At 72.1% G+C, this 55,570-nt stretch carries 59 protein-coding genes and 1 riboswitch (1 of these 60 cut by a window edge); of the genes, 18 read left to right on the top strand and 41 right to left on the bottom strand.

What is annotated here, in order from left to right; translation table 11 throughout:
* Positions 1-1,059, bottom strand: the 5' portion of a protein-coding gene (locus LK09_RS00290; protein WP_039394085.1) for a DUF222 domain-containing protein. 489 nt of this gene lie to the left of the window's left edge; only the first 1,059 of its 1,548 coding nucleotides appear in the window; it begins with the start codon at positions 1,057-1,059; its stop codon lies beyond the left edge, outside the window.
* Positions 1,060-1,393: 334 nt separating this feature from the next.
* On the opposite strand from LK09_RS00290, the gene LK09_RS00285 reads away from it, so the two are divergent.
* The gene (locus LK09_RS00285) at positions 1,394-1,741 is read left to right on the top strand and encodes a DUF488 domain-containing protein (protein ID WP_039394082.1); all 348 of its coding nucleotides are present in this window, start codon (positions 1,394-1,396) and stop codon (positions 1,739-1,741) included.
* On the top strand, positions 1,738-2,463 hold the full coding sequence (locus LK09_RS00280; protein WP_039394079.1) for an aminoglycoside 3'-phosphotransferase: 726 nt from the start codon (positions 1,738-1,740) through the stop codon (positions 2,461-2,463). Before LK09_RS00285 ends, LK09_RS00280 begins: the two co-directional genes overlap by 4 nt.
* Position 2,464: 1 nt before the next feature.
* On the opposite strand, the gene LK09_RS00275 is transcribed toward LK09_RS00280, so the two are convergent.
* From LK09_RS00275 to LK09_RS21685, 3 genes are all read right to left on the bottom strand, one after another.
* Complete coding sequence (locus tag LK09_RS00275) at positions 2,465-3,934, bottom strand: sugar porter family MFS transporter (protein WP_039394077.1); 1,470 nt, start codon at positions 3,932-3,934, stop codon at positions 2,465-2,467.
* 76 nt (positions 3,935-4,010) lie between these two features.
* Complete coding sequence (locus LK09_RS00270) at positions 4,011-4,286, bottom strand: metal-sensitive transcriptional regulator (RefSeq protein WP_039394075.1); 276 nt, start codon at positions 4,284-4,286, stop codon at positions 4,011-4,013.
* 2 nt (positions 4,287-4,288) lie between these two features.
* Entirely contained in the window at positions 4,289-4,459 is a 171-nt protein-coding gene (locus tag LK09_RS21685; protein WP_197060933.1) for a hypothetical protein, read from the bottom strand.
* 105 nt (positions 4,460-4,564) lie between these two features.
* Between LK09_RS21685 and LK09_RS00265 the strand changes: the two genes are divergently transcribed.
* Positions 4,565-6,223, top strand: a complete 1,659-nt coding sequence (locus LK09_RS00265; RefSeq protein ID WP_039394072.1) for an FAD-dependent oxidoreductase — start codon at positions 4,565-4,567, stop codon at positions 6,221-6,223.
* Between the two features lie 162 nt (positions 6,224-6,385).
* Here the strand turns inward: LK09_RS00265 and LK09_RS00260 are convergent, their stop codons facing one another.
* The 3 genes from LK09_RS00260 to LK09_RS00250 form a co-directional block, all read right to left on the bottom strand.
* A complete protein-coding gene (locus LK09_RS00260; protein WP_039394069.1) occupies positions 6,386-7,177 on the bottom strand; it encodes an energy-coupling factor transporter transmembrane component T family protein in 792 nt (263 codons plus the stop codon).
* Positions 7,174-8,628: an ABC transporter ATP-binding protein gene (locus LK09_RS00255; protein WP_197060932.1), complete on the bottom strand. Its 1,455-nt coding sequence runs from the start codon at positions 8,626-8,628 to the stop codon at positions 7,174-7,176. The genes LK09_RS00260 and LK09_RS00255 overlap by 4 nt, the downstream gene beginning before the upstream one ends.
* Positions 8,629-8,632: 4 nt before the next feature.
* Positions 8,633-9,277, bottom strand: a complete 645-nt coding sequence (locus LK09_RS00250; protein WP_039394066.1) for an ECF transporter S component — start codon at positions 9,275-9,277, stop codon at positions 8,633-8,635.
* A riboswitch (TPP riboswitch) is annotated at positions 9,269-9,377 on the bottom strand. Its footprint overlaps the gene before it by 9 nt.
* Before the next feature lie 25 nt (positions 9,378-9,402).
* Here LK09_RS00250 and LK09_RS00245 point away from each other — a divergent pair.
* A complete protein-coding gene (locus LK09_RS00245; RefSeq protein ID WP_052226230.1) occupies positions 9,403-10,743 on the top strand; it encodes a D-alanyl-D-alanine carboxypeptidase family protein in 1,341 nt (446 codons plus the stop codon).
* A gap of 56 nt (positions 10,744-10,799) precedes the next feature.
* Here LK09_RS00245 and LK09_RS00240 read toward each other — a convergent pair whose 3' ends face one another.
* Entirely contained in the window at positions 10,800-11,744 is a 945-nt protein-coding gene (locus LK09_RS00240; RefSeq protein WP_039394063.1) for a DnaJ domain-containing protein, read from the bottom strand.
* Between the two features lie 3 nt (positions 11,745-11,747).
* Entirely contained in the window at positions 11,748-12,821 is a 1,074-nt protein-coding gene (locus tag LK09_RS00235) for an enoyl-CoA hydratase/isomerase family protein (RefSeq protein ID WP_231562910.1), read from the bottom strand.
* Positions 12,822-12,895: 74 nt separating this feature from the next.
* Here LK09_RS00235 and LK09_RS00230 point away from each other — a divergent pair, with 74 nt between their 5' ends.
* Both LK09_RS00230 and LK09_RS00225 read left to right on the top strand, forming a co-directional pair.
* Positions 12,896-13,837 carry an ABC transporter ATP-binding protein gene (locus LK09_RS00230; protein WP_039394058.1) on the top strand — a complete coding sequence of 314 codons (942 nt, stop codon included), beginning with the start codon at positions 12,896-12,898 and terminating at the stop codon, positions 13,835-13,837.
* Positions 13,834-14,652 carry an ABC transporter permease subunit gene (locus tag LK09_RS00225; RefSeq protein ID WP_039394055.1) on the top strand — a complete coding sequence of 273 codons (819 nt, stop codon included), beginning with the start codon at positions 13,834-13,836 and terminating at the stop codon, positions 14,650-14,652. Before LK09_RS00230 ends, LK09_RS00225 begins: the two co-directional genes overlap by 4 nt.
* An 18-nt stretch (positions 14,653-14,670) precedes the next feature.
* Here the strand turns inward: LK09_RS00225 and LK09_RS00220 are convergent, their stop codons facing one another.
* The 3 genes from LK09_RS00220 to LK09_RS00210 all read right to left on the bottom strand — a co-directional run bounded on the left by LK09_RS00220 (position 14,671) and on the right by LK09_RS00210 (position 16,887).
* Positions 14,671-15,036, bottom strand: coding sequence for a Coa1/Tim21 domain-containing protein (locus tag LK09_RS00220; RefSeq protein WP_039394052.1), 366 nt, complete (start codon positions 15,034-15,036; stop codon positions 14,671-14,673).
* A gap of 26 nt (positions 15,037-15,062) precedes the next feature.
* Entirely contained in the window at positions 15,063-16,247 is a 1,185-nt protein-coding gene (locus LK09_RS20415) for a hypothetical protein (protein ID WP_156138584.1), read from the bottom strand.
* A 292-nt stretch (positions 16,248-16,539) separates the two neighbouring features.
* A complete protein-coding gene (locus LK09_RS00210; protein ID WP_052226228.1) occupies positions 16,540-16,887 on the bottom strand; it encodes a hypothetical protein in 348 nt (115 codons plus the stop codon).
* Positions 16,888-16,985: 98 nt separating this feature from the next.
* On the opposite strand from LK09_RS00210, the gene cofG reads away from it, so the two are divergent.
* The 6 genes from cofG to zapE all read left to right on the top strand — a co-directional run bounded on the left by cofG (position 16,986) and on the right by zapE (position 24,186).
* The gene (gene cofG / locus LK09_RS00205; RefSeq protein WP_039394048.1) at positions 16,986-19,322 is read left to right on the top strand and encodes a 7,8-didemethyl-8-hydroxy-5-deazariboflavin synthase CofG; all 2,337 of its coding nucleotides are present in this window, start codon (positions 16,986-16,988) and stop codon (positions 19,320-19,322) included.
* Positions 19,319-20,824: a flavin-containing monooxygenase gene (locus LK09_RS00200; RefSeq protein ID WP_052226227.1), complete on the top strand. Its 1,506-nt coding sequence runs from the start codon at positions 19,319-19,321 to the stop codon at positions 20,822-20,824. The genes cofG and LK09_RS00200 overlap by 4 nt, the downstream gene beginning before the upstream one ends.
* On the top strand, positions 20,824-21,831 hold the full coding sequence (gene fgd, locus LK09_RS21680; RefSeq protein WP_039394045.1) for a glucose-6-phosphate dehydrogenase (coenzyme-F420): 1,008 nt from the start codon (positions 20,824-20,826) through the stop codon (positions 21,829-21,831). Before LK09_RS00200 ends, fgd begins: the two co-directional genes overlap by 1 nt.
* Complete coding sequence (cofC, locus tag LK09_RS21675; RefSeq protein ID WP_231562909.1) at positions 21,828-22,553, top strand: 2-phospho-L-lactate guanylyltransferase; 726 nt, start codon at positions 21,828-21,830, stop codon at positions 22,551-22,553. Before fgd ends, cofC begins: the two co-directional genes overlap by 4 nt.
* A 224-nt stretch (positions 22,554-22,777) precedes the next feature.
* Positions 22,778-23,260 carry a GNAT family N-acetyltransferase gene (locus LK09_RS00185; protein ID WP_039394041.1) on the top strand — a complete coding sequence of 161 codons (483 nt, stop codon included), beginning with the start codon at positions 22,778-22,780 and terminating at the stop codon, positions 23,258-23,260.
* A complete protein-coding gene (gene zapE, locus LK09_RS00180) occupies positions 23,257-24,186 on the top strand; it encodes a cell division protein ZapE (protein WP_052226226.1) in 930 nt (309 codons plus the stop codon). Before LK09_RS00185 ends, zapE begins: the two co-directional genes overlap by 4 nt.
* Before the next feature lie 45 nt (positions 24,187-24,231).
* Here zapE and LK09_RS00175 read toward each other — a convergent pair whose 3' ends face one another.
* The 16 genes from LK09_RS00175 to LK09_RS00100 form a co-directional block, all read right to left on the bottom strand.
* Complete coding sequence (locus tag LK09_RS00175; protein ID WP_039394039.1) at positions 24,232-24,627, bottom strand: TA system VapC family ribonuclease toxin; 396 nt, start codon at positions 24,625-24,627, stop codon at positions 24,232-24,234.
* Entirely contained in the window at positions 24,624-24,854 is a 231-nt protein-coding gene (locus LK09_RS00170; RefSeq protein WP_039394807.1) for a hypothetical protein, read from the bottom strand. The genes LK09_RS00175 and LK09_RS00170 overlap by 4 nt, the downstream gene beginning before the upstream one ends.
* A gap of 48 nt (positions 24,855-24,902) precedes the next feature.
* Complete coding sequence (locus LK09_RS00165; RefSeq protein ID WP_039394036.1) at positions 24,903-26,417, bottom strand: pyridoxal phosphate-dependent decarboxylase family protein; 1,515 nt, start codon at positions 26,415-26,417, stop codon at positions 24,903-24,905.
* The gene (locus LK09_RS00160; RefSeq protein ID WP_082007952.1) at positions 26,414-27,829 is read right to left on the bottom strand and encodes an MFS transporter; all 1,416 of its coding nucleotides are present in this window, start codon (positions 27,827-27,829) and stop codon (positions 26,414-26,416) included. Before LK09_RS00160 ends, LK09_RS00165 begins: the two co-directional genes overlap by 4 nt.
* 32 nt (positions 27,830-27,861) lie before the next feature.
* Entirely contained in the window at positions 27,862-28,824 is a 963-nt protein-coding gene (cofD, locus tag LK09_RS00155) for a 2-phospho-L-lactate transferase (RefSeq protein WP_039394034.1), read from the bottom strand.
* Positions 28,821-30,146, bottom strand: coding sequence for a glutamate-1-semialdehyde 2,1-aminomutase (hemL, locus tag LK09_RS00150; RefSeq protein ID WP_039394802.1), 1,326 nt, complete (start codon positions 30,144-30,146; stop codon positions 28,821-28,823). The genes cofD and hemL overlap by 4 nt, the downstream gene beginning before the upstream one ends.
* Before the next feature lie 103 nt (positions 30,147-30,249).
* Positions 30,250-31,233 (bottom strand): porphobilinogen synthase, encoded by a 984-nt coding sequence (gene hemB, locus LK09_RS00145; RefSeq protein WP_082007950.1) that lies wholly within the window; start codon positions 31,231-31,233, stop codon positions 30,250-30,252.
* On the bottom strand, positions 31,230-32,054 hold the full coding sequence (locus LK09_RS00140) for a uroporphyrinogen-III synthase (RefSeq protein WP_039394030.1): 825 nt from the start codon (positions 32,052-32,054) through the stop codon (positions 31,230-31,232). The genes hemB and LK09_RS00140 overlap by 4 nt, the downstream gene beginning before the upstream one ends.
* Positions 32,051-33,094 (bottom strand): hydroxymethylbilane synthase, encoded by a 1,044-nt coding sequence (gene hemC, locus LK09_RS00135; protein WP_039394027.1) that lies wholly within the window; start codon positions 33,092-33,094, stop codon positions 32,051-32,053. Before hemC ends, LK09_RS00140 begins: the two co-directional genes overlap by 4 nt.
* Complete coding sequence (gene hemQ, locus LK09_RS00130; protein WP_039394023.1) at positions 33,091-33,744, bottom strand: hydrogen peroxide-dependent heme synthase; 654 nt, start codon at positions 33,742-33,744, stop codon at positions 33,091-33,093. Before hemQ ends, hemC begins: the two co-directional genes overlap by 4 nt.
* Positions 33,745-33,778: 34 nt before the next feature.
* A complete protein-coding gene (locus LK09_RS00125) occupies positions 33,779-34,063 on the bottom strand; it encodes a hypothetical protein (RefSeq protein WP_039394020.1) in 285 nt (94 codons plus the stop codon).
* Positions 34,053-34,469 (bottom strand): phage holin family protein, encoded by a 417-nt coding sequence (locus LK09_RS00120; RefSeq protein WP_039394018.1) that lies wholly within the window; start codon positions 34,467-34,469, stop codon positions 34,053-34,055. The genes LK09_RS00125 and LK09_RS00120 overlap by 11 nt, the downstream gene beginning before the upstream one ends.
* A 1-nt stretch (position 34,470) precedes the next feature.
* Positions 34,471-34,848 (bottom strand): hypothetical protein, encoded by a 378-nt coding sequence (locus tag LK09_RS00115; RefSeq protein ID WP_039394014.1) that lies wholly within the window; start codon positions 34,846-34,848, stop codon positions 34,471-34,473.
* 58 nt (positions 34,849-34,906) lie between these two features.
* Positions 34,907-36,481, bottom strand: a complete 1,575-nt coding sequence (locus tag LK09_RS00110) for a protoporphyrinogen/coproporphyrinogen oxidase (RefSeq protein ID WP_039394011.1) — start codon at positions 36,479-36,481, stop codon at positions 34,907-34,909.
* Positions 36,481-37,521: a uroporphyrinogen decarboxylase gene (gene hemE / locus LK09_RS00105; protein WP_039394008.1), complete on the bottom strand. Its 1,041-nt coding sequence runs from the start codon at positions 37,519-37,521 to the stop codon at positions 36,481-36,483. Before hemE ends, LK09_RS00110 begins: the two co-directional genes overlap by 1 nt.
* A gap of 38 nt (positions 37,522-37,559) precedes the next feature.
* Positions 37,560-38,099: a YbaK/EbsC family protein gene (locus tag LK09_RS00100; protein ID WP_156138583.1), complete on the bottom strand. Its 540-nt coding sequence runs from the start codon at positions 38,097-38,099 to the stop codon at positions 37,560-37,562.
* A 253-nt stretch (positions 38,100-38,352) separates the two neighbouring features.
* Between LK09_RS00100 and LK09_RS00095 the strand changes: the two genes are divergently transcribed.
* From LK09_RS00095 to LK09_RS00085, 3 genes are read left to right on the top strand one after another with little or no spacing between them, the layout of a single operon-like run.
* Entirely contained in the window at positions 38,353-39,603 is a 1,251-nt protein-coding gene (locus tag LK09_RS00095; RefSeq protein ID WP_039394003.1) for a glutamyl-tRNA reductase, read from the top strand.
* A gap of 5 nt (positions 39,604-39,608) precedes the next feature.
* Entirely contained in the window at positions 39,609-40,019 is a 411-nt protein-coding gene (arr, locus tag LK09_RS00090; protein ID WP_039393999.1) for an NAD(+)--rifampin ADP-ribosyltransferase, read from the top strand.
* A 40-nt stretch (positions 40,020-40,059) separates the two neighbouring features.
* Complete coding sequence (locus LK09_RS00085; RefSeq protein ID WP_039393996.1) at positions 40,060-40,644, top strand: HhH-GPD-type base excision DNA repair protein; 585 nt, start codon at positions 40,060-40,062, stop codon at positions 40,642-40,644.
* Between the two features lie 7 nt (positions 40,645-40,651).
* Here the strand turns inward: LK09_RS00085 and LK09_RS21310 are convergent, their stop codons facing one another.
* Positions 40,652-41,209: a hypothetical protein gene (locus LK09_RS21310; RefSeq protein ID WP_156138582.1), complete on the bottom strand. Its 558-nt coding sequence runs from the start codon at positions 41,207-41,209 to the stop codon at positions 40,652-40,654.
* Positions 41,210-41,315: 106 nt separating this feature from the next.
* On the opposite strand from LK09_RS21310, the gene LK09_RS00075 reads away from it, so the two are divergent.
* The gene (locus LK09_RS00075; protein ID WP_039393993.1) at positions 41,316-41,840 is read left to right on the top strand and encodes a YbhB/YbcL family Raf kinase inhibitor-like protein; all 525 of its coding nucleotides are present in this window, start codon (positions 41,316-41,318) and stop codon (positions 41,838-41,840) included.
* A 112-nt stretch (positions 41,841-41,952) separates the two neighbouring features.
* Here LK09_RS00075 and LK09_RS00070 read toward each other — a convergent pair whose 3' ends face one another.
* Positions 41,953-42,957, bottom strand: a complete 1,005-nt coding sequence (locus LK09_RS00070) for an Lrp/AsnC family transcriptional regulator (protein ID WP_039393991.1) — start codon at positions 42,955-42,957, stop codon at positions 41,953-41,955.
* A 117-nt stretch (positions 42,958-43,074) separates the two neighbouring features.
* Here LK09_RS00070 and LK09_RS00065 point away from each other — a divergent pair, with 117 nt between their 5' ends.
* On the top strand, positions 43,075-44,493 hold the full coding sequence (locus LK09_RS00065; protein WP_039393988.1) for an MFS transporter: 1,419 nt from the start codon (positions 43,075-43,077) through the stop codon (positions 44,491-44,493).
* A complete protein-coding gene (locus LK09_RS00060; protein ID WP_052226224.1) occupies positions 44,490-45,662 on the top strand; it encodes a M20 family metallopeptidase in 1,173 nt (390 codons plus the stop codon). The genes LK09_RS00065 and LK09_RS00060 overlap by 4 nt, the downstream gene beginning before the upstream one ends.
* A gap of 79 nt (positions 45,663-45,741) precedes the next feature.
* On the opposite strand, the gene LK09_RS00055 is transcribed toward LK09_RS00060, so the two are convergent.
* The 11 genes from LK09_RS00055 to LK09_RS00005 form a co-directional block, all read right to left on the bottom strand.
* Positions 45,742-47,130, bottom strand: a complete 1,389-nt coding sequence (locus LK09_RS00055; RefSeq protein ID WP_039393986.1) for a glycine--tRNA ligase — start codon at positions 47,128-47,130, stop codon at positions 45,742-45,744.
* 97 nt (positions 47,131-47,227) lie between these two features.
* Positions 47,228-47,638, bottom strand: a complete 411-nt coding sequence (locus LK09_RS00050; protein ID WP_197060931.1) for a type II toxin-antitoxin system VapC family toxin — start codon at positions 47,636-47,638, stop codon at positions 47,228-47,230.
* Entirely contained in the window at positions 47,635-47,892 is a 258-nt protein-coding gene (locus LK09_RS00045) for a ribbon-helix-helix protein, CopG family (protein WP_039393984.1), read from the bottom strand. Before LK09_RS00045 ends, LK09_RS00050 begins: the two co-directional genes overlap by 4 nt.
* Before the next feature lie 48 nt (positions 47,893-47,940).
* Positions 47,941-48,324 carry a DUF4870 domain-containing protein gene (locus LK09_RS00040; RefSeq protein WP_039393980.1) on the bottom strand — a complete coding sequence of 128 codons (384 nt, stop codon included), beginning with the start codon at positions 48,322-48,324 and terminating at the stop codon, positions 47,941-47,943.
* Between the two features lie 63 nt (positions 48,325-48,387).
* Entirely contained in the window at positions 48,388-49,713 is a 1,326-nt protein-coding gene (locus LK09_RS00035) for an alpha-hydroxy-acid oxidizing protein (RefSeq protein WP_082007948.1), read from the bottom strand.
* Entirely contained in the window at positions 49,710-50,840 is a 1,131-nt protein-coding gene (gene menC / locus LK09_RS00030) for an o-succinylbenzoate synthase (RefSeq protein ID WP_039393972.1), read from the bottom strand. The genes LK09_RS00035 and menC overlap by 4 nt, the downstream gene beginning before the upstream one ends.
* Before the next feature lie 35 nt (positions 50,841-50,875).
* Positions 50,876-51,790 (bottom strand): cyclase family protein, encoded by a 915-nt coding sequence (locus LK09_RS00025; RefSeq protein WP_039393968.1) that lies wholly within the window; start codon positions 51,788-51,790, stop codon positions 50,876-50,878.
* A gap of 61 nt (positions 51,791-51,851) precedes the next feature.
* Entirely contained in the window at positions 51,852-52,931 is a 1,080-nt protein-coding gene (locus tag LK09_RS00020) for a ScyD/ScyE family protein (protein WP_052226223.1), read from the bottom strand.
* Between the two features lie 174 nt (positions 52,932-53,105).
* Positions 53,106-53,816, bottom strand: coding sequence for a GNAT family N-acetyltransferase (locus LK09_RS00015; protein ID WP_039393963.1), 711 nt, complete (start codon positions 53,814-53,816; stop codon positions 53,106-53,108).
* A 4-nt stretch (positions 53,817-53,820) separates the two neighbouring features.
* Complete coding sequence (locus tag LK09_RS00010; protein ID WP_039393961.1) at positions 53,821-54,216, bottom strand: hypothetical protein; 396 nt, start codon at positions 54,214-54,216, stop codon at positions 53,821-53,823.
* 209 nt (positions 54,217-54,425) lie between these two features.
* The coding region (locus LK09_RS00005) for an HNH endonuclease (protein ID WP_039394784.1) at positions 54,426-55,570 on the bottom strand (1,145 nt) is incomplete at its 5' end.

Genomic DNA, 55,570 nt, shown 5'->3' with positions numbered 1-55,570 from the left:
GCCGGCGAGGTGTCGGGCGGTGTCGTCGTCGACGAGGCCTGCGCCGGGGATCTGCGCGCCGCCGGTGGTGGTGCCGGCCAGGGTGGATGCGGGGATGGTCAGGTGCACGGTGGCTTGGATCGCGCCGAGCGCGTCGCGGTGTTCCGGGGTGGTGCCGTGCCCGTCGGGGACGCTGGTGAGCAGCAGGTCCAGGGCGACATCGGCCATGATCTGCGCCCGGGTGCGCTCATCCGGAACAAACTCTGCTGCTTCGGCGTCGGTGTGGCCGGCGGGCGTGCCGGTGTTCGAGGCGGCACCGTGGGGCAGAGCTGTGTCGGCGTCCTCGCCGGGGCGCCCGCCCGCGTCCGCGGTTCCCTCGGCGGCTTCGGCTGCTGCCGCGTCGGCCTGGTTGGCGGTGTGGAGTTCGGTGGCGATGTCGGTGAGCCGGTTGTAGGTGCCTTCGATCTGGGCGGTGGGACCGGTGATGATCAACTGCCCCACCCCCGGCTCCACGCTGCGTTTGCGTACCGAGCGGCGGGCCACCGCGTCACGGACGCGTTGTTGGGTGCCGTCCGGGTCGAGCCGGTCCACCAACACCACCAGGGCGTCCTTCAACTGGGCGGGAGTCAACTCTGCGGCCAGATCGATCGCGTACCGCTCATACTCGGCCCGGATGTCGGGGTCGTCGATGACGCCGCCGACATCCGCGATCGTGGTCGCGTGCTGCGGCGACACGTTGCCATCGCCGACCTCGTACATGGTCTCCGTGAACCGGGTCATCAGCACGTGTGCCTGGTTCACCCGGGACGCCACCTGGTACTCGGACAGGCGCAGCGCTGCGGCGATCTCGGCGTAGATTTCCCGCATCGCCAACTGCGAGGCGGACACCACCGCGCCGGTGTCGGCCTGCTGGGCGCGCTCGTGTTCCCGCCGTCGTACCAGGGCGGCGACCCCGGCGAAGAAATGCATCTCGACCGCGAACGCGGACGCGGCCCGGGCCCGCGCCGCCCCCAGATCGTCGACGAGCATGTCCAGGTCAGACAGCACCGGGGAGAGCCCGCCGTGTGACGTGTCGGCCATGGTGCCCCCTCCGATCCGTTGGAATGTTCGAACTGATACCTCCACACTATCGAACACGCATCCAGAATGCAAGCGGGTTGCAGGACATCTTGATACCGAAACCCGGGGCGAGCGTTTCGTCTCGCTTCGCTCGCTCAACGACCGGGGGACGCGGGGGGTTTCGTCTCGCTGCGCGGTTCCTGAGCGCGGGTGTACAGGTCTGGGGGACGGATGGCGGCAATCTGAACGCCGGGCGGCATCCCGGCGGCGTGTCGTGCCGCCATCCGGGCACATCGCCGCCATCCGGGCCAGGCCCAACCCGGCGTCCCGACCAGACGAGGGGCACACTGGGAGCATGTCCATCCGCCTCGCCCGCATCTACGACGCCCCCGGTTCGGACGACGGGTACCGCGTACTCGTGGACCGGCTCTGGCCGCGAGGCGTGTCGAAGGAGCGCGCCGAGCTCGACGAGTGGGCGAAGGATGCCGCCCCCTCGACCGAGCTGCGCCGGGCGTTCCACGCCGGCGAACTCGTCGGCGACGCTTTCGACGCCGCGTACCGCACTGAACTCGCCGACAACCCGGCCGTCCCCGCGCTGCGGGAACGCCTGGCGGAGCATCCCACCACGACCCTGCTGACCGCGACGCACGACGAGCAGCACAGCTACCTGGCCGTGCTCCGCGACGTGCTGGAGGGGCGATGACGATCCCCGCCCCCGGCATCCGGGTGCCCGCCCGCGTGCGCGAACTCGCCGGAGACGCGCGCCTCACTCCGGTCTGGGCGAACGAGGCGGGCGGCCTCACGTTCCGCACCGACGACGGCCGCTATGTGAAGCACGGTCCACGCAGCCCCGAGACCTCGATCGCCGACGAGGTGGCCCGGCTCGCCTGGGCCGGACGGTTCACCCCGGTGCCGCGGGTCATCGACTCCGGGCGGGATGCCACGGACGAATGGCTGGTCACGGCCGCCATCGAGGGCGAGTCCGCGGTCGCCCCGCGCTGGATCGCCGACGCCGCGACCGCCGTGCGGGCCGTCGGCGAGGGCCTGCGCGCCCTGCACGAGGCGCTGCCGGTCGACGACTGCCCGTTCGACTGGTCCGTACCGACCCGGATCGCGAACGCGGCGACCCGCGGCATCCGCGTCCCGGCATCCCTGCAGGACGCCCCGCCGGTCGACGTGGCGGTCGTCTGCCACGGGGACGCCTGCTGCCCGAACACCCTGCTGGATGCCGCGGGCGCCTGGACCGCGCACGTCGACCTCGGCGCGCTCGGCGTCGCCGACCGCTGGGCGGACATCGCCGTGGCGTCGATGAGCACCGAGTGGAACTACGGCCCCGGCTGGGAGGACGCGCTCATCGCCGCCTACGGCGTGGATCCCGACCGGGAGCGCATCGCCTACTACCGCGCCCTGTGGAACGCGACCTGAGTCACCGGCTCATGGACGACTGAGCCGGGCGGGACGGCTGCGACGGATCCTTGCGGTTGACCGGACCGTCGAACAGCCGCACGATCTCCTCGACCGAGTGGCCCTTCGTCTCGGGCAGGAAGAAGTAGACGAACAGGATGCCGACCACGCACAGCACGGCGAACACGATCATCGTCCAGCCCAGCCCGAATCCGGCCTGCATCAGGGGGAAGGCGAGCACCAGCCCGTAGTTGGCGAGCCAGTCCACCGCCGCGCCGATGCCGGACGCGCGGCCGCGCACGGAGGTGGGGAACACCTCGCCCTGCAGCAGCCAGCCGGTGCCGCCGATGCCGATCGCGAAGCAGGAGATGAACAGTGCGAATCCGACCATGACGACGATCAGCTGCGGCACGCCGTGCAGGAACGACGCGCCGTAGGCGCCCACGACCAGGAACACCGCCATGCCGGTGTAGGCGCCGATCGCGAGCTTGCGACGGCCCAGGGTGTCGATGAAGCGGAACGCGAAGTAGGTGGCGATGACGTTGATGACCGCGAGGATGCCGGCGGCGATGACCCCGGAGATCTCCGACTGGATGGCCGAGCTGCCCCCGTGCGCGAAGTACGGGGTCAGCAGATGCGGGCCGTAGTAGAAGGCGACGTTGATGCCGGTGATCTGCTGCAGGACGAAGAACACGCTCACGACGATGAGGGCGCGCTTGACCGGACGCGTCCAGCGCGTCTTGCCCTGCAGGCGCAGCGTCTCGGTGCGCACCTCGTTCATCTCGGCGTGCACCTGCTCCGGCGTCGCCTCGATGCCGAGGGTCTGGAACGCCTGGATCGCCTTCTCCTCCTTGCCGCGTTCGAGCAGCCAGCGCGGAGACTCCGGCATCCTCGCCCGCATCAGCAGCGAGATGATCGCGGGGATGAAGCCGATGCCGAGGAGGATGCGCCAGTCGACGGACTTCGCGGCGCCCGGCGCGATCCACAGCACGATGACCGCGATCACGTACGCCGCCAGGATGCCGATCGTGATCATCCACTGCTGGATGATGGCGAGCGATCCGCGTCGGCGCTTGGGGGCGAACTCGGAGATGTACGCCGTGGCGATCGCGGAGTCGGCGCCGATCGCGATGCCGATGATGAGGCGCCCGATCGTCAGCGTGACGGGCTCGAAAGCGAACGCCGAGATGAGCGAGCCGACGGCGAACAGGCCGGAGTCGACCAGCAGCAGGGACTTGCGGCCGAACTTGTCGGTGAGAGGGCCTGCCGCGAGCGCGCCGACGAACGAGCCCAGCGATGCTCCGGCGACGATGATGCCGATCGCCAGCGGGGTGAGCTTGAACGGCAGGAAGACCAGCGCCGAGCCGATGTTCGCGGAATCGAATCCGAACAGGAACCCGCCGATGGTGGCAAGAATGGCCAGATAGATGTAGAAACGGCCGATATCGCGTGTGTCGAGCGTCTCGAGGAGCCCGGCTTTGGTGTTCTCCATACGGCGGAGCTAAATGCGGCGCCCGCGCGCACCCAAGGCCCTTGCGCAACGGGCCGCACAGGAGTACAGCCTGCGCTCAGGTGAGGGTGAGGAACAGCTTCTCGAGCTCCTGCACGGTCATCGGGTCGGACTGATCGTCGGGGTCGGTCACGCACTTCTGCATGGCCGTGGCGATGATCTGGAATCCGGCCTTGTCGAGGGCGCTCGACACAGCGGCGAGCTGGATGACGACCTCGCGGCATCCGGCTCCGCTCTCGATCGCGCCGATCACGGCGTTCAGCTGCCCCTGCGCGCGGCGCAGCCGGTTGAGCACCTGCTTCTGGGTCTGCGGGTTCTCGGTCGAGACGGCCATGGTCAGCTCCGTGCGAACAGGCGCGAGAAGAAGCCGCCGGTGGGTGCCGGTGCGTCGTCGTGTCCGCCGCACCACCGCGCGGCCGGGACGCCGCGTCGCACGGACTCGACGTGCTGGCCGCAGCCGGCCCAGGTGGTCTTGCCGCAGGTCTGGCAGGTTGCTTCGCGACACATGGGACAGTACCTCTCGATTGGGAGTTCGGGTACCCCCTAGGGTATAACAGAATACGGGAGGGGGTATACAGGGCTCCCGCGTTGCACGAGCAAAGGGAGTTCGGTGTGAAGACGGTGATCGTCGGCGGAGTCGCCGGAGGGATGTCGGCCGCGACGCGCCTGCGCCGGCTGGACGAGGACGCGCAGATCGTCGTGTTCGAGCGCGGCGCCTACGTCTCGTACGCCAACTGCGGGCTGCCGTACTACGTCGGCGGCGTCATCCGCGACCGCGACGCCCTGCTGCTGCAGACGCCGGAGTCGCTCGCGGCGCGCTTCCGGCTCGACGTGCGCGTCGAGCACGAGGTCACCGGGATCGACGCCGACGGCCGCACCGTCACCGTGCTCGACCGGACCACAGGGGCGACGTCGACCGAAACCTACGACGAGCTGATCCTCGCGGTCGGCGCCTCCGCGCGCACCGGCGGCGGCGGCATCCCGAGCCGAACGCTGCGCACCGTCGACGATGTCGATGCGATCGACGCCCTCATCGCGGGCGCCGGCGAGGCTCCGCACGCGCTCGTGGTCGGCGGCGGGTTCATCGGGCTCGAGGCCGTCGAGAACCTCGTGCGCCGAGGCGTGCGCACCACCCTCGTGCAGCGCGGAGCCCACATCCTCAGCCCGCTCGACTCCGAGATGGCGAGCCCCGTGGATGCCGAGCTGCGCCGACACGGCGTCGACGTGCGCACCTCCACGACGATCGCGCGGATCGACGACGGCGTGGTGCGCCTCGACGACGGCACCCGGTTGCAGCCCGACTTCCTCGTGGATGCCGCCGGCGTCGTGCCGAACGTCGACCTGGCCCTCCTCGCCGGCGTCCCCCTCGGGCCCACCGGGGGCATCGCGGTCGACGCACAGGGCCGCACCGGCATCCCGCACATCTCGGCGGTGGGCGACGGCGTCGAGAAGATCGACGCGCTGTCCGGCGCGGAGTCGCTCGTCACGATGGCGGGGCTCGCCAACCGGCACGGGCGATCGGTCGCCGACGTCCTGGCCGGCCGCCACGAGTCCCACACCCCGGCCCTCGGCACCTCGATCGTGAAGGTGTTCGACGTGGTCGCGGCCAAGACCGGGTGGAGCGAGCGGGAGCTCGTCGCCGCGGGGCGCGCACACCGGGTCATCCACACGCATCCGGCATCCCACGCGACCTATTACCCGGGCGCGCAGACGATGTCGATGAAGCTGCTCGTCGACCCGGCGACCGACGCGATCCTCGGCGCTCAGGTGGTCGGCGGCGAGGGCGTCGACAAGCGCATCGACGTCATCGCGGTGGCGATGGCGGGCGGCATCAGCGCGTCCGGGCTGTCGCGGCTGGAACTCGCCTACGCTCCCCAGTTCGGATCCGCGAAGGACCCGGTCAACCAGCTCGGCTACGTCGCCGACAACCTGCGCACCGGCACGACGCGCGCCATCCAGTGGCACGAACTGGACGCCGCGCAGGATGCCGGGGCGACCGTCCTCGACGTGCGCAGCCCGGCCGAGCACGCGGCGGGCGGCATCCCGGGCGCCGTGAACATCCCGGTCGACGAGCTGCGCGACCGGCTCACCGAGATCCCGGACGGGCCCGTCGTCGTGCACTGCGCCGTCGGCCAGCGCGGGCACACCGCCGCGCGCATCCTGTCGCAGCGCGGATTCGACGTCGTGAACCTCGACGGCGGCTACCGCACGTGGGTCGCGGGCGCGGCCGCCGCGGGCCGCGCGCCGCAGGCATCCCGCGCCGCCGCCTGACCCGCCCGTCGCTCTCGTCCGCCCGGCTCGATCCGTCACGAACGCACCCCTCAGGGCGCCGTTCGTGACGGATCCTCCGGAGAGGCCGGGCTCGATCTGTCGCGATTGCACCCCGCACGGGGCCGATCGTGACGGATCCGCGGCCGTGCCGAGCGGCCCGCGTCAGGCCGGGCCGAGGATGAAGTTCCACGTGCCGGCGGCCACGGCGGCGGCCACCGAGATCGCGGCGATCGCGGCGCCGAGACCGAGCATCGCCCACTCCCGTCCGCCGAAGCGCGACTCGCGGGCCCACGTGCGCTCCCCCGGCGCCCCGAAGCCGCGCGCCTCCATCGCCGTGGCCAGCTTGGAACCGCGACGCAGCGACAGCACCAGCAGCGCGAACGCCATCCCGAGGAACCGGCGCAGCCGGCCCCGGTCGGCGACCCCGCGCGCGCGACGCGCGAGCTCCAGCGCCCGCCAGTCGTCGAGGAACAGCCCGACCATGCGCAGCCCGGCCAGGCCCCCCATCACGAACCGCGCCGGCAGGTGGAGCACCTGGCCCAGCCCGTCGGCGAGGTCGGTCGGATCGACGGTCGCGAACAGCACCACCGACGGCAGCGCGACCGCGAGCACCCGGAACATCGTCGCGATCGCCAGCTGCAGCGACCCTGAGCTGATGTGCACGATCCAGCCGTCCACGTAGACGGTTCCGGACTGCTGCCCGTACAGCGCGATCGTCACGGCGGTCAGGGGCGCAGCCAGCCACACCGGCCACGTGCGCACCCAGAACTCCCGCCAGCCGAGCCCCGCGAACGGCAGCAGCAGCGCCTCGAGCACGAGCGCGGTCGCGGCCGACACGATGTCGATCGTGAACACGAGTGGCACGGCGACGAGGAACGCGGCCCCGAGCTTGGCGACCGGGTTGATCCGGGCGATCGTGCCGGTGCGGGCGTGGGTGTCCAGCAGCAGCGTCATGCCGGCACCCCCGCGAGGGCGATGCGGGATGCCCCGAGCGCGTCGATCAGGGCCTCGTCGTGCGTGATGGCGACGACGGCGGAGCCCGCGGCGGCGAGCCCGGCCAGCATCGTGGCCAGTTCCGCCCAGGTGCGGGCATCCTGGCCGAACGTCGGCTCGTCGAGGATCAGCACCCGCGGGCGCGTCGCGAGGGCCGCGGCGACCGTGAGCCGGCGCTTCTCACCCCCGGACAGCGTGTACGGGTTGGCCTTCTCGAGCCGGCGCAGCCGCAGGCGGTCGAGCAGGTCGTCGACCCGGTCGGCGATGTCGCCCGGCCCGAGCCCGAGCGCACGCGGCCCGATCTCGAGCTCCTCGCGCACCGTCTTGCCGAGCAGCTGGTGCTCCGGATCCTGGAACACCGTGCCGATGCGGGTCAGCAGCTGCTTCGAGGTCCACCGGATGGGCGCCGGACCGGCGCCACCGGCGAGGGAACCGGATGCCGCGACCTCGCCACGGATCGGGGGCAGGAGGCCCGCCAGGGTGAGTCCGAGCGTCGACTTGCCGACCCCGTTGGGGCCGGTCACCGCGGTGACGACACCGGCCGGGATGCCCAGGTCGATCCCGGTGCGCACCGCCGACCCGCGGACTCGTCCGACGGCCAGGTCGGTGGCGCGCAGCAGCGTCTCCCCCGGCACCGCGCCCCCGGGCTGCGGCACCCGCGGCGCGTGCCCCGGGATCCACACGCCCTCGCGCGCCAGGTCCGCGCCGGATGCCGCCAGGACGCGCTCGGGCGGTCCGTCGGCGACGACCCCGTCCCGTCCGAGCACGATGACCCGGTCCACGACGGGGAGCCAGACATCCACCCGGTGCTCGACCACGACCAGCGTCGCGCCGGTCCGGGCGACGACACGGTCGACGGCGTCGCGCACCTCGATCACGCCGGCGGGGTCGAGGTTCGCGGTGGGCTCATCCAGCAGCAGCAGCCCGGGGCGCATCGCCGTGACGCCGGCGAGCGCCAGGCGCTGCTTCTGCCCGCCCGACAGCCGCGCGGTGGGATGCTGCAGGTCGACGTCGAGCCCGGTGGCATCCAGCGCCTCCCGCACGCGCCGCCAGATCTCGTCGCGCGGGACGCCGAGGTTCTCGCATCCGAACGCGACGTCGTCGCCGACCCGGGCCAGGATCACCTGCGAGTCGGGGTCCTGCAGCACGAGGCCCGCGCGGCCGCGCACCGCGACGGGGTCTGCGCCGTCGATCAGCAGCGTCCCGTGCGACTCGCCCTCGTCGGCCCCGCCGAGCACGCCCGCGAGCCCGTGCAGCAGCGTCGACTTGCCGGCGCCGGATGCCCCGAGCAGCAGCACCCGCTCGCCGGGTTCGATGCGGAACGTGGCGCCCTGCACCGCCCACGCCAGGCGGGAGGCGTACCGCCAGCCCCAGTCGCGCGCGTCGACGGCGACGGGTCGTGCGTCGCCCACGGTCTCAGACGCGGCCGCGGGCCTCGCGCCCGGCGGCGAAGCGGTCCAGCGCGCCGGTGCGCGCCAGGCCCTTGGTGATCAGCCAGCCGACCAGACCCGCCAGCACCGCTCCCGAGATCGCACTCGTGACGAGGTACGTGACGGCGAAGCCCGGTGCGGAGCCGGGGTACCAGAGCACCAGGTCGTTGCAGGCGCCGAAGACACCGGCGGCGGCACCGGCCAGCAGAGCCACCGGCAGGTCGAACCGGCGGTAGAGGAACAGCGCCACGACGAGTTCGACACCGAGACCCTGCACGAGGCCGGCCTCGATGGTGAGCAGGCCGCCCCACTGGTTGCCGACGAGGGACTCGACGACCGCGGCGACGATCTCGGTGTACACGGCCGCGCCCGGCTTTCGCACGATCAGCGCGCCGAGCACACCCGCCAGCAGCCACGGTCCGTTGAGCAGGCCCTGAAGGCCCGGAAGCAGCGGCGTCAGCAGGGCGCTGGGGCCGACGTGCGCGAGGTCCCAGAGCAGGAACACCAGGCCCGTGGCGACGCCGAGCACGCTGGCGACGACGATGTCGACGACGCGCCACCGCAGACGGTGCGCGGACGACGGATTCGATTCGGCCTTCGCGGGCCGATCGGTGGTGGACGAACGCATCATCTCTCTCCTCCCTGCGCCGGCATGATCCGGATCAGGTTCGACGGTCGAAGCTGGGTTGCTTCCTCTCAGCCCGGCACACCGGACTCCCGTGGTTTGCGTTCAGCATACCGCGATAGGTTGGCCCGATGACCTCCGCCGACCCCGCGACCGTCGCCGGTCCGGATGCCGCGGAACACGGGCCCGCGGGCGACCGGCTGTTCGACGACCTCGGCGCCACGCCCGCGCCCGACGCCGTGCCGAGCCTGGTGCCGCGGCGCCGCCGGCGGCGCGCGGCGATCTGGGTGCCGATCGTCGTGGTGGTCGCCCTCCTGGCCGCCTACTGCGGCACCACGCTGTTCTGGCCGATCGACGCGATCGCGCCGAAGGTCGCCGCCGTCGCGGTGACCCCCGTCCCGTCCGACAAGGTCACGATGACGTGGCCGAAGCACGGTGCGGGAGCCGTCTCGGTGCCCTCGTTCACCGGCACGCCGGCATCCACCTCGGCGCAGCTGTCGATGGCGAGCATCACCAAGGTCGTCACCGTCCTCACCGTCCTCGAGCGCAAGCCGCTGGCGAGCGGGCAGGGCCCGCGGTACCGGTTCACCGCGAAAGACCGCGTGAGCTACCACCACTACCTCCAGCGCAACGAGTCGGCCCTCGACGTGCCGGTCGGCGGGTCGCTGACCCAGTACCAGATGCTGCAGGGCATCCTCATCGGGTCCGCGTCGAACTACGCCGACCGCATCAGCAAGGACACCTTCGGCAGCAACGCCGCGTTCGTCGCGGCGGCGACCGGGCTGCTGCACAAGAACGGCATCACCGGGATCACGATCGTCGATCCGACCGGGTTCGAGCGGGGCAACAAGGCCACGCCCGAAGCCCTGATGAAGCTGGCCGCGCTCGCCATGAAGGATTCCACGGTGGCGGGCATCGTCGGGATGCACGAGGTGCACCTGCCCGGAGCGGGGACGGTGCACAACACCAACGGCATCGTGACCGACGACGGCGTGGACGGCCTCAAGACGGGCACCCTGGTCGGCTACGACCTGCTCGCCGGCAAGACGATCCAGGTCAACGGCGTGAAAGTGCGACTGTTCGCGACCACGCTGTACCAGCCCAGCGAAGCCGCCCGCAACGCCGTGACCCGCGACCTGTTCGCCCAGCTCGAGAAGCAGCTGCGCGTGAAGCCGTCGGTGCCGCGCGGCACCACGGTCGGCGAGGTGCGGACGGTGTGGGGCGAGAAGGTACCGGTCGTGGCCCGCGACGATGCGGGCGTCGTGCTGTGGAACGGGGATGCCGCCGACGTGTCGACCTCGCTCACCCTGCACGACCAGCGCACCAAGGGCTCGGTCGTGGGATCGGTCCGGGCCACCGGCCCGCTCGATTCGGCGAAGGTCGACGCGGTGCTCGCCCGCGACGTCGACCCGCCGACCCCGTGGTGGCGCCTCACCCACCCCGCCCAGCTCTGGGGCATCACGAAGGACTGAGGCCCTGGGCTTCGACAGGCTCAGCCCGCCCGACCCGCGGGCACGACCCCCGGGTTCTAGGCGAAGCGGACGATCTGGTTGAGCCGGTCGCGGGTCGCGAACTGCTCGGTGCCGCCGATGGACCGCGCCCCGGTGACGCCGCGCCGCAGCACGGTCGACAGCGACGACCGCGCGACGACGGCCGTCGGCATCCCGTGCACCTTGCCGAGCTCGTCGATCGGCACGGGGACGTCTTCGTCGGGCAGCACCACGATCGCCCCGCCGAACTTCAGGCGCCCGGCGCGGCTGATCGCCTTCATCCCCTGCAGGAGGCCCGCGATCGGGGCACCCGGCACGGCGTCCCCGATGATCTCCCCGCGCCGCACCCGCACCGGGCCGCCGAAGTCCTCGGAGAGGATGCCGTACAGGCCGCTCGGCCCGAGCACGATGTGGTCGATCTTCGCGTCGGAGCTCGCGACGGCGACGTCGTGCCACACCGTGTAGCCCATGCCCAGGTCGGCGATGATCCGCGCCGTCGCCTCCTCGGCCAGGGCGTCGGCGAGCAGGCGCCTGATCTCATACGGTGCCGCGCGCACCAGGGCGGGGTCGTACGGGTCGGCGAGCTCGCGCCCCCGGCCCGACCACTCGCGGATGAGGTCGAGGTAGCGTTCCCGGCGCCAGCCGCCGGGTTGCCCGTACGATCGTGCCCGCTGCCGGGTTCCTGGCGCGGTCGTGCGCGGCGACGCGCCCCAGTGCATGGCGTCGGGGGCGGATGCCGCCGGCCCGGCACCCTCGGGTGCGGACGCCCCGCCGCGGCCGCGGTCGTAGGCGGCCCGGGCCTCGGGCGTGCCGATGAGCTCCCACGCCCGCTGCACCTGCACGAACTGGGCGGCATCCCCACCGGTGTCCGGATGCGTCTGCCGCAGTCGCAGCCGGTAGGCGCGGCGCAGGTCGTCTTCGGTGGCGGTCCGATCGACGCGCAGCACCTCATACGCAGAGGCGGAGAGCGGACTGTCGAACACGCGTCAGTCCTGCCAGAGCGGCCGCTCGGGAACGAAGGCGAACGCGTCGGCGATGGTCGCAGCCGGCACCTCGGCGGGGGTCGCCGGGTTCCAGCGGGGAGTGCGGTCCTTGTCGACGAGCTGCGCCCGGATGCCTTCGACGAGGTCGGGCTGCGTGGTCGCGAACCACATCACCAGCCCGTACTCCTGGACGAGCACCTCGCGCAGGCCGGATGCCGCCCGCGCACGGCGCACGGACTCCAGCGTGACCGCCATCCCGGTGGGCGCCAGGTCGGTCATCCGCTCGGCGGTCGCCGTCGCCTCCGGATCGCCCGCCGCGTGCAGCCGGTCGATGATCTCGGGAACGGTGTCGGCGGCGAAGCACTCGTCGATCCAGCCCCGCCACCTCTCCAGGTTCGAGGTCTCGGGGGTCTCGTCGAACAGCAGCACAAGCTCGCTCGGGCCGCCCGGGTCGGCGCGCGTCTGCAGCGCATCGCGCAGGTCGCCGAGGTGCGCGGACGGGACGAGATGGTCGGCGAACCCCGCGTACACGGCGTCGGCGGCATCCATCGTCGCGCACGTCGTCGCGAGGAACTCCCCCACCCGGCCCGGGGCACGCCCGAGCAGCCAGGTGCCGCCGACATCGGGCGTGAACCCGATGCGGGTCTCCGGCATCGCGAGCTTGGAGCGCTCGGTGACCACGCGCACGGCCGCGTGCCCGGCGAGGCCGATGCCTCCGCCCATCGTCACGCCGTCGGCGAGCGCCACGATCGGATGCCGGTACTCGGCGATCTGCGCGTTCATCGTGTACTCGTTCTGGAAGAACCCGGCGACGAGGTCGAGCTGCCCGGCCCGCACCTGGTCGTAGAGCGCGCGCACGTCGCCGCCGGCGCACAGCCCTCGCTCGCCGGCGCCGTCGAGCAGCACGGACTGCACGTCGGCGTCGTCGCGCCAGGCATCCAGCGCCGCCCGGATCTGCGTGATCATCTCGTCGTCGAGGGCGTTGATCGCCCGCGGACGATTGAGGGTCAGATGGCCGACACCGGCCGCGGATCGCGCGAGCACTGCCTGATTACCGAGAACAACGGGTTCCGTCACAGGATTCACGCTACCCGGCGCGCCCGTGCAGCGTCGGGAATCATCCACAGGCCCGATTCCGACATGATGGAGGCATGCCTTCAGGTCAACTGATCGAGTTCCACGGAGTCACGAAGCGGTTCGGCCGGGTGACCGCGGTCGACGGGTTCTCGGCCACGATCGAACCCGGCGTGGTGACCGGGTTCCTGGGGCCCAACGGGGCCGGCAAGACGACGACGATGCGGATGCTGCTGGGCCTCGTCCGGCCGACGGCCGGCCACTCCACCATCGGTGGGCAGCCGTACGCGGCGCTCGCGCAGCCGCTGCAGACGGTCGGCGCCGCCCTGGAGGCATCCTCGTTCCACCCCGGGCGCACCGCGCGCAACACGCTGACGATCTCCGCGCAGGCGTCCGGCATCCCGCGTCCACGCGTCGACGAGGTGCTGGCCCTGGTGGGGCTGCAGGATGCCGCGAACCGCAAGGTCGGCGGGTACTCGCTCGGCATGCGGCAACGGCTCGGGCTCGCACAGGCGCTGCTCGGCGACCCGGGCGTGCTCGTGCTCGACGAGCCGGCCAACGGGCTCGATCCGGAAGGGATCCGCTGGATGCGGTCGCTGCTGCGCACCCTCGCCGCCGAGGGCCGCACCGTGCTGGTGTCGTCGCACCTGCTGGCCGAGGTGCAGCAGACCGTGGACCGCCTGCTGATCCTCGCGCGCGGGCGACTCGTCTTCCAGGGCGGGATCGAAGACCTCGTCGACCCGGGCGAGCTGGCCACGGTCGTGGACTCCCCCGACCGTCCGGCGCTGTGCGCGGCGCTCGACGCCGCGGGCCTGCGCTACGAGAACCTGCGGCACGGGCTGGCGGTCGCGGATGCGGATGCCGTCGCCGTCGGCGCGGTCGCCGCCCGGGCCGGAGTCGCCCTGTCGCTGCTCCAGCGGCGGGGACCGTCGCTGGAAGAGGTGTTCCTCGACCTCGTGAGCGGGCAGCGCGTGCACGCCTCGGCCGCCGAGACCGCGACCGAAGGAGGTGCGCGATGAGCCTGGCCCGCGCCACCCGCGCCGAATACACCAAGCAGTTCACCACGTCGATGTGGTGGATCCTCGGGCTCGTGCTCGTCGTCTACCTGGGGATGACCGGCGCCGGCCTGGCGTTCTCGCTGGCGGCGACCTCCACCGGCGTCCTCCCCGCGAGCAACGGCCCGCGCGTTCCGTCCAAGGACCTCGCGGTCATCGTCTACAGCGTGGGCGCGTCGGTCGGCTACGTGTTCCCGCTGCTGTTCGGCACCCTGATGGTGACCGGCGAATACCGCCATCAGACCCTCACGCCGACGTTCCTGGCGACGCCCCGCCGCGGCACCGTGATGGCTGCGAAGGTGATCATCGGCCTCGTGATCGGCGCCGTGTACGGCATCCTCACCGTGCTCGTCTCGGTCGCACCCGCCGCGGGCATCCTCGCCGGCTACGACGTGAACACCCAGCTCGACGCGGGCGGCACCTGGGCGATGCTGGGACGCATCGTGCTCGCCTTCGCACTGTGGGCCCTGGTGGGCCTCGGCGTCGGTGCGCTCGTGCGCAACCAGGTCGCCGCGATCGTCATCGTGCTCGCGTTCACCCAGTTCATCGGCCCGATCGCGACGGTCGTCGGCACGTTCGTGAAGGGCATGGACGGCGTCACCCGGTACCTGCCCGGGGCGGCATCCGACTCGCTGGTCGGACACAGCATCTACGCGATCGCCGGCGGCGCCGCCTCGGCCGGGCTCGAGTGGTGGGCGGGCGGCCTCGTGCTCGCCGGCTACGCCGCGGTGCTCATCGTGCTCGGCTGGCTGATCGGCTGGCGCCGCGACATCGACTGACGAGCGGCGCAGCGCGGTTCAGATGTCGAGTGAGAGCGTGACCCGATCCGGCGCGTAGCGGATGTTCCAGTCCGTGCTGTCGAACGCCTCGAGCGTCACAATGGGCTCGTCCTCGAGGTCCCCGGTCGTGTCGCGGGAGTAGCCGGCGATGTCGCAGTCGATGACCTGATAGAGAAGTCGCGCCAGATTCCTCAGATCGTCCGCGGTCATGCGATAGCCCGGGGCGCCCGCCTCCGACACCCGACGCTCGAGGTCGAGAAGGTCGATGTCGGTTCCCGCTTCGGGCGTGGCGTCGAGGGAGCGAATCCGCCACTCTATCCTTTCCGACGTGCGTATCGAGGAAAGGACATCGTCGAGGCCGATGAGCCGGCCGTCGGCGAACATGGCCCGCGTCACGGTGACTGTGTTGTTCATTCGACCGCCTCCGCCTCTCCACGCCGTGGAGTGCCGCCTGTTGGATTGGGATGCCACCGGTGTTGGTGAGGATTCGCATGAGCGTCTGGCCGCCCATGGTCTGTGAAGTCCACGTCACGCACTGGCACGCCGTTTGCACCGAATTCCCGGGCTTGCGCATAGCTCCCGCGCCGACCGGATTTGAGCCCGACTTGCGTATGAGGATAGTCAGTCGTCGGGGCAAGACTTCCGTCCGAGTTGCGGGGCAGTGGCTGTTTCGGGAACCAAACCCCCTTCGGGTGCTCTGAGGCACCGGCCGGACCGGAATGCCCAGCCATGGCCGCCATCACGCTCGGGCTGACGATGTGCTGATGCGGAGCCGATCCAGCCATCACCTTCGTCAGAGCAGGAATCCTGACCGAGCCCCCGTCCCAGGCAACTCCCACCGGCATCGGTTCGGGCCCCGTCAACGCCCGTTCGAAGACACGGCCGGCGCGGGTGAGGAGTTCCCCGAGTTCGCCCAGCAGCCTGCCGAGCGATCGCAACGACCCCAGCAACGCGACCACCTTGGTCCCGACGGTCGTCGCGAGGGATGCCGCCCGGGTGGTGACCTGCTCGACGATCCACGGCGTCGCGATCCCCACGGTGAACACCGCCTCCGCCGTCCACGACAGGATCGACCCGACCAGTTGCGACAACACGTCCCGCACCAGGTCGTGCACGACCTGCACGGCCTGGGACGCCACCCGAAGCCCGGACGCCATCGCGCCCGCCCACGACCCCGCCGCAGCCAGGTGCGTGGTGGCATCCCGCTGGAAACGCCGGTACGCGTCGATCGCCTCGCCCGCCAGATCGTGCAGATCCCGCACCCGGTCGGACAGTTCCTGCGCAGACGCATCCAACCGCTTCTCGATGTTCGTCCAGGTGTGCGCGAACGCCTCCACCTGTCCCGGATCGCCGGTCAGATCGTCGAACCAGCCCCGCAGCGGCTGCACATGATCGACCAGCCAGCCCAGACCGGCGGCGATCAGCGACCCGATCGGATCCGACACGGCCGCCACCGTGTCCACGACACCACCGACCGACGCCAGACCCCCCTGCACCCAGTTGCCCGAACGGATCGCGTCCACCAGCTGCGCGCCGTCATCCAGCAAACCCGCGCCACTGAACACCGTGGCGGTCTCCACCGGACCGGACGTCAACGGACCACTCGACACAACACCGTCCTCCAACGGTCGCATCACGGGCCCACCCCCAACCTACCCGACCATCCCCGGTCCACGCTGCGGGCGCTCCGCCCTCCCTCTTCACCCGACAGGACTCGACCCAACGCGGCGCGAATCTTGTCGGGCGAGCACGAAGCCCGACCGCTCACCCGGGCGACATAGGGCAGGGCCGCGGCGCGCCCTTCGTCGGCGAGACAAGGTGTTCCCGCCGAAACAAGTGCACGGCGCACTTGTTTCGGCGGCGGGACCCTGTCTCGGCGCCCCGCCGCTACTCGGCGAGTTCGCGGACGAGGTCGAAGCCGTGGCGGGTGGTCACGATGACCCGCTGGAACTCCGGGTGGCCTTCGAGCTCGATGACGACGCTCGGCCGCCGGCGGCGGATGAGGGCGAAGTCCTTGCCGCCGACGAACTTCCACGTGCCGATGGCGAAGGCGGACGGGATGACGGTCGCCGGCTCGGGCACCCCGCGCAACCAGGTCCACGCGTCGTCGGTGAGCTGCACGCGCGTGATCTGCGACCGCGCGATCGAGATATTCCGTTTGCGGAATGAAAGCGCGTGCTCGGTCGCGTTCATGTGCACGTCGAGCTGCGTCGAGTCGAGCAGCAGAGACACCATGCGTCCCAGTCTGCCAGGCGACCCGGCACCGGAGCCGAGCGTTTGCCGACAAGGACGCCCGCGGAGCCGCACCCGCGGGCGAGTGGCAGACTGGGACGATGAGCGTCGACGAGATCGAGCGGATGCTGGCATCCACCGGGCCCGCCCTCGACGAACTGCTCGAACGCGCGGGCGCGATCCGGGATGAAGGGCTTGCCGCCGCGGGCCGGCCGGGCGTGATCACGTACTCCCGCAAGGTGTTCGTGCCGCTGACGACGCTGTGCCGCGATCGCTGCCACTACTGCGTGTTCGTCGACACCCCCAACCAGCTGCGCACGCTGCACAAACCCACCTACATGTCCGAGGAGCAGGTGCTGTCCGTGGCACGGCAGGGTCTGGCTCTCGGCTGCAAAGAGGTGCTCCTCACCCTCGGCGACCGCCCCGAGGACCGCTGGCCGGAGGCACGCGCCTGGCTCGACGAGCACGGCTTCGCGTCCACCCTCGACTACGTGGGCCACATCGCCCGGCTCGTCACCCGCGAGACGGGGATGCTCGCTCACCTGAACCCCGGCGTCATGTCGTACGACGAGCTCGACGCGCTCCGGCCGACGGCGCCGTCCATGGGGATGATGCTCGAGACCACGTCCCGCCGCCTCTACGAGGAGCGCGGGCAGGTGCACTTCGGCTCCCCCGACAAGGACCCGGCCGTGCGGCTGCAGGTGATCGAGGATGCCGGCCGGGCCTCCGTCCCGTTCACCACCGGCATCCTCGTCGGCATCGGCGAGACCCTGCGCGACCGGGCCGAGTCGCTGGTGGCGATCCGAGACCTCCACGCCCGGTACAGGCACGTGCAGGAGGTGATCGTGCAGAACTTCCGCGCGAAGCCGCGCACCGCCATGCAGGATGCCCCCGACGCCGATCTGCTCGAGTACGTCGCCGCTGTCGCGACCGCCCGCATCGTGATGGGTCCCGGCATGCGCATCCAGGTGCCGCCGAACCTGTCCGACCCCGCCGAGCTCGATCTGCTCGTGCGCGCCGGCGCCGACGACTGGGGCGGAGTGTCGCCGCTCACCGCCGACCACGTCAACCCGGAGCGTCCCTGGCCGCAGCTGGTCGACCTCGCCGCCCGCACGGGCGCCCTCGGCTACGAACTGCGCGAACGCCTCACCGCGCAGCCGCCGTACGTGCAGGATGCCGACCGCTGGCTCGACCCGGCCATGCATGGCCCGGTCGCGCGCCTCGCCGACCCCGCGACGGGTCTCGCCGCCGAGCAGGGGCTGCCGGTCGGTCGCCACCTTTCGTCTCGCGTCGCGGTCCCTGAGCGAGCGAAGCGAGACGAAGGGCGCTCAACGACCGAGGGGAACCTGACCGGGCTCATCGAACGCGCGGCCACCGACCCCGCCTCGCTCGACGACGCCGAATGGGTCGCCCTGCTCGGCGCCACCGGGCCCGAACTCGACCGGCTCGCCGCGGTCGCCGACGACGTGCGCCGTTACACCGTGGGCGAGGCCGTCAGCATCGTGGTCAACCGCAACCTGACCTCCACCGGCCTGCGCGCCGTCGCGACCGCCCCGGAGGAGTTCACCCTGGCCGACGCCGCCGCGATCGCGGAGGATGCCGTCGACCTCGGGGCGACGGAGCTCTGCGTGCAGGGGCGGCTGCCCGAGACCGAAGACCCGGCCGGCTACGCCGCGCTGGCCCGCGCGATCAAGGCCGCCGAGCCCGGCATCCACCTCCACGCCTATCGCCCGCAGGATGCGTGCGACCTCGCCGACCGGGCGGGCATCCCGCTCGAGCGCGCCCTGGAGCAGTTGCGGGATGCCGGTGTCGACACCATGCCGGGCACCGGTGTGAAGGTTCTCTCCGAGCGGGTGCGGCGCCTCGTCGCGCCGGGCGACCTGGAGATCGACCGGTGGACCGACACGATCGTCGCCGTGCACCGGGCCGGGTTCTCCACGACCAGCGTGCTGTTCTACGGGCACGTCGAGACGGCGGCGGAGCGCATCGCACACCTGCGGGAGCTGCGCCGGATCCAGGCGCTCACCGGCGGATTCCGCGAGTTCGTGCCGATCCCGCTGCCGGGGCCGGCGGGCGGCGTTCCCCTGGTCGCGGGCCGGGCGCCGCTCGACGAGCACCGCGCCATGGTCGCCGTCTCGCGCCTGCTGCTGTCGGGCTCGATCGGACACGTGCAGATCCCGTGGACGCGCGTCGGCCGCGACGCGTCGGCGGTGCTGCTGCAGTCCGGCGGCGACGACCTCGGCGGCACGCTGCTGGACGGCCGCGTGAAGCCCGCGGCCGGCATCGAGCACGGTCTCGAGCTTCCCGTGGCGGATGCCGAGCGGATCGCCGCGCACCTGCGCCGCCCGTTCCGCCGGCGCACCACCGACTACCTGAGTGCCGAAGCCGCCCCGCGCGTTCCGTCTCGCCTCGCGCGCTCAGCGACCGAGGGAACATGAACCGGTCGTTGAGCGAGGACGCGCGAAGCGCGCCCGAGACGGAACGCACCACCCGCGTCGAAGTGCTCGTCGTCGGCGCCGGATTCGCCGGAATCGGCGCCGCCATGGCGCTGCACCGCGGCGGCACGGACGACGTGCTGGTCATCGAGCGCGCGGCATCCATCGGGGGCACCTGGCGGGACAACACCTACCCCGGAGTGGCCTGCGACGTGCCCAGCCACCTGTACGGGTTCTCCGCGCATCCCAATCCCGACTGGACGCACGTCTACGCGCGCGGCAGCGAGATCCGCTCCTACCTCGAGCAGGTCGCGGCGCGCGAGGGCATCCGGCCCGAGTTCGACACCGCGCTGGTGGGCGCCCGCTGGGACGACGAGTCCGAGACGTGGCGGATCCGCACCGCCGGTCCGCGGCTCGACGAGATCGAAGCCGACGTGCTGGTGCTCGCCTGCGGGCGGCTGACCGAGCCGTCGATCCCCGACCTTCCGGGCCTGTCCTCATTCCCCGGCCCCATCTTCCACTCGTCGCGCTGGGACCACTCGGCCGACCTCTCTGGTCGCCGCGTCGCCGTCGTCGGCACCGGGGCATCCGCGGTCCAGCTGACCCCCGTGCTCGCCGAGTCGGCCGACGTCACCCTGTTCCAGCGCACTCCGGCCTGGATCGTCCCGCGGGGCGACCGCCCGTACAGCGCGACCGAGCAGACCGCGTTCGCGGGCGACCCGCTGCTGCTCGAAGAGCTGCGCGACGACCTGTATCTCGAAGGCGAGGCCCGGCACGCCTCCCGTTCGGGGGACGCGCAGGCGGCCGCGGAGGCCCGCGCGGTGGCGCTCGCCCACCTCGAGGCGCAGGTTCCGGATGCCGCCCTGCGCCGCGCACTCACCCCCGACTACGCGTTCGGCTGCAAGCGGGTGCTGCTCTCCGACGACTTCTACCCGGCCCTCGCGTCCGGACGCGTCCGGCTGGAGGCATCCGCCCTCGCCGGCGCGTCGGGCCGCACATTGGTGGCGGCCTCCGGCGCCCGCCACGAGGTCGACGCACTGGTGCTCGCCACCGGATTCGCCTCGACCCGCCAGCCGTACGCGTCGCTGGTCACCGGCGAGCGCGACACCCTGGCCGACCACTGGCACCGCGGGATGACGGCGTTCGCGTCGACGGTGGTGGCGGGGTTCCCGAACCTGTTCGTGCTCGACGGCCCGAACGCGGCGCTCGGTCACAATTCGTCGGTGCTGATGCTCGAGGAGCAGGCCGCGTACCTCGCCCGCACCGTCGCGGGTCGTGACGGCGTGCTGCGCGTCGACCCGGCGGCCGAGGCGGAGTGGACGGCCGAGATCGACCGGGCCGCGGCATCCACCCCGTGGATCACCGGCGGATGCCGCAACTGGTACGTCGATGACCGTTCCGGGCGTCTGACGCTGCTGTGGCCGGGCACGGTGGATGCTTTCCGTCAGCGGCTCCGCAACGCCGACGGCTCCGAATTCCTGCAAACCGTCAAGGAAGGCATGTGATGCTGCGACTGGGATACAAGGCGTCGAGCGAACAGTTCGGCCCGAACGAGCTGATCGATTTCGGAGTCCTGGCCGAGGGCCACGGGTTCGACTCGGTGTGGCTGTCGGACCACTTCCAGCCGTGGATGCACGACGGCGGGCACGCGCCCGCCGCGCTGCCCTGGCTCGGGGCGCTCGGGGCCCGCACGTCGCGGGTCATCATCGGCACCTCGGTGCTGACGCCGACGTTCCGCTACCACCCCGCGGTCATCGCCCAGGCGTTCGCGACCCTCGCGGTCATGTATCCCGACCGCGTCGTGCTCGGCGTCGGCACCGGCGAAGCGCTCAACGAGGTGACGCTCGGACTCGAGTGGCCCGAGCCGCCCGAGCGCTTCCAGCGCATGAAAGAGGCGATCACCCTCATGCGCGAGCTGTGGGCCGGCGAGCGCGTCACGTTCGACGGCACCTACTACTCGGTGAAGGACGCCACCGTCTACGATCGTCCGGCGAACGGGGTGCCGATCTACATCGGGGCCTCGGGTCCGGCGGCGACCCGCCTGGCCGGGCGCATCGCCGACGGCTACATCACCACCTCCGGCAAGGCCGCGTCGCTGTACGAGGAGACGCTGCTGCCGGCTCTGGCGGACGGCCTCGAGAAGGCGGGTCGGGATGCCGCCGACGTCGACACCCTCATGGAGGTCAAGGTCTCGTACCACCCCGACCGCGAGACCGCGCTCGAGAAGACCCGGTTCTGGGCGCCCCTGGCCCTCTCGCCCGAGGAGAAGCGCGACGTGCACGATCCGATCGAGATGCAGCGGCTCGCCGCCGAACTGCCGATCGAGCGCGTCGCGTCCCGGTTCATCGTGTCGACCGACCCGGACGAGCACGTCGAGCAGATCGGGCGGTACGTCGACATGGGGTTCCGGCACCTGGTGTTCCACGACCCGGGGTTCGACCAGCCGGAGTTCCTCGACCTGTACGCCCGCGACATCCTCCCCCGTCTCCGCGAGCGGTACGGGCACCTTTGAGCGCCGCCGCCGGCGCCGCCGGGTCCGGTCGCGTACCGAACGCAGGATCGACCCCGTCGCCACCGGGCGCCGACCGCGGGAACACGGGAGAAGCGGTCGAGACGAAAGCGATCGATCCTGCATCCGGTACGCGCTGGACGATCGTCATCCCGGTCAAGCCCGCGACGCACGGCAAGTCCCGGCTTCGCGTGCCGGGGGTCGGGCGTGAGCAGCTCGCCCGGGCGATCGCCCTGGACACGATCGCCGCGGCGGCAGCGGCCGCGCGCGTGATCGTGGTGACCGACGACGAGCAGACGGCACGCGAAGCGCGGGCCCTCGGGGCAGACGTGTGCCCCGACCCGGGCGCCGGGCTGGATGCCGCGGTCGCGGCGGGGGCATCCCTCGCCGGCTCCGACGCGTACCGGGCCGCGCTGCTCGGCGACCTGCCGGCACTGCGTCCCGATCAACTCGCCGCGGCACTGCGGGAGGCGGCATCCCTCCCCCGGGCGGTCGTCGCCGACGCGGACGGCACGGGCACGACGCTCGTCACGGCCGCCCCGGGGATGCCGTGGGCCTCGGCGTTCGGCGACGGGTCGTTCGCGCGGCACGTCGCCCTGGGCTGCGTCGCCCTGGGGGTGCCGGACACCTCCTCCCTGCGCCGTGACGTCGACACGGCCGCGCAGCTGGCGGCGGCCTCGGCCCTGGGCCTCGGCCCTCGCACCTCCGCCCTGCTCCCCGGCTGAGTCCCGCGCGGAGGCTTCGCGTCGCTCGTCACGAATCACCCCGCTGGCGGCAATTCGTGACGAGCGAGCATCATTGCGGCGAGTTCGCTCGTCACGATCCACAGCCCGGGCCACGGTTCGTGACGAGTGAAGAACCACATGCTCAGACCACCCGTTGGTCTCGGTCTGATCCCAGCTTGTGCAACCTCGACATCCAGCACTCTTTCAGGGAGTAGCGTCGAGGGATGCTGGTCCGCCCTGCTGATCCCGAAGACATCCCGGGCCTGGCCCATGTGCACGTGCAGGGGTGGCGCGAGACGTATCGGGGGCTCTTCCCCGATCAGCTGCTCGACGACCCCGAGTTCGAACCGCGCCGCCGCCGCTTCTGGACGGCCGTGCTCACTGATCCGCGGTACGCCGAGCATCGGGCCGCGGTCGCCGAGCACGACGGGCAGATCGTCGGGCTCGCCCTCGCCAACCCGGCGGGTGAAGAGCTCGGCATCCCGCAGCTGTACGCCCTGTACCTGCTCGCCGCGCACCAGGGCTCCGGCGCCGGGGCCCGGCTGCTCGACGCCGTCATCGACCCGGACGACGAGGCGGTGCTGTGGGTCGCCGACCCGAATCCGCGCGCCCAGGCCTTCTACCGCCGCAACCGGTTCGTCGCCGACGGCGCGGAGAAGGTCGAAGACGGCGTGCGCGAGATCCGGATGCACCGCCCCGCGGCATGACCACGATCACCCGCCGCGCGGATGCCCAAGGCCATCCGCTCACCGCCGCCGCCCGCGAGCCGTTCCTTGCCGCACTGGACCGCACCGGTGCGACCTTCGACGACGCCCAACTCGACGCGATCGACACGATGGCCCGTCCCACTCGCCACGGCCTCTACCTCTGGGGACCCGTGGGCCGGGGCAAGAGCCTCCTCGCCGAGGCGTACCTCGCGGCGGTGCCGACCACGCGCACGCGCCGCGTCCACTTCCACGAGTTCTTCCGCGACCTCCAGACGCAGATCGTGCGACGACGCGAACCCCTGGAACGCTCCATCCGGCATCTGCTCGGCGATGCCCGGGCGGTGCTGTTCGACGAGTTCCACGTGCACGACGTCGCGGACGGGGTCTACCTGACGGCCACGCTCTCCACGATCCTCGACAGCGGCATCCTGCTGGTGGCGACGTCGAACTACGCGCCGGAAGACCTGATGCCCGACCCGCTGTATCACGAGCGGTTCCTGCCGGCGATCGGCCTCATCCGCACGCGTCTCGAGACGGTCCACGTCGGCGACGGGCCGGACTATCGGACGATCGGACGCGACCGGCACCGCGGCTTCGCCGCCGGCACGTGGAACAGCGACACCGCGCCCGAGGCACCCGGGACGGTCTTCTCGTTCGACGACCTCTGCGTCCGCCCGCACAGCGTCGCGCAGTACCTGGCGCTGACCGCGGCCACGATGACCGTGCGCGGCGTCCCCGATCTCTCGACGGTCGATCGGGAGCCGCTGGCCCGGTTCGCCGCGCTCGTCGACGTGCTCTACGACCGAGACATCCCCCTGCACGTACACGCAGCCGGGGAGCCGGATCGGATCACCGCGGCCACCGCTCCGCCGCCCGACGTCGAGCGCGCGCTGAGCCGGCTGTCACTCCTCGCCCGCCGCGGCTGAGCACCCGGTCAGTTCTCCGGAGCCGTCCCGGCACCAGGCTACGTATCAGTCGGGGATCAGCAGCGTCGCGTGCGGGAGCGTCGCGTGCAATGCGTCGTCCATGGTCGCGAGCACGCTGTCATGTGCCACTGCGAGCGAGGCGAGGTAGGCATCGGTCACCTGCCGGTGCCCCACCACGTGACGGAGGTCGACCGCCTCGTAGCTCAGCTCGTCAGGCCAGAACTCGATTCGAGGATCGGCCCGCAACGCCGTGATGAGTCCTTTCACGATGGACGGGGACACGCCGATCCGCACCGCGTATCGCATCAACGCGCCCTCGGTGACCGGACAGACGGCGGCCGTCTCGATCCCTCCGAACCATCGGCTCGCGCGTCGGAAGTGGACGTGCTCGCGGATCGTCAACGCGATGAGCACGTTGGCGTCGAGCAGATAGGACGTCACTCGTCGTCCAGCGCGGTGGCGACATCTTCGGACGTGACCTGCTGACCGACGCCGATCGTCGGCAGGCCGGACACCGCGTCGCGCGAATACTCCACTGCCACGTCGAGCTGCGCGAGCCCGCGCATCGTCAGATCGACCACGACCGCAGACATCGACTGGTGACGAGAAGCCGCCAGTTCACGCACACGCTGGTGTGCGGCGGGTGGAAGGTCGATGGTGGTGCGCATGTGCATCACTCTAACATCACGTCGTGATGCACAGGTGATGCAGCGTCATCAGCGCTCCAGGCCGGCCGCCAGGAGCTCGATCAGCAGGCGCTCCACGAGCGGGGCGGGGAGCGCCTCGACCAGCGCCAGCACCGGCGCCAGCGGACCGAGGCCCGCCGCGGCATCCGTCGGCGCGCCGACCAGACCCGCCGCCTGCAGGATGGCGAACGCCGTGTCGGAATCGAGCGGCACGGCTCCGCCCGCGAGGGCTTCCGGCGGCACACCGAGCCCGCCGAGCAGCTGCGCCGCGATCGCCCCGCCGTCGAGGTGCGGCATCCCGCGCACGGCGTCCGCCGCCCGTCCGGATGCCGTCAGCAGCTCGTCGAGCACCCGCTCGGTGACCGGGGTCACGGTCAGGTGGGCGGTCGAGGGCAGCCGCGTCCCGTCGGGCTGCACCGAGGCCGGCTGCAACTGCACCGCGAAGCCGAAGCCACCCATCGCATCGGCCCACAGGTGCGGGTCGACGCGGCGCTCGGCCGGGGCATCCGCATCCTCCGCGACCGCCACCATCGGACCGGTCGGGGTTCCGACGACGCGCAGACCCTCGATCGCCGCGACTCCGGCGACGATCGCCGCCGTCGAGCGCGCCAGTGATGCCGTGAGCTCACGGAATCCGTCGACGCCGAGCGCCTGCGTGATCGCCCACGCCGCGGCGAGCGGCGCCGCCGACTTCGAGCCGAGCAGGGTCGGGTTGACCACCGGGTATCCGGGCCACGCGCTGGTCGCGAACCACTGGTGCCGCTGGCGATCGCGGCCGCGCTGCAGCAGCACCGAGACGCCCTTGGGGGCGTAGCCGTACTTGTGCAGGTCGGCCGACAGGCTCGTCACGCCGGGAACGGCGAAATCCCACTCGTGCGCGGGGGCGCCCGCGGCATCCTCCGGCCAGAAGGCCAGCGCGAACCCGCCGATGCAGGCGTCCACGTGCAGGTCGACGCCGGCGGCGAGCGCGGCGGCCGCGACCTCCGGGACCGGGTCGAGCGCCGCGAACGGGTAGCTCGGCGCGCTCACGACCACGAGGGCCACGTCGGAACCCAGCCGTGCGACGAGGTCGGATGCCGCCGGGCGGCCGGTCGACGGATCCACCGGCACGAGGTCGAGCTCGACATCGAACAGGGCGGCCGCCTTGCGGAAGGCGGCATGCACCGTCGTCGGGGCGACGAGCCGCGGCTGCGGGTCGCCCGGCGTCCAGCCGGTGCGGGCGCGCCAGGCCTCGCGCGCCGTCTTGACGGCGAGCAGGCAGCTCTCGGTGCCGCCGGAGGTCGCGGTGCCCGTGACATCCTCCCCGGCATGGAACACCTCGCGGGCGAAGTCGACGAGCTCACGCTCGATCACCGCGACCGACCGGAACGTCGTGGGGTCCAGGCCGTTCACCGGCTGCATCGCGCGCACGGCGGATGCCGCCAATTCGTCGAGGTCCGCACGCCCGGAGTCGTACACGTACGACAGCAGGCGGCCGCCGTGGGTGGGGGCGTCCTGCGCGCGCAGCGCGGTCAGGCGATCGAGGATGTCGGCGGGAGCGGTCATGATCGGGCCTCCGGGGCGGGGTCGTCGATGTCCTCGCGACGCAGGCGATAGCGCGCCAGGAACACGAGGCTGAGGAGGGTGAGGACAGCCGGAACGACGCCGAAGGCGGCGGCGATGCCGGTGACGGCGGCTCCGGGCTGCACCACGGTGTGGCCGGCCGTGGTCTGGAGGTAGCCGGTGACGGTGAGGATGAGGGCGAGGAGCCCGGCGCCGAGCGCCATGCCGGTGGTCTCCCCTGCCGTCCACATGCCGCCGAACACGCCGGCCTGACCGGGTCCGTGGGTGCGTGCGTCGTGCGAGATGACGTCGGGGAGCATCGCCATCGGCAGCGCCTGCATGCCCGCGTAGGCGGCACCGGCCACCGCGACCGACGCGTACATCCAGGCGCCCGGTACCCAGATCGCCGCGGTGAGGGAGGCCGCCGCCACGGCGAACAGGGTCGACGCGAGCCGGAACGAGCGCTCCTTGCCGAGGCGCCGCGACACGGCGTTCCAGACCGGCGAGAACACGATCGCCGGTGCGATGAGCGCGACGAAGAGGAAGGTGAGGGCGTCGTCGGAGTGCATCACCCACACCGCGACGTAGTTCGCCGCGGCCAGCATCAGCCCGGTCGCCAGCGCCTGCAGCAGGTAGGCGGAAAGCAGCACCCGGAACGGCTGGCTGCGGCGCAGCGCGGCGAATCCGGCCCGGTATCCGTGCGCGGGCGCGGCGTCGACGGCGGCCAGGTCCGGGGCGACGCCGCGGGGTGCCACGGTCGACGAGATCAGCATGCCCGCGCCGATCACGACGCCGGCCACGAGCCCCATCACGAGATAGCCGGTGTACGGGTTGCCGATCTTGCGCAGCAGCGGTCCGCCGGCGCCGAACAGCAGGATCGCGAGGGCGAGCACCGCGACCCGCGCCGTGAGCAGGCGCGTGCGCTGGTCGTATCGCGCGGTCAGCTCGGCCGGCAGGGCGATGTAGGGCACCTGGAACAGGCTGAACGAGGTGGATGCCAGCAGGAACGCGAGCACCACCCACGTCGCCGCGACCACCGGCGGGGTGTCGGCGGGCACCGCGAACGTGAGCAGGAAGAACACCGGCAGCGCGATGCCGCCGGCGACCATGAGCCGCCGGCGCGACCCGGTGCGCCGCAGTGATCGGTCGGAGAGCCCGCCGACGAGCGGGTCGATCAGCACGTCCCAGATCTTCGCGCCGGTGATCACGAGTCCGGCCGCCCAGGCCGCGACGCCGAGCGTGTCGGTCAGGTAGAACACGAGCACGAGCCCGGGCAGGGTCGCGAATCCGCCGGTGCCGAGCGAGCCGATCGCATACCGGCCGATCACCGATCCGGACAGTCGGGCGGGGTCGGCGACCGAGACGGTCGGTTCGGGGAGCGCGGGCGGCGCGGCATCCGCATCGTTGCGAGACATGAGAGCGATCCTATGCCCCGGTGGGAGCGGTTTCAGACGCCGGCGAGCTCCAGGGCGGCATCGACGATGGCGCCGGATGCCGCGGCATCCGTCATCCACAGCGGCACGGCGCGGGATCGGATGCCCCGCTCCTCGATCGCGGGCACGAGCGCGGCGTCCTCCTCGGCGACGAGCCACCCGTCGAGGATTCCCCCGGCGCGGCGTGCTCCGTAGTGCCGGGCGACCGCGTCGGCGGCCGTCTCGACCCCGATCGCGGCCAGGCACACGTCGGCCATCCCGCGCACGACGGCGCCGCCGATGATCCCGGAGACGCCGATCACGGGCGCGGCCGTCTGCGCCAGCGCGTCGCGGACGCCCGGCACGGCGAGGATCGGGCCGATCGACACGACCGGGTTCGAGGGGGCGACGAGCACCACGTCCGCGGCGGCGATCGCCTCCGCGACTCCCGGTGCGGGCACGGCGTCGCCGATGCCGGGGTTCTCGAACGCGGCCGGGGCGAGCGTCGCCCGGTGCCGCGTCCACCACTCCTGGAAGTGCAAGACGGTGCCGTCTGCGAGACGCACGTGCGTGTCGACCTCGCTGTCGGTCATCGGCAGCATCCGCACCCCGAGATCCCAGCGCGTCGACATGCGCTCGAGCACCTGTGTCGGCGTGAGGCCGTCGCGCAGCCAGCCGGTGCGGGCCAGGTGCGTGCCGAGGTCGAGGTCGCCGAGGGTGAACCACGGCCAGCCCGCACCCCAGGCCTGGAGCTCTTCGTTGACGCGCTCGGTGTCGCCCGCGCGACCCCAGCCGCGCACCGTGTCGTTCTGCCCGGCCAGCGCGTACATGATCGAGTCCACGTCGGGCTGCAGTCGCACGCCCGACAGCCACAGGTCATCGCCCGTGTTGACCACGACCGTCGCCGGCGGCGCCTCGCGGCGCGCCAGGGCCTCGCGCACCCCGAGGGTGAACTTCGCTCCGCCGACCCCGCCGGCGAGCACGACCGTCCGAGTCACGGGCGGACGGCCCCGGCCGCGGCGCGGGCGGCGGCGGGCAGGGCGTCGATCACGCGGCCGAGCACCTCGTCGTCGTGCGCGGCGGTGAGGAACCAGGCCTCGAACACGCTCGGCGGCAGCGAGACGCCGGCATCCAGCATCGCGTGGAAGAACGGCGCGTAGCGGAACGACTCCTGGTCCTGCGCCTGTGCGTAGTCGACCGGCACGTCGGCGCGGAACACGAGACCGAACAGGTTGCCGGCGCGCGGCACCGCGTGCACCACCCCGGCGTCCTCCAGGGCCTCGTCGAGGGCGTGGGCGAGCACGGAGGATGCCGCATCGACCCGCGCATAGACCTCCGGGGTCGCGAGGTTCAGCGTCGCGATGCCCGCGGCGACCGACAGCGGATTGCCCGACAGCGTGCCGGCCTGGTAGACCGGGCCGACCGGCGCCAGGGCGTCCATGACCTCGGCGCGACCGCCGAGGGCGGCGAGGGGCATCCCACCGCCCACGACCTTGCCGAACGTGAAGATGTCGGGCGTGTAGGTCTCGCCGGCCGCCTGCTGCAGACCCCAGAACCCGGCGGGGTGCACGCGGAAGCCGGTGAGCACCTCGTCGAGGATCAGCAGGGCGCCGTGCGCGTGCGCGATGTCGGCCAGGGCCGCGTTGAAGCCCGGCAGCGGCGCGACGATGCCCATGTTCGCCGCGGAGGCCTCGACGATGACGGCGGCGATCCGGTCGCCGTGCACCGCGAACGCCTCCTGCACGGCGTCGAGGTCGTTGTAGGGGAGCACGAGCGTCTGCGCGGCGATCGGCGCGGGCACGCCGGCCGAGCCGGGAAGCGCGAGGGTGGCGACGCCGGAACCGGCTGCGGCGAGCAGCCCGTCGGAGTGCCCGTGGTAGTGCCCGGCGAACTTCACGAGCAGGTCGCGGCCGGTGTAGCCGCGGGCGAGGCGGATCGCGGTCATCGTCGCCTCGGTGCCGGTCGAGACCAGGCGCACGCGGTCCACCGGGCGGTGCTCGCCCGACACCACGCGTCCGGCGATGAGCTCGGCGAGCTCCACCTCGCCCTCGGTGGGAGCGCCGAACGACAGGCCGCGGGCCGCGGCATCCTGCACGACCTCGACCACCTGCGGGTGCGCGTGCCCGATGAGGGCGGGGCCCCACGAGGCGACCAGGTCGATGTAGGTGCGACCGGCGGCATCCGTGATGGTGGCGCCCTGCGCGCTGGTCACGAAGCGGGGCGATCCGCCGACCGACCCGAAGGCGCGCACCGGCGAGTTCACGCCGCCGGGGATCACCTGGCGGGCCTTGTCGAACAGGGTGTCGTTGCGGTCAGTCATCACGTTCATCTCCATGGTCGTGGTCGGTCGTTGAGCGAGGAGCGAAGCGACGAGACGAAACGCACCGTTCGGATGTCCGTGCGTTTCGACTCGCTTCGCTCGCTCAACGACCGGGGGAAAGCCAGCGGGCGGCTTCGGCGGCCCAGTAGGTGAGGATCACGTCGGCACCGGCCCGGCGGATCGCGGTGAGCGACTCGAGGATCGCGCCGCGGCGGTCGATCCAGCCGTTCGCTGCGGCCGCCTCCACCATGGCGTACTCGCCGGACACCTGGTAGGCCCACACCGGCACGTCGACGGATGCCCGCACCTCGGCGAGCACGTCCAGGTACGGCAGCGCCGGCTTGACCATCACGACGTCCGCGCCCTCGTCGACGTCGAGGAGCGCCTCGCGCACCCCCTCGCGCGCGTTGCCGGGATCCATCTGGTAGGTGCGGCGGTCGCCCTTCAGCTGCGAGTCGACGGCCTCGCGGAACGGTCCGTAGAACGCACCCGCGTACTTGGCCGAATAGGCCAGGATCAGCGTGTCGGTGAAGCCCTCGGCATCCAGCGCGGCGCGCACGTGCCCGACCTGGCCGTCCATCATCCCCGACAGGCCCAGCATCGCCGACCCGGCACGCGCCTGCGCGAGCGCCATCGAGGCGTACCGTTCGAGGCTGGCGTCGTTGTCGACCGTGCCGTCCGGCGCGAGCACGCCGCAGTGGCCGTGGTCGGTGAACTCGTCCAGGCACAGGTCGGTCTGCACGACCAGCGCGTCACCGACCTCCTGTGCGAGCGCGGTCGTCGCGAGGTTCAGGATGCCGTTCGGGTCGTCTGCTCCGGAGCCCTGCGCGTCGCGCACCGCGGGCACGCCGAACAGCATCACGCCGCCGACGCCGACCTCCGCGGCATCGGTCGCAGCACGGCGGAGCGAGTCCATCGTGTGCTGCACCACACCCGGCATCGATCCGATCGGCACCGGCTCGGCGAGCCCCTCGCGCACGAACAGCGGCAGCACCAGGCGCCGGGGAACGGCGTCGGTCTCGCTCACGAGACGCCGGACGGCGGGTGATTGGCGCAGGCGACGAGGGCGGTGGACGGGAAAGCTCACGGCTGCTCCTGGGGCGTGAATCTGCTGAGAGCGTCGATCAGCGCATCGATGGTCTGCTGCTCGGCGACCGCATCGATGGGCAGGCCGATGCGCCGGGCGTCCTTCTCGGTGCGCGGGCCGATCGCGGCGATCACGGTCGAATCGGGGATGTCGGGGAACTGGGTGCGGACCTGCTCGGCCACCGACCCGCTCGTCACGAGGATCGCGTTGATGCGCCCGGAGGCCACGTCGTCTGCGATGCGCTCGGTGACCGGCACGCCGACGGTGCGGTACGCCACGACGCTGCGCACCCGGTGGCCGGCCTCGATGAGCCGGCGGGTGAGCACCGGCTTGGCGATCTCGCTGCGCAGGGTCAGGATGTCGCGCGGCTCTGGCTCGGCGGCGATGAGGTCGTCGGCCATGCCGGATGCCGAGTTGTCGCGCGCGGGCACCAGATCGACCCGGTAGCCGACCGCCTGCAGCGCGGCGGCGGTGGTCTCGCCGACCGCCGCGACCTTGGTGTGCGCGGGGATCACCGCGCGGTAGGCGAACAGCACGTCGACCGTGGTCGCCGAGGTCATCGTCAGCCAGTCGAAGCGCCCGGCGGCGAGATCGTTCAGGGCCGCCTCGAGCGTGGGCAGGTCGTCGGTCGGCGCGAAGTTGATGAGCGGCGCGATCACCGGAACGGCGCCCAGGCCGCGCAACGTCGCCGCGACGCTGTCGCCCCACGGGCCGCCGCGCGGAACGAGCACGCGGAAGCCGGCGAGCGGCTTGGGGTCGCCGTCGGACGCGTGGGATCCGGACGCTTCATGTCCGAAGTGCCATCGGGGGGCTGTATTCATGGGGTCGACTCTCGGGGTACCAGGTCGGCCGCCCCTCGATCGAGCAGCCGACGAGCGACGTCGAATCCGGCTTTTCGTGCGCTGATCGGGTTCGCGCCGACGACAGCATCCGCTCCATTGCCACTGCCTTTGTCCTGAGCATACGCCTCCGGCAGGCTGAAGGTCTGGTCCTCCCCGATCCGCCGGCGTCCATCGGACGAATAGACGATGGCCCGGATGCGCAGCGTGTTTGGGCCCACGCGACCGGAGGCTCCGCGCGACGCGCCAGCGGCGCGTGGAGGGGTCGTGGGGACCGTCACCGACGCATGCACGCCGACGGGTGCGGCGCATCCTCCGTCGAGCGCGGCGAGCACCGCCCGCTCGGCGTCGACCGCCGTGCGGGTGTCGGCATCGTCGAGCGCCGCGACGACGCCTTCGAGATCGGACCCCTCGCGCACCTCGACGGCGAGCGAGCCCTGCCCGGGGGCGGTCGGCCACTCGGCCAGTCCCAGCGGTTCGACGTGCAGACCGCCGAGGGGATCGGCATCCCCCAGCCTGTTGAGCCCGGCGGCGGCGAGGATGACGGCATCCAGCTCGGCGTCGCGCACCCGGCCGAGGCGCGAGTCGACGTTGCCGCGCAGGTCGGCGACGCGCACGCGCGGGTTGAACTCGTGCACCTGCGCGACCCGGCGCGGCGATCCCGTCCCGACCGAGCCGTGCAGCTCGGCGAGCGGCGTGCCGTCGCGGGTGATGACCACGTCGCGGGCATCCTGGCGCTGCGGCGTCGCCGCGATCACGAGCCCGGGCGCCGGTGCGGTCGGGAGGTCTTTGAGCGAGTGCACGAGCACGTCGCACTCCCCCGCCAGGAGCGCCTCACGCAGGCGGGTGGCGAACACGCCCCGGCCGCCGAGCGTCGCCAGGGATGCCCGGTTCACGTCGCCCTCGGACGTGATCGGCACCAGCACCACCTCGCGCCCGGAGACGGCGGCGAGGCGGTCGGCGACCTGCTGCGACTGCGCCATCGCGAGAGCGCTGCGACGCGTGCCGAGCCGGATCGTCACTGCAGCACGTCCGCGATCTCATGCACCTCGATACGCCGGCCCGTGTAGAACGGCAGCTCCTCGCGCACGTGCAGCCGCGCCTCGGTGTACCGCAGGTCGCGCATCATGTCGACGAGGTCGGTCAGCTCGTCGGCCTCCATCGGCAGCACCCACTCGTAGTCGCCGAGGGCGAAGGCGGCGACGGTGTTCGCGACGACGTTCGTGAACGCGGCGCCCTTGCGGCCGTGGTCGCGCAGCATCCGGCTGCGGTCCTCTTCGGGAAGCAGGTACCAGTCGTAGCTGCGCACGAAGGGGTACACGGTCAGCCACTGCTTGGGCTCGATCCCACGCAGGAAGCCCGGGACGTGGGCGCGGTTGAACTCGGCGTCGCGGTGCACCCCCATCGCGTTCCAGGTGGGAAGGAGGTTCTTCAGCAGCTCGGTGCGGCGCAGGCGCCGCAGATCGCGCTGCAGCTCCTCGGCGCTTTCGCCGTGGAGCCAGATCATCAGGTCGGCGTCGGCGCGCAGGCCGCTCACGTCGTAGAACCCGCGGATCGTGACCCCGCCGGCCTCGATCAGCTCCGCGATGTCGGCGAGCTCCGTCGGGTCGGACTCGGTGACGGGACGTTCCGGGTCACGGCGCAGCACAGACCAGAGAGTGAAGGCAGTCATGCCCCCAGTCTTGCATCGCGACCTGTGGACGGATTCAGCGCTTGCGGGTGTAGAGGGACACGAAGCCCCACACGGTCCCGCCGACCACGGCGGCGACACCGACCACCACGGCGGCCGCCGCCGCGGGGCTCTGGCCGGCGAGGCGGCGGAACTGCGCCACCTTGTTCTCGGCCGCCACGGCGGCGCGCCGGGGCAGGTTGCCCTTCTCTTCGATCGCCAGCAGCGCCGCCTTGAGCTCGGCGCGGGCGCGCTCGACCGGATCGGTGATGTCGTCCGGGACGGCCGTGCGCGGGATCGGCGCCAGGGAATCAGAAGTCATCGGCCGTGTCCTTCACGTCTTGGATGATCGCGGCGTCCTTCGCCACCGACTGGGCGGGGTTCTCGCGCTTGGCCAGCCGCCGGAAGCGGAGCACGCCCAGCAGCGCGAGCACGCCGACGACGAGCAGCATCACGACGAACACGACGAGCGATGCCAGCCAGGCCGGCCACCACGACGAGAGTCCGATGATGCAGAACGCGCCGAAAGCCGGGATGCTCCAGAAAAGGACGAACAGCGCGCCCATTGTCCAGGCCGCGCCGATCCCGCCGTCCTTGGCGGTGCGCTTGAGCCAGAGCTTGGCCTGATCGATCTCGGCCATGACCAAGGCCTTGACGAGCTCGGGGACCTCGCCGATCAGGGTGAACAGGCTGTCGTCCGCCCGATCCCGATAGCCGCGCGGCGTCATGTCACTTCCCGTCGGTCGCGTCGTCGACCGAGCCGACGCGCTTCTTCACGTCGGCGGCTGCCGCCTCGGCCGCGGCGGCGACGTCGTCGGCCGCGTCCTGGGCGGCGTCGAGTCCGGCATCCAGCCGCTCACCGGGGGTTCTGCTGGAGCCGGTGGTGGCCCTGGTGACCTTCACCGCACTGTTCCACACCGCGGTCGGCAGCGCCATCAGGGCGGACTTGGCGGCATCCTGCACCTTGCCGACCTGCTCCTGCACGGGCGGCAGGTTCCACACCTTCTCGGCCTGGAGCTTGATCTGTTCGTAGCGTTCGCGGCCCGCACGGGTGCCGAGCACGTACCCGACTCCGAGACCGATGACAAGTCCGACTTTGCCCCTCATTGGGGTCTCCTCACCTCGTGTGTCCCCCCAGAGTAGCCCTATATTCCGATTCGGGCATCTATTCCGCCGCACCCTCGGAGCGTCCCCACAGGAGGGCGGCGCGCACCCGGTCGGCCTCCGCCGCGGCATCCGGGACGACCTGGGCGAGCCCGGTGCCGGACAGCCACGCGCCCGCGGCGCCGAGACCGGCGACCCGGGTGATCGCCGCCCGCGCGCGGCCGGTGTATTCGGCCCGCCCGAGCACGGAGGCCGGCTGCGACTGGACGAACCGGGCGCGATGGAGTCCGCGGACGGCACCGAGATCGACCCCGAGCAGGGCGGATGCCTCGGACGCCGCGAGCCGGGCGGCCGCCTCGTCGTCGAGTCCCTCCGTGGCGGGCGCCTCGCCCTGGGCGCCGAACGACACGCGCACGACGTGCGCGCCGCCGGCGGCGGCCCGGACCCACTCCCACTTCGCGGTGGAGTGGGTGAGCGCCTTCGCGGTGTGGGAGCCGGGGACGGTGAGCACGCCGGTGCCGCGGGGAGCGGCATCCAGCGCGGGCGCGTCCACGACCAGCGTGACGATCTCCACCACGGGCGGCACGGTCGGGGCCGCCGTCGGCAGGGCCGCGTGCGGGGCGAGCAGCTGCCGGGCGACCGCCTCCGGGGTGGCGACGATCACGGCGTCGAACGGCTGCTCCGCCACGGTTCGCGGGAGAATCGCGTCGGATTCGGATGCCTCGGGCTCGGGGATCCGAATCTCGGCCGATTCTCCGATTTCGGCGCTGGGGGCGGCGGCGGGAACCACCCGCCACTTCTCGCCGTCGCGCTCCAGGGCGGCGACCGGCGCCGCGGTGCGCAGGTCGACCTCGAGGGCCTCGAGCCGCGCGCGGATCGCCTCGACGAGCCGGAACATGCCGCCCTCGATGCCCTCCACCGCCGACCCCGGCGCCTTGGCGCCCTTGGCCGCGGCACCGGCGCGCAGGTTGCCCACGGCGCCCGACAGCGACCCGGCGCGGGTCAGCGCGGCGGAGAGTCCCGGCGCGGCGAGCTCCACGTCGATGTCGTCAGGGCGGGCCGAGTACACCCCGCTGGTCACCGGGGCCACGAGCTTGTCGAGCACGGCCTCCCCCATGCGTCCGCGCACCAGGTGCCCGAGGCTCCGGTCGACGCCGATCGTCAGAGGCGGACGCAGCCGGTCGAGGTACGCGCGCCAGGCCCCCTTGCGGCCGATGATGCGCACCACGGCCGGATCCCACGGGTTGGCCGGGATGCCGAGCACGCCGCCGGTCGGGAGGGGCGCGGCATCCGGACCCTTGCCGTCGGCGGCGAGGCCGGCGACCCACGCGCCGCCCGCGGACGGGGTGACGACCGCGTCGCCGAGTCCGAGTTCGTCGACGAGCGCGCGCACGGTGCCGCCGCGGGTCGCGTAACTCTCCGCACCGACGTCGACCGTCACCCCGGCGACGACGGCCGAGCGCACCGTTCCGCCGAGGTGGTCGTCGGCCTCGAACACCGTCACCGACAGCCCGACCTTCGCGAACTCGAGGGCCGCGACGAGCCCCGCCATCCCGCCGCCGATCACGGCGACGCGGGTTTCGTGCACGCGCGCGGTGAGCCCCTCGAGGTCGGGCAGGCCCTCGACACCGGTCATCAGCGCAGCTCCTTCACGAACTCGACGATGCGGGTGAGCACCGTCGGGTCGGCCTCGGGCGGAACGCCGTGGCCCAGGTTGACGATGTGCGCCCGGGCCGCGCGCCCGCGCTCGACGACGTCGCGCACGTGCGCCTCCAGCACCGGCCACGGCGCCTGGAGGAGAGCCGGATCGACGTTGCCCTGCAGCGTGACGCCGGAGCCGAGGATGCCGGCGGCCGTGTCGAGCGGGGTGCGCCAGTCGATGCCGACGCCGGCGGCGACACCGCCGAGCGTCATGTCGGTCAGGAGGTGCGCGGTGCCGACCCCGAAGTGGATCGCGGGGACGGTCGCGCCCTCGAGCGCACGGCGCGAATGCGGGGCGACGAACGCGCGGTAGTCGGCCGCCGACAGCGAGCCCGCCCACGAGTCGAACAGCTGCACCGCGGATGCCCCGGCCTCGGTCTGCGCGGTGAGGAACCGCCGCGACACCTCGGCGAGCCACCCGGCCAGCCGGTGCCAGGCCGCCGGGTCGGCGTGCATCATGGCGCGGGCGCGCAGGTGCTCCTTGCTGGGACCGCCCTCGACGAGGTACGCGGCCAGGGTGAACGGCGCCCCCGCGAAGCCGATCACCGGTGTGCCGGTCGCGGCGAGTTCGGATGCCACCAGGCGCACCGCGTCCCGCACCGGCGCCGCGTTCGCCGCCACGACGTCGGGGTCGATCGCGGTGACCCGGGCGACGTCGGCCGCGGTGCGCACCGGGTTCTCGAAGACGGGCCCCCGACCGGGCTCGATCTCGACCGCGATGCCGGCCAGTCGCAGCGGGATGACGATGTCGCTGAAGAACACCGCGGCATCCACCCGGTGCCGGCGCACCGGCTGCAGGGTGATCTCGGCGGCGAGGTCGGGGGTGAGGCAGGCATCCAGCATGCGCGTGCCGACGCGCAGCTCGCGGTACTCGGGCAGCGACCGCCCGGCCTGCCGCATGAACCACACCGGCGGGCGGGTTCCGCGCTCCCCATGCAGGGCGCGGACGAGCAGGGAATCAGCGGGGTGAGGCATGCTCCGATTCTCGCACTGACCGGCTGCGGGGCCGCCGCTCAGCGGCCGAGCCCCTCGATCACCTCCGCGCCGGGGAGGGCCGCCAGCACGTGACCCGGGGCGAACAGCTTCGCGCCGCGGATGCCGGCCCCGATGACCACTCCGGGAGAGGCGGCCACGGCGGCATCCACCAGGATCGGCCAGTCGGCCGGGAGACCGAGCGGGGTGATGCCCCCGTACTCCATGCCGGTGAGTTCGACGGCCTCGTCCATCGGGGCGAACGACACCGATCGCACGTCCAGGCGCCTGCGCACCACGCCGTTCACGTCGGCGCGGGTGGTGGGAAGCACCAGGCACGCGGCGTAGCGGACGATCCCGGCCCGTTTGCCCTTGACGACGACGCAATTGGCCCCGTCGGCCGGGTCGACGCCGTAGGCCTCGCAGAACGCCGCCGTGTCGGCCAGTCCGGCGTCGATCGCGGCGACGCCGACGAGTGCGGCATCCGGCATCCCGGCCACCGCCCTGGCGACCGGTGCGGCGACGAGGTCCGGCCGGTCGGTCACGGGCACGGGGGCGAGGGTTCCGGCGAAGGTCCACATGGTCGCGAGCATACGACCCGCCGCGTCGCCGGCGGAGGAGATCCCACGAGCGGAGGACCGACACGCCGCCCGGCATCCTCCCCCGACGTCATCCCCTCCCCTCACGACGACCCCACCCGCCGTCGGCGGCGGAGGAGATCCCACGAGCGGAGGAACGACACGCCGCCCGGCATCCTCCCCCGACGTCATCCCCTCACGACGGCCCCACCCGCCTCCGCAGGGGGCCCTCAGAGAGGAGGCGTAAAATGCCTGCGTGCTTCTGTGCGTGTCCGCGAGTCACAAGACCGCTTCCTTCGAGCTGCTCGAGCAGCTCAGTGCGCACACGTCCGCGCTCGGACCGGCGATCGTGGCGCAGGGCGAGCCCGTCCAGGGCGCCGTCGTCGTCTCGACGTGCAACCGGTTCGAGGCGTACGTCGACATGGCCGAGCCGCTCACCCCCGGAGCCGGCGTCGAGGCGACGCTGCAGGCGATCGGGCAGGCGACCGGAGTGCCGGCCTCGTCGTTCGACGGGTCGTACCGCGTGGTCGAGGGCAACGACGTCGCCCAGCACCTGTTCTCGGTGGCCTCCGGCCTGGAGTCGGTCGTCGTCGGCGAAGGCGAGATCGCGGGCCAGGTGCGCCGCGCGCTCAAGACCGCCCGCCACGAAGGCACCACGACTCCCGAGCTGGAGCGTCTGTTCCAGCGCGCGTCCGAGACGCAGCGCGGCGTGAAGAACGCCACCGCGCTCGGCCGCGCCGGCCGTTCGCTGGTGCGCCTGTCGCTCGAACTCGCCGACAGTCGCGTCGCCGACTGGACCGCCCTGCGCGTGCTGCTGGTCGGCACCGGATCGTACGCCGCGGCGACCCTCGCCGCGCTGCGCGACCACGGCGCCCGCGACATCACCGTCTTCTCGCCGTCGGGCCGGGGCGAGCGGTTCGCCCTCAAGCACCAGATCGCAGTGTCGACCGACCTTCGGGATGCCGTGGCATCCGCCGACCTCGTCATCACCTGCACGTCCGACCTCGCGATCACCGCCGACGTGATCGGCAAGCGGGCCCCCGGCCTCATCATCGACCTCGGCATGCCGCGCAACGTCGACCCGGCCGTCGCCGCGAAGGGCGTCGCCCTGCTCGACCTGGAGCTCATCCGCCTGCATGCCCCGCTCGATGAGCTGCAGGCGACGGATGCCGCCCGCCAGGTGGTGCTGGATGCCGCCCGCCGGTTCACCGTGCTCGGCGAGCACCGCAACGTCGCCCCCGCCGTCGTGGCCCTGCGCCGCCACGTGTTCGGGGTGCTGGACGCCGAGATCGACCGCGCCCGCGGAAAGGGCGACGACGGACGCATCGAGCAGGCCCTCCGCCACATGGTCGGCGTGCTGCTGCACACCCCGAGCGTGCGCGCACAGGAACTCGCCGAGCAGGGTCACGCCGACCGCTTCACCGACGCGATCGCGACGCTGTTCGGCGCCGTCCCCGACGAGGACGCCGAATCCGACGAGGGCTCGGACACCGCGGCATCCGCCTGACGCCGATGAGTGCGACGCTCGACGACGGTCCGTTCTTCCACGGCACCAAGGCCGATCTGCGCCCGGGCGACCTCCTCACCGCGGGCTTCCGGTCGAACTACCGGCCCGAGATCGTGATGAACCACATCTACTTCACGGCGCTGCCCGACGGCGCCGGGCTCGCGGCGGAGCTCGCCGCGGGCGACGCCGAACCACGCGTCTACCGCGTCGAGCCGACCGGCGCATTCGAGAACGACCCGAACGTCACCGACAAGAAGTTCCCCGGCAACCCGACCCGCTCATACCGCAGCACGGAGCCGCTGCGCGTCGTCGCCGAGGTCGACGACTGGACCCGTCTCGCCCCGGAGGCGCTGCAGGCCTGGCGGGAGCGCCTCGCCGCCATCCGCGCGGACGAGCGCGGCGAGATCATCAACTAGCGCCTCCCGGTCCCGGCATCCGGCCTGAGACACTGGAGACATGTCGCTCCACATCACCGCCGACCCGGCCGCCGACGAACTGCTCACCGAAGACCCGCTGGCTCTGCTCATCGGGATGCTGCTGGACCAGCAGGTCGCCATGGAGACCGCGTTCGCCGGGCCGCTGAAGATCCGGGAGCGCGTCGGCTCGGTGGATGCCGCGACGATCGCCGGCTACGACCCCGACGAGTTCGCCGCCGCGTTCAAGACGCCGCCGGCCGTGCACCGGTTCCCGGGGTCGATGGCCGCACGCGTGCAGGCGCTGTGCCAGTCGCTCGTCGACGAGTGGGGTGGGGATGCCTCGGCCCTGTGGACCGAGCCGGATACCGCAGGGTCCGCCCCCGACGGCGCGACCGTGCTGAAGCGCCTCAAGGCACTGCCCGGTTTCGGAGAGCAGAAGGCGAAGATCTTCCTGGCGCTGCTCGGCAAGCAGTGCGGATTCGACGGAGCCGGCTGGCGGGAGGCATCCGCCCCGTACGGCGAGGAGGGCTCGTTCCGCAGCGTCGCCGACATCGTCTCGCCCGAGTCGCTCACCCTCGTCCGCGAGCACAAGCGCGCGATGAAGGCCGCCGCCAAGTCGGCGTGACCGGCCGCTAGGGCTGCGGCGGCCCCGCCTTGCGGCGCCGGGCGGCCACGACGATCGCGGTGGTCGCGCCGCCGGCGATCAGGATGCCGAGCACCCACCACACCCACGGCGATTCGGCGGCGGCGTTCTGCTCCGCGATCGCGGTCGGCGACGGCGACGGGGTGGAGCTCGCGGTCGGCGTCGGGCTCGGCGTGGGCGTCTCGGTCGGGGTCGCGGTCGGCGTGGGTGATGCCGGCGTCGGGACCGGAACCACCGGAGCCGGCGCCGTCGGGGTCGGTGTCGGGGTGCGCGTCGGCAGCACGGCGGTGCGGGTCGGCGTCGGTGTCGGTTCCGGTGTCGGGGTCGGTGTGCGCGTCGGCAGGATCGGCGTGCGCGTCGGCGTCGGGATCGGCGTGCGCGTCGGCAGGGTCACCGTCGGCGAGGCCGTGGGCAGCTGAACGGTGGGCGAGCCGGTCGGCAGCCCACCGCCGCCGCTGCATGCCGCCAGGCCGACGGCGAGGACGAGCCCGGCGATCGCGACCCCGATGGCGCGGGGACGACGGCGTGGCCGGTGGGGCGAAGTCATGGCGGGCCTTCCGCGGTCGGGCCGATCGATGACAGCATCCTGCCCGAGCGCAGCACTCGGCCGCAATGAGGGGCGCGTCGGCATCCGAAGGCGTAAGGTCGCCGCTATGGCCTCCCTCGATCGACCCGTCGCTCCCGATCCGTACCCGCTGCTTCCCGCCGTCCCGTCGTTCACCGTGACCAGCGCCGACGTCACCGACGGCGCCCCGCTGAAGGACGACCAGGTCGCCGAGTTCGGCAACACCTCACCCCAGCTCAGCTGGTCCGGCGCCCCCGAAGGCACGAAGTCGTTCGTGGTCACGTGCTTCGATCCGGATGCCCCGACCCCGTCGGGCTTCTGGCACTGGGTGCTGGTGGACCTGCCCGGCGACGTCACGAGCCTCGACACCGGTGCGGCATCCCGCACCCTGCCCGGCCGGGCGTTCCACGTGCGAAACGACGGCGGCGACGCCGGCTTCATGGGTGCCGCGCCGCCTCAGGGCGACCAGGTGCACCGCTACTTCTTCGTCGTGCACGCCGTCGGCGCCGAGTCTCTGGGCGTTCGCCCCGACGCGACGCCCGCGGTGGTGTCGTTCAACCTCGCCTTCAAGACCCTCGGCCGCGCCATCATCCACGGCACGTACCGGCACTGACCCGGCGCCCTCACGCCGAGACAGGTCCGCGCCGCCGGAACATGGGCACCGCGGGCCCGTCTCGGCGCCATCGGCCTGTCTCGGCGGTGGCCGAGCCGCGCACGCGGCGGCGTCAGGCCGGAAACACCATCGGCACCACGGCGGTGGTGCGCCCGGCGGCATCCAGCACGTGCCCGAGCCGCTTGTCCGTGCGGAACGACAGGGTGCGCTCGCGGACGACGGCCTCCGGCACCCGGGCTGCGAGGTTCGCCTCGATGCGCTGCAGTTCGGCGAGGTCGCGCACCCACAGCGTGGCGACGAGGTTGACGCGCCCGATCACCTCCGCGCTGAGCCGGCAGGATGCCTGATCGGCGAAGAACCGCGCCGCCTCCTCGAGCCGGGGCGCCGGAACGCTCACCAGGTACGACGCCTCCCGGCGCGACGAATCGAACCGCCGCGCGCGGTCGCAGCGGAGCGTCAGGATGCCGCGGCCGAGCAGCGCGTCGGTGTGGCGGCGGGCCGTCTGCGCCGAGCGGCCGAGCACCGCCCCGAGCTGCTCCCACGACGTGCGCCCGTCGTGCGTGAGTGCGTCCACCAGCTGCGCCTCGACCCGGCGCCGGCCCGCGGACGCCGGCCGCTGCTGCTGCTGCAGCGTGCGGGCCTGGTCGCGCGCGATCGTGCCCGACCGCCACTGCGTGCCGTGCCGGTGCACGCGGGTGGTGACGACCACCTCCGACCGCAGGATGCCGGGGACGCCGGCCAGCGCCGTGCCGATCTCGTCGAGGAGCGACGTCAGGGATGCCCCGAAGCAGTCCACCATCAGATCGAACTCGCCGGTGACCCGCGACATGGTCGCGAAGACCGGGGAGGCGCCGAGCGCCGCGATCGCCTCCTCCAGCCGGCGCGGCTCGACGGCGAGGAACGCGAAGGCGCAGCCCGCCTCCTCGACGAACCGGTGGCCCGGCGCCGGCGTCACCCAGGCGTCGCCCGCCGCCGCGAGCGTCGCCCAGCGCCGGGCGACGGTCGTGGCGGAGAGGTCCAGGGCAGCGCCCACCGCCGTCCACTCGGCGCGCGGGTTTACCTCCAGCGCACCGAGCAGCGCGAGATCGATCTCCGCAGGATCAGTGGATTCCGGCATCCTGATCGCCAATCTGTCCGATTCCTGCATTCTGGCACGGACGGTCCCGGCGAAAAATACGGTGGGCGTCGTCCACGAAGACGTGGATGCCCCCTCCACCGAAGGAATCCCGCGCCCATGTCCTCCGCCCCCTCCCCCACCGCCGTGCGGTCGCGCACCGCCGCGCCGATGGCCGGCGTCATCGTCGCGATGGCCCTCATCGAGGCCCTGTCCGGCATCACGCAGGGCTACCTCAACCCGATCCTGCCCGCCCTCGGGCCCGAGCTGAAGATCGACGACCCCACCATCAACGGCCTGTTCCTCATCTCGTCGGTCGCGTTCGCCGTCTTCACACCGGTCATCTCGCGCCTCGGCGACAGCCTGGGCTGCCGCCTCATCCTGCGGATCACCGCCGTCATCGTCGCGGTGGGCGTGTTCCTCATGGCCCTGTGGCCGACGCTCGCGACGGTCACCGTCGGCGTGGTGCTGCTCACCTGCGTCGTCGGCTTCATCCCGCTGATGATGGGGATCCTGCGCGCCACGGATGCCGCCGCCACCCGCAGCGGCGTCGGCGCGATGATCGCCACCCTGATGATCACAGTGGGCCTCGGCGGGCTCCTCGCCGGTGTCGTCGGTGCGCAGCGCCCGACGCTCGGGTTCTGGGTCGCGGTGCCGTTCGCGGTCATCGCGCTCGTCGCATCCCTGTTCCTGCCGAAGGGCCTCGAGGGCACCCGCGAGCGCCTGGCCGCCGTGCCGCTGGCATCCTGCACGCTCGGTCTCATCGGGTTCGTCACGGCACTGTCGATGGGCGGGGACTGGGGCTGGCTGTCACCGCTCACCCTCGTCACCGGCCTCGGCGGCGTCGCTCTGCTTGCGGTCTGGTGGCGGCTCGACCGGCGCACCGACGCGGTCCGCTTCATCGACCTGCGGATGCTCTCGATCCCGCGCGTGCGCACCATCACCGTGGTGACGTTCCTCTTCGGGTTCGCCTCGATCAGCTACTTCGGAACCAACGGGATCTTCCTCCACGCGGATGACGCGGCCACCTCGTACGGCTTCGGCATGGATCCGCTGGCCATCGCCGTGATCCTCGCCGCCTGCTCGGTGCTCGCGTTCGCGTCGTCGCTCGCCCTGCCGCCGTACATGCGCCGGGTCGGCGAGCGCGCCGCCCTGTTCACCGCGGCCGCGCTGCTCGCGGTCGGGTTCGTGCTGATGGCCGCGCTGCACGGCACCGCCGCCGGGTACATCGCCGGATTCAGCGTGTTCTACCTCGGCATCGGCGCCTATCAGGCGGCCACCCGCACCCTCAGCGTCGAAGGCGTGCCGGTGGACGAGACCGCGACCGCCGCGGGTCTGAACGAACTGGCGCTGTCGGTCGGCATCGCGATCGGCGCCGCCGCCGTCAAACTGATCTCGACGGTGTTCGTGGCCCCCGACGGCCACATCGCGCTCGGCGGCATCGTCGGCATCTGGGTCACGCTGCTCGTCGCGGCGGCCCTCGCCGGCATCGTCGCACTGAGGTATCCCCGCAAGACCGCTCCGGAGGCGACTGCATGACTCTCGACATCCTGACCGACATCCGCGACGAGGTGCGCGCGTCCGTCGACGCGCACCGGGACGGCCTCGTCGCGCTGAGCCACGCGATCCACGCGGACCCGGAGCTCGGCGGCGAGGAGTTCCGCGCCGTCGCACGCGTGAAGGAGGTCCTGCAGGATGCCGGCTTCTCCTTCGATCTCCCCCAGCCCGAACAGCCGACCGCGTTCGCCGCGACCTTCGGGACCGGCGAGTTCGTGGTGGCGGTGTGCGTCGAGTACGACGCCCTGCCCGAGATCGGACACGGCTGCGGGCACAACGTGAACGCCGCGTCCGCAGTCGGTACCGCCCTCGCGCTGCAGCCGCTCGCCGGTCGGCTGGGGCTCACCGTGCTCGTGCTCGGAACCCCGGCCGAGGAGTCCTGGGGCGGCAAGGTCGACCTCCTCGACGCCGGGTTCTTCGACGGCGCCGCGATCGCGATGATGGCCCATGCGGCCGGCGAGGACAACGTCGGGGCGTCATCGCTCGCGCTCGGCTGCTGGGATCTGACCTTCCACGGACGCGGCGCGCATGCGGCCGCGGCGCCGAGCGAAGGGGTCAACGCGCTCGATGCGATCGTCATCGCCCAGACCGCGACCGCCCTCGCCCGCCAGCAGCTGCCGAGCGACGTGATCATGTCGTCGATCGTCGTCGACGGCGGCACCGCGCCCAACGTCATCCCGGCGCGGGCGACGGCGCGCGTCGAGCTGCGCGCCCCGCGGAAGGAGCAGCTCGATGCGCTCTGGGAGCGGGTGCAGCGGTGCTACGAGGCCGGCGCCCTGGCGACCGGGTGCACCCTCACGATCGAGCCGGTCGGGCATCCCTTCGCGGATCTGCGGCAGGACGCCGCGCTGTGCCGCGCGTATGCGGACGCCCTCGCCGGGATCGGCCGTACCGTGCGCCTCGACGGCCCGGCCGTGGGGTCCACCGACATGGGCGACGTGTCCCACCGGGTGCCCAGCATCCACCCGATGATCGGCTACGACGTCGCCGGCGCGGTGCACCACACCGCCGACTTCGCCGCCGCCGGCGCGGCCCCCGGTGCGGATGCCGCGATCCTGGATGCCGCGTACGGCCTCGCCGCAGCGGCGGCCGCGGTGGCATCCGACCCCGCCGAGCGCGCCCGACTGCTCGCGGAGGTCGCCGCGCGCTGAGCGTCTCTCGAAACAGGGCGATCCCGACGAAACCGGCCCGGCACGGGCCCGTCTCGTCGGGATCGACCTGTCTCGGCGGTCAGGCGCCGCGCAGGCGCTCGGCCAGGAAGGTCTCGAGCCCGTCGAGCGGCACGCGCTCCTGGGCCATCGTGTCGCGGTCCCGGACGGTCACAGCGTTGTCGTCGAGCGAGTCGAAGTCGACCGTGACGCACAGCGGGGTGCCGATCTCGTCGTGACGGCGATAGCGGCGGCCGATGGCGCCGGCGTCGTCGAAGTCGGTGTTCCAGCCGCGGCCGCGCAGGCGGTCGGCGACCTCGCGGGCCAGCGGCGACAGGCGCTCGTTGCGGCTCAGCGGAAGCACGGCCACCTTGACCGGCGCCAGGCGCGGGTCGAGGCCGAGCACCGTGCGGGTGTCGGTGCCGCCCTTGGCGTTGGGCACCTGCTCCTCGCGGTACGCGTCGACGAGGAACGCCATCATCGCGCGGGTGAGTCCGAACGACGGCTCGATCACGTACGGCGTGTACTTCTCGCCGGATGCCTGGTCGAAGTACGTCAGCGACTGGCCGGATGCCTCGCTGTGGCTGGACAGGTCGAAATCGGTGCGGTTGGCGACGCCCATCAGCTCGCCCCACTCCTTGCCCTGGAAGCCGAAGCGGTACTCGACGTCGATGGTGCCGTCGGAGTAGTGCGCGCGGTCGTCTTCGGGCACGTCGAACCGGCGCATGTTGGCGGGGTCGATGCCGAGGTCGACGAACCAGTCCCAGCATTCCTCGACCCAGTGCTCGAACCACTCCTGGGCCTCCGCCGGCGGCACGAAGTACTCGATCTCCATCTGCTCGAACTCGCGCGTGCGGAAGATGAAGTTTCCGGGGGTGATCTCGTTGCGGAACGCCTTGCCGACCTGGCCGACGCCGAACGGCGGCTTCTTGCGCGAGGCCTGCACGACGTTCGAGAAGTTGATGAAGATGCCCTGGGCGGTCTCGGGCCGCAGGAAGTGCACGCCGGACTCGTCGTCGACCACGCCGAGGTAGGTCTTCATCAGGCCCGAGAACGACTTGGGCTCGGTGTACTGACCCTTCGTGCCGCAGTTGGGGCACGGGACGTCGGCGAGGCCGTTCTCGGCCTTGCGGCCTTTCCGGGCCTCGAAGTCCTCGACGAGCGTGTCAGCGCGGAAGCGCTTGTGGCAGCTCAGGCACTCGACGAGCGGATCGGTGAACGTCGCGACGTGGCCGGATGCCTCCCACACGCGCTTGGGGAGGATCACCGACGAGTCGAGGCCGACCATGTCGCCGCGGCCGCGCACGAACGTCTGCCACCACTGGCGGCGGATGTTCTCTTTCAGCTCGGTTCCGAGGGGGCCGTAGTCCCATGCCGAACGGGACCCGCCGTAGATCTCACCGGCCTGGAACACGAACCCGCGGTGGCGGGCGAGGGCGATGACTTTGTCGAGGCGGGACTGTTCGGCCACGGTGGCTCCAATGGTCGCGGAGGTTTCACGGGGGATGCCGCAAGATTTCGCGGCCCCTCGATTCTACGGGCGCAGGATGCCGGGATCCTGCGGCGGCTCACGCCGGGGCGCGCACGAGCATGCCCCGGGCCGCGGCGGCATCGGCGAGCCGGGAGTCGTACGTCCAGACCTCGTCCGCGCCGACCGCGACGGCCGTCGCGAGGTGGATAGCGTCGAGCGAACGAAGGATCGGCGGATCGATCCCTCGCGCGAACTCGATCACCACATCGGTCATCGGGGCGATCGCGATTCCTTCGAGCGCCGCACGCGACTCCCGGTCGGCCTCGGCTGCGCCCGCACCCTGTCGCAGAAGAACGCGGGCGAGTTCGATCTTCGCAATGACGGACCCCACCAGCTGCGCGCCGTCGCCTCGTCGGGCGTCGACGGCGTCGGCGAGCGCCTCCGACTCTGCCTCGCGCACGATCCGCTTGACCAGCGCGCTGGTGTCGAAGTAGGCGATGCCGCTCACAGGCGGTCCTCGCGGTCGAGGAGATCCAGCGTGGTCACGCCGTCAGGAAGCACCAGAGAAGGCTCGATCCGACGATAGGGCTCGGTCGCGGGAATCACCCAGTCGGGCAGCTTCTTGGCCCTGGGCTTGGGTGCGAGACCGAGGTACTCGTCGATCGCCCGTCGCAGAATCGCCTGCTGACTGAGCCCGGTGCGCTCGGACTCCGCCTTGAGCGCTGCCTCTTCGTCCGGCCGGAGTCGCAGATTGGTCGCCATGCGAAGACGGTACCACTATCCGCCGACAGTGGTACCGCCTCGTCGGTCCTACTTCACGAAGGGGATGGACATCGGGTAGGTGTACCACTCTCCCTTGTTCGCCTTCACGGCGGCGATGATCGAGAACACGATGTTCACCACGTAGGCGGCCAGCATGATGAAGATGCCGATCAGGAGCACGCTGGTGATCGCCCCCACCACGAACGCGATGAGCAGGGTCAGCTGGAAGTTCAGCGCGGTCACGGAGTAGTGCCGCACGAACGGACCGCGGTCTTTGAGCACCAGGTACCCGATGAGGGCCGGGATGAAGTTGAAGAGCAGCCCGCCGACCTGGATGAGGGTCGCCCAGAGCTTTTCGTCGGAGGGCGACATCGGCTGCTGCGCGGGGCCGCCGTACGGCGGCTGCTGCGGAGGAGGAGGATTCGTCGTCATGCACCCAGGCTAGGGCTCGGCCGACACGCATGTCAGGGGGATACCCGGAAGGATGCCTGCAGGTCAGCCGACCTCGCGCAGAGCCTGCCGGTCGATGTCCGAGACCGCGGTGAGCCCGGCGAGACCCATCGTGATGTCGAGCTCCGCGAGCACGTTGCGGACCGCTTCACGCACCCCCGCCTCCCCCGCAACGGCGAGCCCGTACGCGTACGGGCGCCCGAGTGCCACCATCGTGGCGCCGAGAGCGAGGGCGATGAAGGCATCCGCACCCCCGCGCACCCCGGAATCGAAGACGATGGGGATGCGCCGCGCGACGCGATCGGCGATCTCGGGGAGCACCGCGAGCGTCGGCACGGAGGCGTCGATCTGCCGCCCGCCGTGGTTGGACACCCACACGCCGTCCAGGCCGGCATCGACGGCGCGCAGAGCGTCGTCGGGGTGCACGATGCCTTTCAGGATGATCGGCAGCGACGTCCACTCCCGCGCCTTCGCCAGGTCGTCCCAGGTCAGCGCCGGGGTGGAGAACACGTCGAGGAACGTCTCGACGGCGGCTCGCGGCAGCGGCGAGCGCAGTCCCTCGCGCACGCCCACCCCCGTGATCGGGGCCGTCTTGCGGGCCATCGAGATGCCCGCGGCGACGGTCTTGGGGGTCATCCGCACGCTCGGCGCCGGGCCCGACGTGCGGGCGCGCTCGCGCACCAGCTGCTGGAACACCGCGTCGCTCGTGTACTGGGCGATGCCGAGCCCGCGCGTGAACGGCAGGTACCCGACATCGAGGTCGTGCGTGCGCCAGCCGAGCAGGTGCGTGTCGAGCGTGACGACGATCGCCTCGCAGCCGGATGCCTCGGCCCGGCCGATCAGCGAAGCGTTGAGCTCGTCGGATGCCGACCAGTACAGCTGGAACAGGCGCGCGCCGCCGGGCGCGGCATCCGCCACGGCCTCCATCGGGAACGAGGCCTGGTTGCTGAGCGTGTACGGGACGGCGAGGGATGCCGCAGCCCGCGCCACGGCGAGGTCGGCCTGCGCGTGCGCCATCTCCATGACGCCGAGCGGCGCCAGCAGCAGCGGGGTGTGCCGCGTGCGGCCGAGGAAGGTCGTCGACAGGTCGCGCTCGGAGACGTCCCGCAGCGGCCGCGGCCAGACCTGCCAGCGCTCGAACGCGGCGCGGTTGGCCGCCATGGTGCGCCCGGCGCCCGCTCCCCCGGCGATGTACGCGAAGGCCTCGGCGCTGAGCGCCTTGCGGGCGGCGTGCTCCAGCGCGTCCGGATGCACGGGTGCCGCCGGCCGGGAGCCGGTGATCCCGGCGCGGTAGATGTCGGACTGCGCGCGCCGGCCGATGCCGCGCGCCGCCGCGGGATCGTCGGGCACGATGCCGTTCGCCGCGCTCACCGGCCCACCACCACCCGCTCGACGGTGCAGTCCTCCAGCGCGACCGGGTCGATCTCGACACCGAGCCCAGGACCGGTCGGCACGCGCACCTGACCGTCCTCGAGCACTGCCGGCTCGGTGACGATGTCGCGCGTGTAGAACCGTGCCGATGCCGACACGTCGCCCGGCAGCGTGAACCCCGGAAGCGCCGCCAGCGCCGCGTTCGCCGCCCGGCCGATGCCGGTCTCCAGCATCCCGCCGCACCACACCGGCACGCCGGCGTCCTGCGCGAGGTCGTGGATGCGGACCGCCTCGAGGTATCCGCCGACCCGGCCCGCCTTGATGTTGACGATGCGACAGGATCCGAGGGCCAGGGCGTCGCGGGCGGCCTTGAGCGAGACGACGGATTCGTCCAGGCAAACGGGCGTCCGCAGCCGCCGCGCGAGGGTCGCGTGGTCGACGAGGTCGTCCTCCTGCAGGGGCTGCTCGATCAGCAGCAGGTCGAACCGGTCGAGTTCGGCGAGCACGTCGGCATCCTGAAGCGTGTACGCGGAATTCGCGTCGACCTGCAGCGGGATGGTGCCGAACGCGTCGCGCACGGCGGCGGTGTCGTCGACGTCGCGTCCGGGTCTGATCTTGATCTTGATGCGCACGTACCCCTCGTCGAGGTACCCGTGCACGGCGTCCACGAGGGCGGCCGGGTCGCGCTGGATGCCGACCGAGACGCCCGACGGGACCCGGTCGCGGACGGCGCCGAGATGGGCGCCGAGGGGGATGCCGTCGCGGCGGAGCGCGGCATCCAGCACCGCGAGTTCGAGCCCCGCCTTGGCCATGCGGTGCCCCTTGAACGGCTCGAGCACCGCGGCGACGTCGTCGGGGGCGAGGGTGCGCCGCTCCAGGAGAGCGGGGATCAGGAAGCGCTGGGCGACATCCCACGCGCCGTGCGTGTACTCGCTCGAATACAGGGGGTCGTACTGGGTGACGATCTCGCCCCAGCCGTCGCCGTCGGTGGTGCGGGCGCGCACCACGATGACCTCGCGCACGGTCTCGGTGCCGAACGACGTGGTGAACGGCGAGACGAGCGGCAGATGCAGCACGCGCAGTTCGAAGCCATCGACGGTGACCGGGCGCAGCGCAGCAGTGGGCATGGCATCAGGCTACGCGGCGGCCCGGCTGCCCGGCGTCAGGCGGGGACTTCGGCGAAGGCGCGCACCGGGAAGGTGCCGAACCGCTCGACCGCCGGAGGAGCGGCGGTGAACCGGGCACCGGTGGCCGGCACGGAGCCGAGGTTCGTCAGGTGCTCGACCACGTGGATGCCGGCACCCAGCAGCAGGGAGTGCGCCGGACGCTCGCCATCCGACTCGGTGTCGTCGATGTTCAGCGAATCGATGCCGACCAGCACCGCCCCCGCCTCGATCAGCCACTGCGCGGCGCCCCCGGTGAGGAACGGTGCACCGGAGCCGTAGGCGGGGGTGCCGAAGAAGCGATCCCAGCCGGTGTGCAGCAGCACGGCGGCGCCGCGCACGTCGCGGTCGGCGAGCGTCTCGGCGAGGATGCCGCGGGACGTCGGCGACCAGGCATCCTCGAGGTGGAACACCTCCGCGCGCAGGCCGACGAGGCTCGCGAGCTCCAGTCCGGCGAGGTCCGCGCCGTCCGCGTAGCGGTGGAACGGGGCGTCGAGGTAGGTGCCGGTGTTGCCGATCATCGTGATCACGTCCATCGCGAACTCGGTGCCCGGGGCGTACCGCGTGCGCGAATCCTCCCGCGTGAGGTGCGGGGTGAACACCGGCGCGGGAAGACCGGGGTACGTGATGAGACCCTCGCGGATCCGGTGACTGAGATCGACGATGCGGATGCCGGCATCCGGCGTCGAGGCGTCCACCCCGCGACTGCCCCGGTGCTGCTCCTCGACGATGCGCACGTCCCGCAGCACCACGTCGCGCACAAGTGCGAGGCCCAGGTGCTGCACGAGCAGGCGTCCGAGGGCGGCGTCGTCGATCGCGGCATCCGGCACGTCGAGCCGGAAGCCGGTTCCGGTCATCCCGCCGCCGTTGGCGAAGGCGATCTCGAAGTCGAAATGGGCGCGATAGTCGGGCATGAGCGCCAGCGTAGCGGGACCCCGGCCCTCCCGAGCCGGGGTCCTGCCTGCGGGAACGGGGTCAGGGCAGCTTGGCCTGGACCTTCACCTTGCCGTTCGAGATCGAGACGATCCGGCTCGGCACCGGGTTCTGCTGCAGCAGCCCGATGGTCGACGCCCAGACGGTGCCCCCGGCACCGGTCTCGACCGCGAGCGCGTTCGGAAGCGCGGCGTACGGCGAGACGACGCCGTTGCGGTAGACGGAGATGCCGCCGCCGTCGAGTTCGGCGACGTAGATCTCGCCGTTCTTCCCGAGCGCCAGGTTCGTCGCGCCGCTGAAGCCGCCGGCGAGATGGGTGATCGCACCGGTCGTCGGGTTGATCCGCCACAGGTCGCTGAGGCCCGGGATGCCGGCCTCGGTCGCGCCGGTGAGCGTGGTGACGTACAGCTGTCCGTCGCCGCCGACCTCAACGTCGGTCGGCACCGGCTCCGAGTAGTAGGTGCCGACGAGGCACGGCGCCGGGGCGGCCTCGGGCGGGATGTCGAACGCCTTGCGCGGAAGTACCGCGACCAGGCTGACCTGACCGCTGTCGGTGACCTTGAGGATGTCGTTGCCGCCGGCGTCCGCGACGTACCAGACGCCGTTGCCGGATGCCACGGAGTACGCGTGCGAGTCGACGAGGCCGTTGTGCGCCCCGAACGGCGAGTCGGGCAGGCAGCTCGCGTCGGCGGGCCCGTACGTCACTCCGGCGTCGGGGTTGTTCGCGACTTCGAACGCGTGCGTGTCCGCGTAGACGATGGTGCCCTGCGGCGTTCGGATGTTGAGCCCGGACGCGACGTTCACGCCTTCCGGATGCTGCTCGTCGGGCGGTGTCGACACCGTCGACGTGTACGCGAGCCACTTGCCGCGCGTCGCGATCCCGGCCACGCCGGGGACGTCCGTGACGACCGGTGCGAGAGTGCCGTCCGGCTGCAGTGCTCCGACCATCCCGGTGAATCCGTCGGCGACGAGCACACGCGTCCCGTCGACTTCCAGGTTGAACGGCGCCAGCGAGGCGTCGCTCCAGTCGCTCGTCGTCGGTGGTCCGGTCTTGGCCGAAGCCACGGCGGGTGTGGCGATGATGAGCCCGGCGACGGCACAGCCGACAGCGAGCGCGCGCATGGAATGCATGGAACCTCCAGCTTCCTGGATCCGGCCCCCAGACCGGATCTCCCCAGACGCCCGCTGCGCTGCGGGCGCACGGGCCGCCCCCAGTGGCGACCTTGTGCGACATCCTGGCCCTGTCCCGGGGAATTATCAAGGCCCTGCAAGAAGGCTATCGAACAGCTGGATGCCTCACGGGCGGACGAACAGGTAGCCGTGCTCGTCGTCGAACCCGCCGACGACGAGCCCGGCGGCGAACTGGGCGAGCATCTGCTCGCGGACCCGGCGCCGCCACACCAGAGCGTCGCCCGTGGTGCGACGGATCGTCTCGATGTCGCGCGGCACCGCGACCGAGGCGACCGTCTCGCCGGGCTGCGGCGGCGGGGCGAGGAGGTCCCAGGAGACCAGCAGCCGATCGGACTCGTCGCCGCGGTTGACGCCGTCGTCCATCGCGCCGTAGTGGTCGACGAGGTACTCCACGACACGGACCCCGAGCACCCGGATGTTGAAGTGCGCGTTGCGCGCCACCAGCGGATCGAAGGTCCACGTGACCCGGTCGGCGCCGTGCGCGAGCGCCCAGTCGCGCTGATGCAGCTTCAGCGCGCGCCCCTCCCCGTGCCCGCGGTGCGCCGGCAGGAGCCCGGTGATGTGGGAGTGCAGGGTGCGCGCGTCGGGCGGTCCGAAGAACGCCACGGACGCTCCGACGATGCGGTCGGCGTCGTACACGCCGTACGCGTAGTTGCCGGCGTGGGCCAGTGCGCGCAGGAGGTTCGCGGGCATCCCGGTGCGGTCGCCGCCCCACACCTGGGACAGGACGTCGGACGCGGCGAAGGCGGCCTCCACCGTGTCGAGCGGGCGGATGTCGAGGGATGCCGGGGTCTCCACGGATGCCACCCTACGCATCGCGTCAGCGGAAGATGCGCCCGTCCGGGTCGTCGTCGCGGCGCGGGCGCAGCGCGGCCGGTGCCGGCCACGGCAGTTCGAACCGGGTGACGGGCGCGTCGATCGCGCCGAAGTCGTCCGTCTGCACGACCACGCGCCCGGGGACGCCGGCGCGGTCGGGCGTGACCTCGACGATCCGCACACGCACGGGGGCGGCACCGTCGCGCTCCAGCATCCAGATGTCCGCGAGGAACCGGATGCCGCGTTCTTCCAGGGCAGCCTCCGCGTCGAGCCAGTCGGTCGCGCCGGTGACCTCCCGCCCGAACAGGTCGATCGGCACCCAGTCCTCGCCGGCCGGCATGATCCAGCCGACGAGCTCGCCGTCGTCGCGGCGGTGCGGGGTCCAGTCGGGTCGCGGCATCCGGCCAGCTTAGACCGGGGCATTGTGATCGTTCGCTGCCCGTTCTCGCGCCCTGCGCTTGTCGAAGGGCAGGCGTGCCGGGGTGTTGGGCTTCGACAGGCTCAGCCCGCCTGATCGGGCGCCCTGAGCTTGTCGAAGGGCAGACGTGCCGGGGCGTTGGGCTTCGACAGGCTCAGCCCGCCTGGTTGGGCGTCCCTGGCGCATGGGTGTCAGGCGGCGGGTTGGTAGTCGTGGCGGCGGCGTCCGCCGCGCCGGGGTGTGCGGGTCGGGTCGATGTGAGCGGGCGGGAGGAACCACACCCCGGTGTCATCGATGCGGATGTCCCAGTCGTGTTTGTGGATCGTGTGGTGGCAGCTGGTACACAGCAGGATCCCGTCGTCCAGATCAGTTCTGCCGCCGTGGGACCACCAGGTCAGGTGATGGGCTTCACACATCCCCGGTGGGGCGGCGCAGGACGCGCACCCGCCGTCACGTTCGACCAGGGCCAGTCTTTGCGCTTTGGAGAACAACCGGCGGGACCGGCCGTAGTCGAGGACCTCACTTTTACTCCCGAGGACGATCGGGATGATCTCCGCGTCCGCGGCCATCCGTCGGGCGGTGCCGGCGTCGACGGGTTGGGTGAGGCCGTCGATGGTCGCCACCCCGGTCCCGGTGGTGAGGGCTTCCAGCGGGATCCGCACCACCACGGTGGTGGTCGCCAGCGGAGCGGGAGCATTGTCGGAGCCGAGGCCGATCTTCGCGAGAGTGGACAGCGCGTCGGCCTGCAACTGCACGATCGTGCGCCGCTCCACCGGCCCACCCACACCGGCATCACCCGTGCCCGCACCGGCCGCGGGTGAGCCGTCGGCATCCGTGGCGGGCTCGCCGCCGTCGCTCCAGCTCCACCCACCGTCGCCCGCTGCCCCGTCCCCGGCTCCGTCGCCGTCGGGGTGGTTGTGGCCGCGCATCGCGCGGATCTGCGCGGTCACCAGGGCGTCGATCGCGGCTTTGATCGGGGCGCCGGTCGCCGGGTCCAATCGGCCGTCGAGGTTGATCATGCCGTGCTGGTCTTCCCAGATCCTCAAGAACCGGGCATCCCGCAGATTCTCGAGCTTCGGTTCCAGCCCGTCCGGGTCCAACCACGCCTCCGCCCGCCGCAACACCACCTGCAACTCGGACAGCGACAACCCGGCCGCCTGCTCCACCAGAGTCTGCTCCGCCTGCGCCAGCAGGGCCCGGTCGGCCCGGCACGCCACCCGATCCAGCAGGGTCGTGATCGCACCCGCACACGCCACACTCAACACCCCCGCCTCCACCGCGGCGGCCACGTGCGGGTGCCTCGCGGGGGCGCGTTCCCCACTGAACGTCATCCGCC

It is taken from the genome of Microbacterium mangrovi (assembly GCF_000802305.1).
Classification (GTDB): domain Bacteria; phylum Actinomycetota; class Actinomycetes; order Actinomycetales; family Microbacteriaceae; genus Microbacterium; species Microbacterium mangrovi.
Note: the sequence above shows the minus strand (reverse complement) of the source record. Positions and strands in the feature narration are given on the sequence as shown.

Bases quoted from the DNA above. Each gene is read 5' to 3' on its own strand.
- LK09_RS00270 (WP_039394075.1), bottom strand. From the start codon at position 4,286: ATGGCCGTCTCGACCGAGAACCCGCAGACCCAGAAGCAGGTGCTCAAC.
- LK09_RS00120 (WP_039394018.1), bottom strand. From the start codon at position 34,469: ATGACGCCGCGCGGCTATCGGGATCGGGCGGACGACAGCCTGTTCACC.
- cofG (WP_039394048.1), top strand. From the start codon at position 16,986: ATGAGCGTCGACGAGATCGAGCGGATGCTGGCATCCACCGGGCCCGCC.
- LK09_RS00100 (WP_156138583.1), bottom strand. From the start codon at position 38,099: ATGTGGACCTTCGCCGGAACCCTCGCCCCCGTGCCCGTGACCGACCGG.
- LK09_RS00060 (WP_052226224.1), top strand. From the start codon at position 44,490: ATGACTCTCGACATCCTGACCGACATCCGCGACGAGGTGCGCGCGTCC.
- LK09_RS00280 (WP_039394079.1), top strand. From the start codon at position 1,738: ATGACGATCCCCGCCCCCGGCATCCGGGTGCCCGCCCGCGTGCGCGAA.
- LK09_RS00160 (WP_082007952.1), bottom strand. From the start codon at position 27,829: ATGTCTCGCAACGATGCGGATGCCGCGCCGCCCGCGCTCCCCGAACCG.
- LK09_RS21685 (WP_197060933.1), bottom strand. From the start codon at position 4,459: ATGTGTCGCGAAGCAACCTGCCAGACCTGCGGCAAGACCACCTGGGCC.
- LK09_RS00065 (WP_039393988.1), top strand. From the start codon at position 43,075: ATGTCCTCCGCCCCCTCCCCCACCGCCGTGCGGTCGCGCACCGCCGCG.
- LK09_RS00245 (WP_052226230.1), top strand. From the start codon at position 9,403: ATGACCTCCGCCGACCCCGCGACCGTCGCCGGTCCGGATGCCGCGGAA.
- LK09_RS00210 (WP_052226228.1), bottom strand. From the start codon at position 16,887: ATGGTGTCTCTGCTGCTCGACTCGACGCAGCTCGACGTGCACATGAAC.
- arr (WP_039393999.1), top strand. From the start codon at position 39,609: ATGAGTGCGACGCTCGACGACGGTCCGTTCTTCCACGGCACCAAGGCC.
- LK09_RS00070 (WP_039393991.1), bottom strand. From the start codon at position 42,957: ATGCCGGAATCCACTGATCCTGCGGAGATCGATCTCGCGCTGCTCGGT.
- LK09_RS00085 (WP_039393996.1), top strand. From the start codon at position 40,060: ATGTCGCTCCACATCACCGCCGACCCGGCCGCCGACGAACTGCTCACC.
- LK09_RS00230 (WP_039394058.1), top strand. From the start codon at position 12,896: ATGCCTTCAGGTCAACTGATCGAGTTCCACGGAGTCACGAAGCGGTTC.
- LK09_RS00275 (WP_039394077.1), bottom strand. From the start codon at position 3,934: ATGGAGAACACCAAAGCCGGGCTCCTCGAGACGCTCGACACACGCGAT.
- LK09_RS00220 (WP_039394052.1), bottom strand. From the start codon at position 15,036: ATGTTCGCCGACGGCCGGCTCATCGGCCTCGACGATGTCCTTTCCTCG.
- LK09_RS00200 (WP_052226227.1), top strand. From the start codon at position 19,319: ATGAACCGGTCGTTGAGCGAGGACGCGCGAAGCGCGCCCGAGACGGAA.
- LK09_RS21310 (WP_156138582.1), bottom strand. From the start codon at position 41,209: ATGACTTCGCCCCACCGGCCACGCCGTCGTCCCCGCGCCATCGGGGTC.
- LK09_RS00185 (WP_039394041.1), top strand. From the start codon at position 22,778: ATGCTGGTCCGCCCTGCTGATCCCGAAGACATCCCGGGCCTGGCCCAT.
- LK09_RS00115 (WP_039394014.1), bottom strand. From the start codon at position 34,848: ATGAGGGGCAAAGTCGGACTTGTCATCGGTCTCGGAGTCGGGTACGTG.
- fgd (WP_039394045.1), top strand. From the start codon at position 20,824: ATGCTGCGACTGGGATACAAGGCGTCGAGCGAACAGTTCGGCCCGAAC.
- menC (WP_039393972.1), bottom strand. From the start codon at position 50,840: ATGCCCACTGCTGCGCTGCGCCCGGTCACCGTCGATGGCTTCGAACTG.
- LK09_RS00110 (WP_039394011.1), bottom strand. From the start codon at position 36,481: ATGACCGGTGTCGAGGGCCTGCCCGACCTCGAGGGGCTCACCGCGCGC.
- LK09_RS00125 (WP_039394020.1), bottom strand. From the start codon at position 34,063: ATGACTTCTGATTCCCTGGCGCCGATCCCGCGCACGGCCGTCCCGGAC.
- LK09_RS00225 (WP_039394055.1), top strand. From the start codon at position 13,834: ATGAGCCTGGCCCGCGCCACCCGCGCCGAATACACCAAGCAGTTCACC.
- LK09_RS00285 (WP_039394082.1), top strand. From the start codon at position 1,394: ATGTCCATCCGCCTCGCCCGCATCTACGACGCCCCCGGTTCGGACGAC.
- hemL (WP_039394802.1), bottom strand. From the start codon at position 30,146: ATGACTGACCGCAACGACACCCTGTTCGACAAGGCCCGCCAGGTGATC.
- LK09_RS00045 (WP_039393984.1), bottom strand. From the start codon at position 47,892: ATGGCGACCAATCTGCGACTCCGGCCGGACGAAGAGGCAGCGCTCAAG.
- LK09_RS00260 (WP_039394069.1), bottom strand. From the start codon at position 7,177: ATGACGCTGCTGCTGGACACCCACGCCCGCACCGGCACGATCGCCCGG.
- zapE (WP_052226226.1), top strand. From the start codon at position 23,257: ATGACCACGATCACCCGCCGCGCGGATGCCCAAGGCCATCCGCTCACC.
- LK09_RS00140 (WP_039394030.1), bottom strand. From the start codon at position 32,054: ATGAATACAGCCCCCCGATGGCACTTCGGACATGAAGCGTCCGGATCC.
- LK09_RS00165 (WP_039394036.1), bottom strand. From the start codon at position 26,417: ATGACCGCTCCCGCCGACATCCTCGATCGCCTGACCGCGCTGCGCGCG.
- hemE (WP_039394008.1), bottom strand. From the start codon at position 37,521: ATGCCTCACCCCGCTGATTCCCTGCTCGTCCGCGCCCTGCATGGGGAG.
- LK09_RS00040 (WP_039393980.1), bottom strand. From the start codon at position 48,324: ATGACGACGAATCCTCCTCCTCCGCAGCAGCCGCCGTACGGCGGCCCC.
- hemQ (WP_039394023.1), bottom strand. From the start codon at position 33,744: ATGACTGCCTTCACTCTCTGGTCTGTGCTGCGCCGTGACCCGGAACGT.
- LK09_RS00170 (WP_039394807.1), bottom strand. From the start codon at position 24,854: ATGCGCACCACCATCGACCTTCCACCCGCCGCACACCAGCGTGTGCGT.
- LK09_RS00075 (WP_039393993.1), top strand. From the start codon at position 41,316: ATGGCCTCCCTCGATCGACCCGTCGCTCCCGATCCGTACCCGCTGCTT.
- LK09_RS00020 (WP_052226223.1), bottom strand. From the start codon at position 52,931: ATGCGCGCGCTCGCTGTCGGCTGTGCCGTCGCCGGGCTCATCATCGCC.
- LK09_RS00015 (WP_039393963.1), bottom strand. From the start codon at position 53,816: ATGCGTAGGGTGGCATCCGTGGAGACCCCGGCATCCCTCGACATCCGC.
- LK09_RS00025 (WP_039393968.1), bottom strand. From the start codon at position 51,790: ATGCCCGACTATCGCGCCCATTTCGACTTCGAGATCGCCTTCGCCAAC.
- LK09_RS00010 (WP_039393961.1), bottom strand. From the start codon at position 54,216: ATGCCGCGACCCGACTGGACCCCGCACCGCCGCGACGACGGCGAGCTC.
- LK09_RS00250 (WP_039394066.1), bottom strand. From the start codon at position 9,277: ATGATGCGTTCGTCCACCACCGATCGGCCCGCGAAGGCCGAATCGAAT.